Source organism: Bradyrhizobium sp. 18BD (assembly GCF_054185225.1).
In genome coordinates, this window is sequence record NZ_JAVAYL010000018.1 from 1 (window position 1) to 57671 (window position 57671).

Annotated in this window: 47 protein-coding genes and 3 pseudogenes; 20 read left to right on the forward strand and 30 right to left on the reverse strand. The window is 65.0% G+C overall.

All coding sequences use genetic code 11. From position 1 onward, the window contains the following. Positions 1-260 precede the first annotated feature (260 nt). From RAD16_RS28440 to RAD16_RS28450, 3 genes are all read right to left on the reverse strand, one after another. Complete coding sequence (locus tag RAD16_RS28440; protein ID WP_458161138.1) at positions 261-758, reverse strand: TPM domain-containing protein; 498 nt, start codon at positions 756-758, stop codon at positions 261-263. Between the two features lie 5 nt (positions 759-763). Next, the gene (locus RAD16_RS28445) at positions 764-1651 is read right to left on the reverse strand and encodes a TPM domain-containing protein (RefSeq protein WP_458161139.1); all 888 of its coding nucleotides are present in this window, start codon (positions 1649-1651) and stop codon (positions 764-766) included. A gap of 132 nt (positions 1652-1783) precedes the next feature. Further along, the gene (locus RAD16_RS28450) at positions 1784-2392 is read right to left on the reverse strand and encodes a LemA family protein (protein WP_458161140.1); all 609 of its coding nucleotides are present in this window, start codon (positions 2390-2392) and stop codon (positions 1784-1786) included. A gap of 177 nt (positions 2393-2569) precedes the next feature. Between RAD16_RS28450 and RAD16_RS28455 the strand changes: the two genes are divergently transcribed. From RAD16_RS28455 to RAD16_RS28465, 3 genes are read left to right on the forward strand one after another with little or no spacing between them, the layout of a single operon-like run. Continuing rightward, complete coding sequence (locus tag RAD16_RS28455; protein WP_458161141.1) at positions 2570-3424, forward strand: enoyl-CoA hydratase; 855 nt, start codon at positions 2570-2572, stop codon at positions 3422-3424. A 4-nt stretch (positions 3425-3428) separates the two neighbouring features. Further along, a complete protein-coding gene (locus tag RAD16_RS28460) occupies positions 3429-4577 on the forward strand; it encodes an acyl-CoA dehydrogenase family protein (protein ID WP_458161142.1) in 1149 nt (382 codons plus the stop codon). Between the two features lie 15 nt (positions 4578-4592). Further along, positions 4593-5789, forward strand: a complete 1197-nt coding sequence (locus RAD16_RS28465) for an acyl-CoA dehydrogenase family protein (protein WP_458161143.1) — start codon at positions 4593-4595, stop codon at positions 5787-5789. Positions 5790-5907: 118 nt separating this feature from the next. On the opposite strand, the gene RAD16_RS28470 is transcribed toward RAD16_RS28465, so the two are convergent. Next, on the reverse strand, positions 5908-8232 hold the full coding sequence (locus RAD16_RS28470) for a xanthine dehydrogenase family protein molybdopterin-binding subunit (RefSeq protein ID WP_458161144.1): 2325 nt from the start codon (positions 8230-8232) through the stop codon (positions 5908-5910). Positions 8233-8427: 195 nt separating this feature from the next. Continuing rightward, positions 8428-9303 (reverse strand): dihydrodipicolinate synthase family protein, encoded by an 876-nt coding sequence (locus RAD16_RS28475; RefSeq protein ID WP_458161145.1) that lies wholly within the window; start codon positions 9301-9303, stop codon positions 8428-8430. A 145-nt stretch (positions 9304-9448) separates the two neighbouring features. Here RAD16_RS28475 and RAD16_RS28480 point away from each other — a divergent pair, with 145 nt between their 5' ends. Both RAD16_RS28480 and RAD16_RS28485 read left to right on the forward strand, forming a co-directional pair. Continuing rightward, positions 9449-10243: a transporter gene (locus RAD16_RS28480; protein ID WP_458161146.1), complete on the forward strand. Its 795-nt coding sequence runs from the start codon at positions 9449-9451 to the stop codon at positions 10241-10243. Positions 10244-10328: 85 nt separating this feature from the next. Beyond that, positions 10329-11465, forward strand: a complete 1137-nt coding sequence (locus RAD16_RS28485) for a diguanylate cyclase domain-containing protein (RefSeq protein ID WP_458161147.1) — start codon at positions 10329-10331, stop codon at positions 11463-11465. A 23-nt stretch (positions 11466-11488) separates the two neighbouring features. Here the strand turns inward: RAD16_RS28485 and RAD16_RS28490 are convergent, their stop codons facing one another. Next, the gene (locus tag RAD16_RS28490; RefSeq protein WP_458161148.1) at positions 11489-12454 is read right to left on the reverse strand and encodes a VOC family protein; all 966 of its coding nucleotides are present in this window, start codon (positions 12452-12454) and stop codon (positions 11489-11491) included. Positions 12455-12665: 211 nt separating this feature from the next. Here RAD16_RS28490 and RAD16_RS28495 point away from each other — a divergent pair, with 211 nt between their 5' ends. Then, entirely contained in the window at positions 12666-13532 is an 867-nt protein-coding gene (locus RAD16_RS28495) for a S1C family serine protease (protein WP_458161149.1), read from the forward strand. After that, the gene (locus RAD16_RS28500) at positions 13529-13900 is read left to right on the forward strand and encodes a response regulator transcription factor (protein WP_458161150.1); all 372 of its coding nucleotides are present in this window, start codon (positions 13529-13531) and stop codon (positions 13898-13900) included. The genes RAD16_RS28495 and RAD16_RS28500 overlap by 4 nt, the downstream gene beginning before the upstream one ends. Here the strand turns inward: RAD16_RS28500 and RAD16_RS28505 are convergent. From RAD16_RS28505 to RAD16_RS28520, 4 genes are all read right to left on the reverse strand, one after another. After that, positions 13895-14965, reverse strand: a complete 1071-nt coding sequence (locus RAD16_RS28505) for a sensor histidine kinase (protein WP_458161151.1) — start codon at positions 14963-14965, stop codon at positions 13895-13897. The two genes, RAD16_RS28500 and RAD16_RS28505, sit on opposite strands and share 6 nt — an antisense overlap. After that, positions 14952-15644: a response regulator transcription factor gene (locus tag RAD16_RS28510; RefSeq protein WP_458161152.1), complete on the reverse strand. Its 693-nt coding sequence runs from the start codon at positions 15642-15644 to the stop codon at positions 14952-14954. The genes RAD16_RS28505 and RAD16_RS28510 overlap by 14 nt, the downstream gene beginning before the upstream one ends. A 100-nt stretch (positions 15645-15744) precedes the next feature. Beyond that, complete coding sequence (locus RAD16_RS28515) at positions 15745-16302, reverse strand: hypothetical protein (protein ID WP_458161153.1); 558 nt, start codon at positions 16300-16302, stop codon at positions 15745-15747. A gap of 294 nt (positions 16303-16596) precedes the next feature. Continuing rightward, a complete protein-coding gene (locus RAD16_RS28520) occupies positions 16597-18936 on the reverse strand; it encodes a Tex family protein (protein WP_458161154.1) in 2340 nt (779 codons plus the stop codon). Positions 18937-20102: 1166 nt separating this feature from the next. Between RAD16_RS28520 and atzD the strand changes: the two genes are divergently transcribed. After that, positions 20103-21209 (forward strand): cyanuric acid amidohydrolase, encoded by a 1107-nt coding sequence (gene atzD, locus RAD16_RS28525; RefSeq protein WP_458161155.1) that lies wholly within the window; start codon positions 20103-20105, stop codon positions 21207-21209. 111 nt (positions 21210-21320) lie between these two features. Beyond that, a complete protein-coding gene (locus tag RAD16_RS28530; RefSeq protein ID WP_458161156.1) occupies positions 21321-22796 on the forward strand; it encodes an amidase in 1476 nt (491 codons plus the stop codon). A gap of 12 nt (positions 22797-22808) precedes the next feature. Here the strand turns inward: RAD16_RS28530 and RAD16_RS28535 are convergent, their stop codons facing one another. Then, a complete protein-coding gene (locus RAD16_RS28535; protein WP_458161157.1) occupies positions 22809-23354 on the reverse strand; it encodes a peptidoglycan-binding domain-containing protein in 546 nt (181 codons plus the stop codon). Between the two features lie 86 nt (positions 23355-23440). Further along, positions 23441-23758: a hypothetical protein gene (locus tag RAD16_RS28540; protein ID WP_458161158.1), complete on the reverse strand. Its 318-nt coding sequence runs from the start codon at positions 23756-23758 to the stop codon at positions 23441-23443. 144 nt (positions 23759-23902) lie between these two features. Here RAD16_RS28540 and RAD16_RS28545 point away from each other — a divergent pair, with 144 nt between their 5' ends. Together RAD16_RS28545 and RAD16_RS28550 are read left to right on the forward strand one after the other, a co-directional pair. Then, positions 23903-24811 carry a PaaI family thioesterase gene (locus RAD16_RS28545; protein WP_458161159.1) on the forward strand — a complete coding sequence of 303 codons (909 nt, stop codon included), beginning with the start codon at positions 23903-23905 and terminating at the stop codon, positions 24809-24811. A gap of 68 nt (positions 24812-24879) precedes the next feature. Next, positions 24880-25245 carry a hypothetical protein gene (locus tag RAD16_RS28550; protein ID WP_458161161.1) on the forward strand — a complete coding sequence of 122 codons (366 nt, stop codon included), beginning with the start codon at positions 24880-24882 and terminating at the stop codon, positions 25243-25245. Here RAD16_RS28550 and poxB read toward each other — a convergent pair. From poxB to RAD16_RS28565, 3 genes are all read right to left on the reverse strand, one after another. Then, on the reverse strand, positions 25242-26978 hold the full coding sequence (poxB, locus tag RAD16_RS28555; protein WP_458161162.1) for a ubiquinone-dependent pyruvate dehydrogenase: 1737 nt from the start codon (positions 26976-26978) through the stop codon (positions 25242-25244). The genes RAD16_RS28550 and poxB overlap by 4 nt on opposite strands. An 81-nt stretch (positions 26979-27059) precedes the next feature. After that, complete coding sequence (locus RAD16_RS28560) at positions 27060-27692, reverse strand: 2-dehydro-3-deoxy-6-phosphogalactonate aldolase (protein ID WP_458161164.1); 633 nt, start codon at positions 27690-27692, stop codon at positions 27060-27062. 13 nt (positions 27693-27705) lie between these two features. Beyond that, complete coding sequence (locus RAD16_RS28565; protein WP_458161165.1) at positions 27706-28620, reverse strand: 2-dehydro-3-deoxygalactonokinase; 915 nt, start codon at positions 28618-28620, stop codon at positions 27706-27708. Positions 28621-28839: 219 nt separating this feature from the next. Here RAD16_RS28565 and RAD16_RS28570 point away from each other — a divergent pair, with 219 nt between their 5' ends. Together RAD16_RS28570 and RAD16_RS28575 are read left to right on the forward strand one after the other, a co-directional pair. Further along, positions 28840-29937, forward strand: coding sequence for an LLM class flavin-dependent oxidoreductase (locus RAD16_RS28570; protein WP_458161166.1), 1098 nt, complete (start codon positions 28840-28842; stop codon positions 29935-29937). 57 nt (positions 29938-29994) lie between these two features. Then, entirely contained in the window at positions 29995-30564 is a 570-nt protein-coding gene (locus RAD16_RS28575; RefSeq protein ID WP_458161167.1) for a flavin reductase family protein, read from the forward strand. A 202-nt stretch (positions 30565-30766) separates the two neighbouring features. Here RAD16_RS28575 and RAD16_RS28580 read toward each other — a convergent pair whose 3' ends face one another. The 5 genes and pseudogenes from RAD16_RS28580 to RAD16_RS28600 all read right to left on the reverse strand — a co-directional run. Then, positions 30767-32617 (reverse strand): sigma-54-dependent Fis family transcriptional regulator, encoded by a 1851-nt coding sequence (locus RAD16_RS28580; RefSeq protein WP_458161168.1) that lies wholly within the window; start codon positions 32615-32617, stop codon positions 30767-30769. Between the two features lie 96 nt (positions 32618-32713). Continuing rightward, complete coding sequence (locus RAD16_RS28585) at positions 32714-36019, reverse strand: carboxyl transferase domain-containing protein (protein ID WP_458161169.1); 3306 nt, start codon at positions 36017-36019, stop codon at positions 32714-32716. Between the two features lie 12 nt (positions 36020-36031). Continuing rightward, complete coding sequence (locus RAD16_RS28590; RefSeq protein WP_458161170.1) at positions 36032-37750, reverse strand: AMP-binding protein; 1719 nt, start codon at positions 37748-37750, stop codon at positions 36032-36034. 136 nt (positions 37751-37886) lie between these two features. Further along, positions 37887-38555: an aspartate/glutamate racemase family protein gene (locus RAD16_RS28595; protein ID WP_458161171.1), complete on the reverse strand. Its 669-nt coding sequence runs from the start codon at positions 38553-38555 to the stop codon at positions 37887-37889. A 12-nt stretch (positions 38556-38567) separates the two neighbouring features. Further along, positions 38568-39200: pseudogene (locus tag RAD16_RS28600) on the reverse strand (methyl-accepting chemotaxis protein); the annotation flags it as partial. A gap of 267 nt (positions 39201-39467) precedes the next feature. Here RAD16_RS28600 and RAD16_RS28605 point away from each other — a divergent pair. Continuing rightward, positions 39468-39968 carry a hypothetical protein gene (locus tag RAD16_RS28605; protein ID WP_458161172.1) on the forward strand — a complete coding sequence of 167 codons (501 nt, stop codon included), beginning with the start codon at positions 39468-39470 and terminating at the stop codon, positions 39966-39968. 11 nt (positions 39969-39979) lie between these two features. Continuing rightward, positions 39980-40453, forward strand: coding sequence for a hypothetical protein (locus tag RAD16_RS28610; RefSeq protein WP_458161173.1), 474 nt, complete (start codon positions 39980-39982; stop codon positions 40451-40453). 198 nt (positions 40454-40651) lie between these two features. Here RAD16_RS28610 and RAD16_RS28615 read toward each other — a convergent pair whose 3' ends face one another. Then, a complete protein-coding gene (locus tag RAD16_RS28615) occupies positions 40652-41251 on the reverse strand; it encodes a TetR/AcrR family transcriptional regulator (protein WP_458161174.1) in 600 nt (199 codons plus the stop codon). A 164-nt stretch (positions 41252-41415) separates the two neighbouring features. On the opposite strand from RAD16_RS28615, the gene RAD16_RS28620 reads away from it, so the two are divergent. Continuing rightward, the gene (locus tag RAD16_RS28620; protein ID WP_458161175.1) at positions 41416-41793 is read left to right on the forward strand and encodes a tautomerase family protein; all 378 of its coding nucleotides are present in this window, start codon (positions 41416-41418) and stop codon (positions 41791-41793) included. A gap of 13 nt (positions 41794-41806) precedes the next feature. On the opposite strand, the gene RAD16_RS28625 is transcribed toward RAD16_RS28620, so the two are convergent. The 3 genes and pseudogenes from RAD16_RS28625 to RAD16_RS28635 form a co-directional block, all read right to left on the reverse strand. Next, complete coding sequence (locus RAD16_RS28625) at positions 41807-42730, reverse strand: CobW family GTP-binding protein (RefSeq protein ID WP_458161176.1); 924 nt, start codon at positions 42728-42730, stop codon at positions 41807-41809. 3 nt (positions 42731-42733) lie between these two features. Further along, on the reverse strand, positions 42734-44224 hold the full coding sequence (locus RAD16_RS28630; protein WP_458161177.1) for an amidohydrolase family protein: 1491 nt from the start codon (positions 44222-44224) through the stop codon (positions 42734-42736). Positions 44225-45086: 862 nt separating this feature from the next. Next, positions 45087-45167 (reverse strand): annotated as a pseudogene (locus tag RAD16_RS28635) (SOS response-associated peptidase); the annotation flags it as partial. 1215 nt (positions 45168-46382) lie between these two features. Here RAD16_RS28635 and RAD16_RS28640 point away from each other — a divergent pair. The 4 genes and pseudogenes from RAD16_RS28640 (at position 46383) to RAD16_RS28655 (ending at position 51260) form a co-directional block, all read left to right on the forward strand. Beyond that, a complete protein-coding gene (locus RAD16_RS28640; RefSeq protein ID WP_458161178.1) occupies positions 46383-47408 on the forward strand; it encodes an alpha/beta hydrolase in 1026 nt (341 codons plus the stop codon). A 578-nt stretch (positions 47409-47986) separates the two neighbouring features. Continuing rightward, complete coding sequence (locus tag RAD16_RS28645; protein WP_458161179.1) at positions 47987-49414, forward strand: hypothetical protein; 1428 nt, start codon at positions 47987-47989, stop codon at positions 49412-49414. 130 nt (positions 49415-49544) lie between these two features. Then, positions 49545-49613: pseudogene (locus RAD16_RS28650) on the forward strand (SEC-C metal-binding domain-containing protein); the annotation flags it as partial. A gap of 888 nt (positions 49614-50501) precedes the next feature. Continuing rightward, positions 50502-51260: a hypothetical protein gene (locus tag RAD16_RS28655; RefSeq protein WP_458161180.1), complete on the forward strand. Its 759-nt coding sequence runs from the start codon at positions 50502-50504 to the stop codon at positions 51258-51260. Positions 51261-51371: 111 nt separating this feature from the next. Here the strand turns inward: RAD16_RS28655 and RAD16_RS28660 are convergent, their stop codons facing one another. From RAD16_RS28660 to RAD16_RS28685, 6 genes are all read right to left on the reverse strand, one after another. Continuing rightward, a complete protein-coding gene (locus tag RAD16_RS28660) occupies positions 51372-51599 on the reverse strand; it encodes a hypothetical protein (protein WP_458161181.1) in 228 nt (75 codons plus the stop codon). A gap of 460 nt (positions 51600-52059) precedes the next feature. Then, entirely contained in the window at positions 52060-53307 is a 1248-nt protein-coding gene (gene dinB, locus RAD16_RS28665; protein ID WP_458161182.1) for a DNA polymerase IV, read from the reverse strand. A gap of 540 nt (positions 53308-53847) precedes the next feature. Next, on the reverse strand, positions 53848-54303 hold the full coding sequence (locus RAD16_RS28670) for a hypothetical protein (protein WP_458161183.1): 456 nt from the start codon (positions 54301-54303) through the stop codon (positions 53848-53850). A gap of 36 nt (positions 54304-54339) precedes the next feature. Then, positions 54340-55995, reverse strand: coding sequence for a cation/acetate symporter ActP (actP, locus tag RAD16_RS28675; protein WP_458161317.1), 1656 nt, complete (start codon positions 55993-55995; stop codon positions 54340-54342). Then, positions 55995-56294: a DUF485 domain-containing protein gene (locus tag RAD16_RS28680; RefSeq protein ID WP_458161184.1), complete on the reverse strand. Its 300-nt coding sequence runs from the start codon at positions 56292-56294 to the stop codon at positions 55995-55997. Before RAD16_RS28680 ends, actP begins: the two co-directional genes overlap by 1 nt. A gap of 30 nt (positions 56295-56324) precedes the next feature. Further along, positions 56325-57575 (reverse strand): FAD binding domain-containing protein, encoded by a 1251-nt coding sequence (locus tag RAD16_RS28685; protein WP_458161185.1) that lies wholly within the window; start codon positions 57573-57575, stop codon positions 56325-56327. Positions 57576-57671 lie beyond the last annotated feature (96 nt).

Here is a 57671-nt window from a genome sequence, read left to right on the forward strand (position 1 = left end):
TTGACCGACGTCTCAGGGTTCTGCTTCCACCCTTGCACGATCATCCCACTCACACTTCTTTCGGACGTCCGGGAGACAACCCTTCCTCATGCCTCCCCCCTTGACTTGGGACATAAGAGGATGACGGTGAGAGAGTTAGGCCCGCTGCCCCCACATCGTCATTGCGAGGAGCGAAGCGACGAAGCAATCCAGAGTGTCTCCGCGGCGGGCAGTCTGGATTGCTTCGCTGCGCTCGCAATGACGACGGCTAGAGCGGCGGACTACATCACCACCGGCGCATCCGGCAGCTCGTTCGGATGCGGGCCGGTCGGCGGGAAGTGCCGTGCCAGCTCGCGCGACACCGCGGCAATGCCGCTCGTCACACCGTGCTCGAACCGGCCCGACCTGAACTCGGCCTCCATGGCGCGGCAGATGGTCTCCCAGCCCGCAGGCCCCACCTTGGCGTCGATGCCGCGGTCGGCGATGATCTCGACGTCGCGGTCGGCGAGCAGGAGATAGATCAGGACGCCGTTGTTGTGCGCTGTGTCCCAGATCCGCAGATGCGAGAACACGTCGAGCGCCCGCTCGCGCGCCGGCTGGTTGCGGAACAGCGGACGGCCGTCGAGCGCGCCTTCGACGACGAAGCGGACCTGGCCGGAATGGGTGGCCTCGCCCTGCCTGATCGCCTGCTCGATGCGGCCGAGCACGGCCGGCGGAAAGACCTGCTTGGCGCGCCAATGATGCTGCACGAGATGTCTGGCAATGCGCTTGATGCTCATGACCGCTACCAGCTCCCCGAGGCGCCGCCGCCGCCGAAACTGCCACCGCCGCCGCTGAAGCTGCCGCTGTCGCTCGACGACGATCCGCTGCTCCAGCCGCCTCCCGACGAGCCGCTCGACCACGAGCCGCGGCGTGACGATCCCGTGCTCGGCGTCATTGCCGAAAACAGATCGGCGATGAACCCGATGATGAAGCCGACGGCACCAAGCGCCAGCGCCAGCGCAAAGGAGCCGAGAATGATCCAGCTGAGCACTGCGATGATGCCGCCGGTCGCCAATGATCCGACCAGCCGCCCCAGCATGGCGCGGAAGAATCCGCCGACGCCGATGGAGGCGAACAGCGTGACGATGAACAGCGGCGCGAGATCGTCCAGATTGCCGAAATTTACGGTGGATGAAGGAACCGGCAGCGGCTCGCCGTCGATGACGCGGATCATGCGATCGACGCCGTCCGAGATACCGCCATCAAAATCGCCCGTCCTGAATTTCGGCGTGATGATCTCGTCGATGATCCGCCGCGAGGTGACATCGGTGAGCGCGCCTTCGAGGCCGTAGCCCACCTCGATACGCAGATGCCGGTCGTTCTTGGCGACGATGAGGATCGCGCCGTCGTCGACCTTCTTGCGGCCGATCTTCCAGGCGTCTGCAACGCGGATCGAGAACTGCTCGATCGTCTCCGGCTGCGTGGTCGGCACGATCAGGACCGTAACCTGGCTGCCCTTGCGCGTCTCGAGGTCACGAAGCTTTTGCGTGAGCGTAGCGATGTCGCTGCTGGAGAGCGTGCCAGTCTGGTCGACGACGCGGCCGGTGAGCTGCGGGACCGCGACGTCCGCGAAGGCGGGGGCGACGAAAGCAAGGAAGAGCGCGACAACGAACCACAACCTCGCTGTCATCGCCCGGCTTGACCGGGCGATCCAGTATTCCAGAGACGCCAGCGGGATACGGAGAAGCCGCGGCGTACTGGATTCCCCGCCTTCGCGGGGAATGACGGCGGTGGGTGGGGCGCGCATGGGAGGCGAACGCGCTTACTTCGACGGCGCGGGCGCCGGGTTGAAATCGACCTTCGGCGCCGTCGAGATCTCCTTCTCGTTCTCGACCGTAAAATTCGGCTTCTCCTTGTAGCCGAACACCATCGCGGTGAGATTGCTCGGGAACGAGCGGACGGTGACGTTATAGTCCTGCACCGCCTTGATGTAGCGGTTGCGCGCAACACCGATACGGTTCTCGGTGCCTTCGAGCTGCGACATCAGGTCTTTGAACAGCGCATCCGACTTGAGCTGCGGATAATTCTCCGTGACCACGAGGAGGCGCGACAGCGCGCTGGACAGCTCGCCCTGGGCGGCCTGGAATTTCTGGAAGGCCGCGGGATCGTTCAGCACCTCGGGCGTTGCCTGGATGCTGCCGACCTTGGCGCGCGCATTGGTGACGCCGAGCAGAACGTCCTTCTCCTGCTGCGCAAAGCCCTTCACCGAATTGACGAGGTTGGGCACGAGATCGGCGCGGCGCTGATACTGGTTCACCACCTCGGACCAGTTGGCCTTGATCTGCTCATCCTCGCTCTGGATCGCGTTGTAGCCGCAATTGGTCAGGCTGAGCGAGGCCAGCGCTGCCAGCACGGTCAGGATCTTGCGCATCAAATTTCTCCCGGTGGAATCTGGCGCAAACTATCAGATTGCACACGCGGGGCGCCAGATGTCTTGCGCCAGCGGCGCAAAAAGCAGCCGGCTGACGCAAGCCTCTTGCCTATCACCGGCCGACATAGTCAACTCGACGCAACAACAAGACGAATTGGAAACGCTAGGGGGAACGCGATGTCCTCGTTCGAGACCATCCTCGTGGAGCGGCCGGAGCCGGCGATCGCTAGGATCGCGATGAACCGGCCCGAGGCGCGCAACGCGCAAAACCTGCAGATGACCTACGACCTCAACGCCGCCTTCGACGAAGCGGTTCAGGACGACGCCGTCAAGGTCATCATCCTCGCCGGCAACGGTCCGCACTTCTCCTCGGGCCATGATTTGCGTCCCGGCGGCAAAAATAGCGCAGGCACGGATTTTCCGCCGGTAGGAAATTGGGGCGGCTTTGCCGAACCGAACGCGCACGGCCGCTTCGCGCGCGAGCAGGAGATCTATCTCCAGATCACGCGGCGCTGGCGCAATCTCGCCAAGCCCACGATTGCCGAGGTGCACGGCAGGTGCATCGCCGGCGGCTTGATGCTGGCCTGGGCCTGCGACCTCATCGTCGCCAGCGACGATGCGCAGTTCTGCGACCCCGTGGTGACGATGGGCGTCTGCGGCGTCGAATGGTTCGTGCATCCCTGGGAGCTCGGCCCGCGCAAGGCCAAGGAGTTTCTGTTCACCGCCGACAGCTGGAGCGCCGAGGAGGCGCATCAGCTCGGCATGGTCAACCAGGTGGTGCCGCGCGCGGAATTATCAGCGCGCGTGCTGGAGCTGGCGCAGCGGATCGCGTCAAAGCCCTCCTTCGCGCTGAAGCTGACCAAGGAGGCGGTGAACCGCTCGGTCGACGTGATGGGCCAGCCCGCCGCGATCGACCAGGCCTTTGCGCTGCACCAGCTTTGTCACGCCCATAATCTTCAGGAGTTCGGCATGGTGGTCGATCCATCGGGCCTGCATCCCTCCGTGCGCAAGCCGCCGGCGGCCGCGGAGTAAATGCATGGACCTCAATCTCAGTGACGAGCAACGGCTGCTGCGCGAGAGCGCGGAACGCTTCGTGGCCGAAAGCTACGACGCCGATCACCGCCGCAAGATGGCGAACGATCCGCTCGGCTTCAGCCCCGCGGTGTGGAAGCAGTTCGCCGAGCTCGGCTGGCTGGCGCTGCCGATCGCGGAGGAATTCGATGGGCTTGGTGGCGGCGCGGTCGAGATCGGCATCCTGATGGAGGCCTTTGGCCGCGGGTTGGTCTCCGAGCCGTATATCGCGACCGTGGTGCTCGGGGCTGCGCTGATCGAGACATGCGGCAGCACCGCGCAGAAGCAGGCGCGGCTGCCGAAGGTCGCGGATGGATCGCTCAAGCTCGCCTTTGCGCATTCCGAGCGCGCGGCGCGGTTCGACCTCGCCAAGGTCGCGACCACCGCTCACAAGACGGCGCAGGGCTGGCGCCTGTCCGGCAGCAAGATCGCGGTGCTCGACGGCCATGCCGCCGACGAACTCATCGTGTCCGCGCATATCCATGATCACCAGGGGCCATCGGGGCGGATCGGTCTGTTCGTGGTGCCGGCGAAGACGCCGAGCGTCGCCATCAGCGATTATGAGCGACTCGGCGGCGGACGGGCCTGCAATATCGAGCTGTCGGGCGTGGAGCTGCCGGAGGATTCGCTGCTCGGTGACGGCAGCGATACTCTGCCCGTGATCAAATGGGCCGTCGATCGCGCGATGGCCGCGCTCGGGGCGGAAGCCGTCGGCATCATGCAGACGCTGCTCGACACCACGCTTGAGTACACCAAGATCCGCAAGCAATTCGGCCGGCCGCTCTCGGCCAACCAGGTAATCCGCCACCGCCTCGCCGACATGGCGATGCAGGTCGACGAGTCCCGCTCGATGGCGCTGCGCGCCGCGCTGAAAGCAGACAGCACGCCGGTCGAGCGGGCGCGGGCCGCGTCGGGTGCGAAAGCCAAGATCGGCAAATGCGCGCGCTTCGTCGGCGAGCAGTCGATCCAGCTCCACGGCGGCATGGGCGTCACCGAGGAGCTCGAGGTCGGCGCCTATTTCAAGCGGCTGGTCGCCTTCGACACGCTGTTCGGCGGCAGCGCGCATCATTATGGCCGCCACGCCCAGCTCGGCCGCACCACCCAACCCACCTGACACAGGGAGCGCATCATGGACCTCTCGTTCAATGCCGAGGAGCGCGCCTTCCAGGACGAGGTGCGCGGATTCATCGCGAAAAATCTCACCGAGGAGATGAAGCGCGCGACGGCGCTGACCCCGTCGGTGTTCTCCGATCCTCCGATCGGCATGGCCTGGCAGCGCGCGCTGCATCGGCAGGGCTGGGGCGCGCCGGGCTGGCCGGTCGAATATGGCGGCCCCGACTGGACGCCGGCGCAGCGCTGGATCTTCGAGACCGAGAGCGCACGGGCCGGCGTGCCCAATGTGAACGTGATGGGCGTGAAGATGGTCGGGCCCGTCATTATCGGCTTCGGTTCGCCGGAGCAGAAAAATTTCTACCTGCCGCGGATTCTCTCCGGCGAGGACTATTGGTGCCAGGGCTATTCCGAGCCCGGCTCGGGCTCCGATCTGTCCTCGTTGAAGACGCGCGCGGTGCGCGATGGCGACGACTACATCATCAACGGCACCAAGATCTGGACGACGCACGCGCACCACGCCAACCGCATGTTCGCGCTGGTGCGCACCAGCGACGGGCCGCGGCAGCAGGACGGAATCAGTTTCATCCTGATCGACATGAAGACGCCGGGCATCACGACGCGCCCCATTCTCACCATCGGCGGCGACCACGAGGTCAACCAGGTGTTCTTCGACGACGTGCGCGTGCCCGTGGCCAACCGCGTCGGCGAGGAAGGCAAGGGCTGGACCTACGGCAAATATCTGCTCGAGTTCGAGCGCGGCTCCGGCATCGCATCAGCGAAGCTGCGCGAGGGATTGAAGGCGATTGCAGAGCTGGCCGAGTCCGACCTGACCGGCCGCGCCATCGACAGCCCTGATATCGCGACACGCATCTCGGAGGTCGAAATCGATATCGACGCGCTTGAGATGACCGAGCTGCGCGTGCTCTCGGCGCTGCAGACCGGGCAAAATCCCGGCGCGGTGTCGTCGATCCTGAAGCTGCGCAACAGCGAGATCCGGCAGGCCGTGACGCGGCTAGGTGTCGACGTGATCGGCCACGATGCGCTTGCCGTCGAGCCGATGCGCCCGCTCTACAAGCTCAACCACGAGCCGGCGCTGCCGGAGGACATGCTGACGGTGGTGCCGGAATATCTCAACGGCCGGGCGTACACGATCTTCGGCGGCACGTCGGAGATCCAGCGCGATATCATTGCGAAGATGATGCTGGGGATTTAGCTCTCTCGCCCGTGATTGCGAGGAGCCCTTGCGACGAAGCAATCCAGACTGCTCCCGCGGAGGGACTCTGGATTGCTTCGCTGCGCTCGCAATGACGCCGTTGCAATAGCTGAAAGCTTTAACCCGCCACCTTCGCGTCCTTGATCGCCTTCCAGATCTTCTGCGGCGTCAGGGGGGTGTTGAGCTGGGTGATGCCGAGCTCGGCGAGCGCGTCCATCACGCCGTTGGTGACGCAGGGCGGGCCACCGATGGCGCCGGATTCGCCGCAGCCCTTGGCGCCGAGCGGATTGGTGCGGCAGGGCGCGGAATCGTCCAGCGTCACCTCGATCGATGGAACGTCGTCGGCGCGCGGGATGCAGTAGTCCTGGTAGCTCGCGGTGAGGAGCTGGCCGTCGGCGTCGTAGGACACGCCTTCGTACAGCGCCTGGCCGATGCCCTGCGCGACGCCGCCATGGATCTGGCCCGTGACCAGCATCGGGTTCACGGCGACGCCGACGTCGTCAACGGTCGTGTAGCGCACGACCTTGGAGACGCCGGTCTCGGGATCGATCTCGACCTCGCAGATATGCGTGCCGTTCGGCCAGCTCGGACCGTCCACTTCACCTTCGGAATCGACGCTGAGCTGGGCGCCGCTCTCCTTCTCGGCGATGTCGAACAGGCTGATGCGGCGGTCGGTGCCGACCACGGTCAGCATGCCGCCCTGGTACTCGATGTCCTCGACCGAGGTCTCCAGCACGTTCGCAGCCTTCTCGCGCGCCTTCTGGATCAGATCGTTGGAGGAGACAGCGACCGCGGTGCCGCCGACGAACAGCGAGCGCGAGCCGACGCTGCCGAAGCCCATGGCGAGATCAGTGTCGCCCTGGACGACGTCGATCTTGTCCATGGGGATACCGAGCGTGTCGGAGATCATCTGCGTGTAGGTGGTCTGCAGCCCCTGCCCCATCGCCATGGTGCCGGAATGCAGGATGACGCGGCCCTGCGAGGTCGCATGCAGGCTGACCTTCTCGGTGTGGGCGCGGCCGCCGGTCCATTCGATGTAGGAGGTGAGGCCGCGACCGTAGAGCAGGCCCTTCTTCTTCGCCGCCTTCTTACGCGCGGCAAAGCCGTCCCAATCCGCGAGCTTCACGGCGCGGTCGAGCATATGGGCGAAGGCGCCGGAATCGTAAACCTGGCCCGCCGCATTGGTGTAGGGCAACTGCGCCGGCTTGATGTAGTTGGCTTTCCGGATCGCGCGCGGATCCATGCCGATTTTTCGCGCGGCGGCGTCGAACAGGCGCTCGACGATGAAAACGGCCTCGGGACGGCCCGCGCCGCGATAGGCGCCGACCGGCGCGGTGTGGGTCATCACCGACTTGATCTCGAAATGCACCAGCGGGAGGTCATAGACGCCGGTCTGCACGAACGGCCCGAGCACCAGCGGAATGATGTTCGCCGCACCTGACGAGTACGCGCCGGTGCAGCCGATCGAGGTGACACGATAGGCCAGCACCTTGCCCTTTTCGTCGAGCGCGAAGGAGGCGGTCGAGGTCAGATCGCGGCCATGGGTGCCGCCGACGAACTCGTCGGTGCGGTCGCCGCGCCAGCGGATCTTCTTGCTCAGCTTGGTCGCGGCATAGGCGACGATGCCGTCTTCCGGATAGAGATTGGTCTTCTGGCCGAAGCCGCCGCCGATGTCGCCGACCAGCACGCGGACGCTGTCCTTGGGGCGCTTGAGCACGGCTTCCGCGAGCACGTCGCGGGTCGAGGCCGGGGTCTGCGACTGCACATGAAGCAGCAGACGTCCGGTCTTCTTGTCGATCTCGGCAATGGTCGAGCGCGGCTCCATCGCGGAGGGCACGAGGCGCTGGCTGACGAGGTCGAGCTCGACGGTGTGCGCGGCCTTGGCGAAGACCTCGTCCACCTTGGCGGCATCGCCATAGCTCATCGCGCCGACGATGTTGTCGGGCGCCTCCGGCCACACCACGGGCGCGCCGGGCTTGACGGCCTCGACCGGGTCAACCACCGCGGGCTGCACGTCATATTCGACCACGATCGCTTCGGCCGCGCTCTGGGCTTCCGCACGCGAGGACGCCACCACCGCAGCCACCGCTTCGCCGGTGTACCGCACGACCTCATGGGCGAGCAGGCGACGCGGCGGCACCGTCATCGGCTTGCCATCGGGGCGCCTGAAGATGCTCAGGGTCGGGATGGTGCCGATGTCGTCCTTGATGAGGTCAGCGCCGGTGTAGATCGCGGTCACGCCGGGCATCGATGCCGCCGCGCTGCTGTCGATCGAGACGATCTTGGCGTGGGCGTGCGGCGAGCGCAGCACGTGCAACCACAGCGCGCCGTCCTGCGGCTTGTCGTCGATGAATTGCCCCTTCCCGGTGAGCAGCCGCTGGTCTTCCAAACGCTTGACGGGCTGCCCCGCTCCGAAACGCAAATTGCCGGGAAGGATGTTCATTCCGCTGGGTCCCTTAAGTCTTAAACTTCGGGCAGCCTTTTAGCGGAACGATCAGGGGCATACCAGCCGCGGTTTTGGACGGGATATCCACCATTTCGTCATGCCCGGGCTTGTCCCGGGCATCCACGTTCTTCGTGTCCTGCAGTAGGGCGTGGATGGCCGGGACAGGCCCGGCCATGACGACTACGGATGGGCTTAAGCCAGCTCCCTCAGCGCCGCTTCCACGACCTTGCGCGCATCGGCCGTCAGCGGGTCCTGCGGCGGGACGGGATCGCCGACGTCATAGCCCTGGATCGCAAGGCCCGCCTTGATGCAGGCGGCGAGGTTGAAGCGGGCAAAGGCCTCGTTGATGCGCCACAGCCGGCGCTGGAGCGCCATGGCCTCGTCCCAGCGGCCGGCCTTGCCGAGATCGTAGAGCTCAACGCTCTGGCGCGGGATGATGCAGGCCGGGCCCGCCATCCAGCCGAGCCCGCCGATCAGCATCACCGCGGCCGGGATGTGGGCGGAGGCCGAGAACACGCGCAAGGAATCGCCGCAGCGATTCATGATCGAGAGCAGCCGGCCGGTGTTGGTCGAGGCGTCCTTGATGTAGCCGATGCGCGGATGCTCGGCGAGCCGCGCGATGACGTCGAGCGTGAGATCGGAACGCTGGAATTGCGGATTGGTGTAGATGACGACGGGAATGTCCACGGCGTCCGCAATGCTGCGGAAATAGGATTCGACCTGGGCATCACTGAGCGGGAAATACGCCTCCAGGATCGCGAGGATGCCGTTGGCCCCGAACTTCTGATACGCCTTCGCCTGCGCCACCGCATCCGCCGTCGAGGTGGAGGCAACGCCGGCCACGACCGGCACGCGGCCCTTCGCGGCTTCGATGGTCGTCCGCACGATCGCCGTCCGCTGCGCGGCATTGAGATAGGCGAACTCGCCGGTCGAACCGAGCGGCGTCAGCCCGTGCACGCCGGCGCCGATCAGGTCGTCGCAGAGCTTCGCGAGCACGTTCGTGCGCACCGTGCCGTCGGCATCGACGGGCGAGACGAGATAGGGGAAGACACCGTGGAATTCGGACATGGCGGGAATAAATTCCGGGGAGCTCGAGTCTTGTTCGGCAGGCGTGCGATCCAGCTATCACGGGGCATTGGTGCCAGCAAGCGAACGGCCTGCGACGAGCGCAATGGTGGTTTTGGGAATTGTCCTGCCGCGTGGGCGGGTCTGGTTGCGTCGTGCCGGTTTTCTCGCGGCCGCGCTGTTCGCGGGCCGAGCTCACGCCGGTGAATGTCCGACACCGCAATCGGAGATCGCGACCGATCGGCCCGACGTGACCAATTCCAGCCTCGTCGTGCCCACAGGCAGCATCCAGAGCGAGAACGGCTTCAACACGTCCGGCCAGAGCGCCGGCAAGGGCTTTGACGGCAGCAACAGCCGTATCCGTTTCGGTGTCGCGCCCTGCCTGGAAGTGCTGGTGGATGTGCCGAGCTATGTCGGGCGGCTGACAGGCACGGTCGATACCGGTTTCACCAACGTCACGCCCGGCGTGAAATGGCAGGTCAGCGGCCTGCCTGAGCCGGCGAACCTTTCGCTGGCGTTCGGCATCGGCTTGCCGACCGGAACGCCTGCGGTCACGGGTGCCGGGTTCCAGCCTTATCTGCAAGTGCCCTGGTCCTACGAGCTCGGCAATGGCTGGGGCATCAGCGGCATGTTCACGAGCTTCTTCCGACCATCGGATTTCGGCAACCGCCAGACCAGCGAGGCAACCTTCGTGATCGAGCGCAAGGTCACCGAGAAGCTGGCGCTGTTCGCCGAATATGGCGGCGATTATCCCTCGCGCGGCGCGGGCACTGCACTCATCAATATCGGTGGCGGCTATCTCCTCAGCCGGACCGAGCAACTCGATGTCCATCTGGCCTTCGGCCTCAACCGGAACTCACCGGATTACATCATCGGCGTCGGCTATTCCTACCGCTGGGACAACGCGCTCGGCACCGCGACGCGGCCGGCGCTGCGGCATTGACCACTCCTTAAGGACGTTACGTGCCAGCCATCATGTCGCGCCCATCCCCTACGCCTTGTTAGGGAGTGGTGGTGATGGTGCCCGCATGCCTCTCACAATGTTGTCCAGGTATCTGCATCCCGATCCGCGCATCAGGCGCGAGCTCGTCGACCTCCTGTACACATCTCTGCCGCAGGTGTGCGCGATCGGCGTCACGTCGGTGACGGGAGCCGCGGCGCTGGCAATCATAAGCGGCGATACCGGCTACGCCGTGATCTCGGTCTTCATCTTCATCACGGCGGCCGCCCGCATCTATTCCCTGTTTCGCTACAAGTCGCGCGCGGCGCACTTCTCCGATGCCGACGTGATCCGCTGGGAGCGGCTCTACGGCGCCGGCGCGTCCGCCTTCGGCCTCGCACTCGGCATGCTGTCCTACCGCGCGCTCGAGATCGACGACGCGCCCGGTGCCTGGATCGCGTTCGGGCTCTCGATGTCGTTCTGCGTCGGCATGGTCTCGCGCGCCGCGATCCGCCCGTGGATCATCCTCAACACTGCCGCCATCCTGTTGATTCCGACCATCGTCGGCGGCCTGCTCCGGCCCGAATTCGCCTACAAGATCGGCGCGATCATGCTGGTGTTCTTCTGGCTGACCCTGCGCGAAGCCTCGAAGCATCTCAGCGCCGCCTTCGTCGAGCGCCTCGAAGCAAAACACCGGCTGGCGCGACAGGCGACCCACGACTTCCTCACGGGATTGCCGAACCGCGCCGCGTTCTTCCAGGCGCTGGCGGAGACGCGTGACGACTTCGCCATCATCGCCATCGACCTCGACGGCTTCAAGCCGGTCAATGACCGTCACGGCCATCATGCCGGCGACGATCTGTTGCGCCAAGTCGCGGAGCGATTGTCGTTCTGCATCGGCAATGGCGGCATCGCCGCACGCTTCGGCGGCGATGAATTCATGATGCTCAAACAGGTGGCCGCCGGCGATGACGGCCGCGAGGAAGCGCTTGCACTGGCGCGCCAGGCCATTCGCGATCTCTCGATGCCGTTTTTGCTGACGGACATTGCGGTCCGCATCGGCGCCAGCGCAGGCATTCTCGTCAGCGCCGATGCCGCAGCCGCAGCCAACGCCTCGCAACTGCTCGAACGCGTCGACCGTGCGCTCTATACAGCGAAGCGCGCCGGAGGCGGCCGCTGCGCATGGTCGGACGAGGACACGGTCCTGGAACGTCAGGCAGGCTGACGCCCCTCGTCTCTACAAGCGACTCACACCTTGAGCAGGCGCACCCGCGTGCCCCAGGGATCGATCGCCTCGAGGCCATCCGCCAGCGCCGTGACCTTCGCCCCGCCCTTGCGCAGGCGCTCCTCCTGGGCGGCGAGCAATTCCTGCTTCGCCATCACCAGCGAGAACCAGGCGAGACCCGTCGCCTGATCGTCGCGCGTGCCGGCGCCCTGGCTCTGCCAGACGTTCATGCCGAGGTGATGGTGATAGCGGCCCGACGACAGGAACGCGGCCCCGTTGCGGCTGCGGGTCGGGTCGAGACCGATTGTGCCGTGATAGAATTTCTGGGCTTCCGCGAGGTCGCCGACACGCAGATGCATATGGCCGATGCGCAGTCCGTCGGGCGCCTTGGCGTAGTCGGGAACGCGCGGATTGGTGAGCGACAACAGGTCGGGAATGTTGAGCTCATCGGTCGCCATCTTCACGCTGCCCTCGCTCCACTGCCATTGCGAGGGATCGCGGTCGGCATAGACCTCGATGCCGTTGCCTTCGGGGTCGTCGAGATAGACGGACTCACTGACGAGATGATCGGCAAAGCCCGACAGCGGCACGCGATGCGAGGCGGCATGCACCAGCCAGCGCGCGAGATCCTTGCGGGTCGGCATCAGGAAGGCGGTGTGGTAGAGGCCGGCGGCAGTGCGCTGCTCGATCGCAGCATCGGGGCGGGCTTCCAGCACGAGCAGCGCGATGCCGGCGGTGCCGAGCCTTGCGGCGGTCGCCGAGCGCTCCATCACGGCGAGCCCGATCACGTCGCGGTAATAATCGGCGACCTTGTCGAGGTTCTTCACCCGCAGCGTCACCATGCCGACCCGCATCGGCGTGCGGCTGGCATAGGTCGGTCCGCCGCCCTGCGGATTGCCCTCGGCGCGTGCAGCGGCAGCCGCTGCCACAGCAAGCGAACTGGCGCCGGCGAGTTGAAGCAGGGTGCGGCGGGTGAGGTCGATGGTCATCGGTCGGGGCTCGCGGAAACGATTTGAGGCCGGGCGGCGTAATTTCGGGATTGCTACACGTTCCCGTGAGCGGCTCCCAATCACATGTTCGTCGGCCGTGGTCTTACGGGAAGCGGCGTCGTGACCTTTTCTTGCCCCTTTCCTGCCCACCCGGCCAGTTTCGCAATCGGCCGCGACATCCCAGATTGGGGGAAGCTTACAGGAGCTTCCCATGCCCGACCTCACCCCTCTCACCTCGCTGTCGTCCGCGCTCGCGGACGTCGTGGCCGGCACGGCGCCATCAATCGTTTCCGTGCATTCACATCGCGCCCGCTCGACCGGCTTCGTCTGGAAGCCGGGCCTGATCATCACCGCCGACGAGGCGCTGGCCGACGAGGGCGACGTCCAGATCATGCTTGCCGACGGCAGCGCCGTCGCCGCCACGATCGCGGGCCGCGACCACACCACCGATATCGCGCTGCTGCGCACTGAGGCCAACCTCACGCCGATCAAGCTCGCCGCGACGGTCCCTCCCGTCGGCTCATTGTCGGTCGTGGTCGCCACCAATCGCGATGCCGCGAGCGCCGCGCTCGGGATGGTGTCGGCATCCGGCAAGGCCTGGCGCTCTCTGCGCGGCGGCGAGATCGATGCGCGGATCGGGCTCGACGTTCGCCTGCGTCCCAGCCAGGAGGGCGGGCTTGCGCTCAATGCGTCGGGCGAAGCTTTCGGCATGGCCGTGCTCGGCCCGCGGCGCGTCCTCGTCATTCCAACGGCGACGATCGAGCGCGTCGCGCCGCAGCTCGAGGCGCGCGGCCGCATCGCGCGCGGCTATCTCGGCCTCGGCCTCCAGCCGATCCGGCTCGACGACGGCATCGGCGCGATGGTGATGAATGTCGACAAGGCAGGGCCGGCCGCCGCGGCCGGCATCCGCCAGGGCGACGTGATCGTGGCGGTCAACGACCAGAAGCTCTCGGGCGTGCGCGCGCTGGCACGGACGCTGGGACCTGCGAGCGTCGGAACGGTCGTCGATGTCGCGGTTCACCGCGGCGGCGAGCCGGCCAGCTTCAAGGTCACGATCGGCGAGAGGCCCGAGGCGTGAGCGCGGACGCCATGCCGGAGATCGTGCTGTCGCTCGAGATTGACGATCCCGCCCTCGCCGACCGCCTCGCGACGCTGCTCGGCAGTGTCGCGGGGCTTCGCCTTGCCGCGCCGGGCGAGACCGCCAATGCGACCATCGTGACCCGCGATCCGCGCGCCATGCCGGAGGACATCGCACTGACGCAGCGCGAGCTCGACGTGCTGGCGCTGATGGCGGAGGGCGCCTCCAACAAGATGATCGCGCGGCAGCTCAACATCTCCGTGCACACCGTGAAATTCCACGTCGGCTCGCTGCTCGACAAGCTGGATGCGACCGGGCGCACTGATGCAGTGGCGCATGCGGCGCGCCGCGGCGTGATCGAGCTATGATTTTGCCGGGAAGCTGAGCCGGACCGTGAGGCCCGGCGCATTGTCGTGCAGCGCAATCTCGGCGCCATGCAGGCGCGCGACCGCGGCGACGAGGCTGAGCCCGAGGCCGTTGCCGGGCGTGTAGCGACTCTGCTCGAGCCGGTAGAAGCGCTTGAACACGTGATCGCGCTCCTCATTGGGAATGCCCGGACCGTCGTCGCTGATCGCGATGTCGGCGCCGCGATCGGCGCTGCGGCAAATCACCGTCACCTGCCCGCCCTTGCGGCCGTGCTTGATCGCGTTGTCGACGAGATTGGCGACGGCATCGAACAGCAGGTCGCGGTCGCCGGTGATCGCGACCTCGCGGTCGCCGCCGAGACTGAGACGGGTCTCGACCTGCTCAGCGGCGGCATCGTAGAGCTCGACCACCTCGCCGGCGATCTCGGCGAGATCGAGGCCGCGAAAGGCGCTGCGGCGGGCGCGGGTCTCGATCTCCGAGATCCGCGTGATGGAAGCGAACATGCCGAGCACGGCGTCGAGATCGGCGATGGTGTCGCCGATCAGCGCAGCATCGGCCTCGCTGTTGCGCGGAACATGATAGGCCTTCTCCAGTCGGCCGCGCATCCGCGTCAGCGGCGTGCGCAGATCGTGGGCGACGTTGTCGCTGACCTGCTTGACCTCGCCCATCAGCGTCTCGATGCGGTCCAGCATCTGGTTGAGGTTCTCGGCGACGCGGTCCCACTCGTCGTGGCTGCCGCGCAAGGGAATGCGCCGGTCGAGGCCGGACAGCATGATGGCGCGGCTGGTGGCGTTGATCTCCTCGATCCGCCCGACCGTGCGCCGCGTCACCAGCACGGCTGCGAGCCCGGCGAGCACGGCCAGCAGCACGGCGACTGAGACCATCGCGAGCTCGATCATCGCGGTGAAACCGCTGTGATCTCCGACGTCGCCGACGCGGCTCCGCACATAGGCGAGCGTGCCCAAATAGACATAGGTCATGATCGCTGCGACGATCAGCCCGAACGTCGCGATCGCGATCAGCGCCAGACGGAAGGTCGAGGAGCGGAGCGTCTTAGCCAGGAGCACGGAGACAATATCCGATGCCGCGGATGGTGTGGATCAGCGGATAGGCCTGGGCATCGTCGACCTTGCGGCGGACGCGGCCGACATAGACGTCGATGATGTTGGTGGAGGGATCGAAATGCAGGTCCCAGACATGCTGGAGCAGCATCGCGCGCGAGACGACGCGGCCCTCGTTGCGGACGAGATATTCGAGCAGCTGGAATTCGCGCGGCAGCAGCGGAATCTTGCGGCCGTGGCGGGAGGCGCTGCGTGTGATCAGGTCGACGGCGAGATCGCCCACCCGCAGGACCGTCTCCTTGGCGACGGTTTCACTGCGGCGGCCCAAGGCTTCGAGACGGGCCAGCAGCTCGACGAAGGAGAACGGCTTGACGAGATAATCGTCGCCGCCGGCGCGCAGGCCGCGGACGCGGTCGTCGACTTCGCCGAGCGCGGAGATGATCAGGAAGGGCGCGGCGATGCCGTCGTCGCGCAACTGGCGCATCACGGTGATGCCGTCGATGTCGGGCAGCATGCGGTCGATGGTGATCACGGCATAATCGCGGGCGACGCCCTGACTCAGGGCCTCGCGTCCCGTGGCTGCGAGATCGACCTCGTAGCCGGAGGTCGTCAACTCCTCGGCGAGCTGGCCTGCGGTTTCCGGATCGTCCTCGACGACCAGAATGCGGCGGTGACCTCCAGTCATGCAAGACTCCGCGCGACGATCGCCATCAGACTATCCCGTTCCGGGGCTGAGCGGAACTGCCCGATGGCGATCGCGACAATGGTGCGGTACGGCGATGCGACTACCAATAGTCTCCGCACACATTGACCCATTGCCATCCATAGGACGTCCAGCCCCTGCGCCAGCAACCATCGTCGTAGTAGTTGGCGTAGTAGAAGGGCGCGCCGAAGACGGCGAAACGACGGAAGTGATTGTGGCGGAAGAAGAAGGCATGCCGGCCGATGAAGGGGCGGCCGTGCCAGCCGGCGCCCGCGAAGCCCGGCCTCATCGCCGCATGTGCGAAGCGCGCGCCGCCGAAAGCTGGACCCCCGACATGGGCGAAGCGAGCGCCGCCGAAGGCCGGGCCGACAGCGGCAAAACGGGCACCGCCGAAGCCGCCGCCACGCATGCCACCGAAGCCGCCCGCGTGCATCCCGCCGCCGAAATGCCCGCCGCCGCCACCGAAATGTCCGCCGCCGAAGCCACCGCCACCGAAGCCGCCGTGCCCGCCACCACCGAAGCCGCCACCGCCGTGGCCGCCACCACCGCCACCGCCGCCACGCGCCAGCACCGGTGAAGCGACCGCCACCATCGCTGCGAGCGCTGCCGCGGTGAGGCCTTTGAGAAGCCTGTTGTTCATCGAAGCATCCTCCGTACAGCGCGGCAGTCTCCATGCCGCGCGAGGAGGACCAGATGAAAGGAAGCGACAGGCCGCTTCAACTTACAAAGGCGCCAGATTCTGACGCGGAAGTTAGGGAGAGGCCCCCGCTCCCTCCCCGTCATTGCGAGGAGCCCTTGCGACGAAGCAATCCAGACCGCTTCGGTGGAGGGATTCTGGATTGCTTCGCTTCGCTCGCAATGACGACGTGGATGGAGCTCTCCGTACGTCGCGCAGTTAACCTCTCCCCGCAAAGTGCGGGGAGAGGTTGGAAGCTTACGCCCGCTTGCCGTTGTTCTTCTCCGCGGCGCGGCGCATCGCTTCGGCGAGCGCGCCGCCGCCGCCGGACGACTCCTGCTTGCGCGGGGCCGAGGAGGTCATGCGGGCGGGGTTGCGCGAACCGTTGTCGCGCTGCATGCCGGGGGCGTCCTTCTTGGCGCCGACCTCGTCGTCGAGGCGCAGCGTCAGCGAGATGCGCTTGCGGGCGACCTCGAAGTCCAGCACCTTCACCTTGACGATGTCGCCGGGCTTCACCACCTCGCGCGGATCCTTGATGTAGTTCCTGGACATCGCGGAGATGTGCACGAGGCCGTCCTGGTGGACGCCGATGTCGACGAAAGCTCCGAAGGCTGCGACGTTGGTCACGGTGCCCTCGAGGATCATACCCTTCTGGAGATGCTTGATCTCCTCGACACCTTCCTTGAACACCGCGGCCTTGAACGCCGGACGCGGATCACGGCCGGGCTTTTCAAGCTCGCGCAGAATGTCGGTGACGGTCGGCAGACCGAAGGTCTCGTCGACGAAATCCTTCGGCTTCAGCGTACGCACGATCTCGCTGCTGCCGATCAGCGCCTTGATGTCGCTCTTGGTCGCCTCGAGGATGCGCCGCACCACCGGATAGGCTTCGGGATGGACGCCGGAGGCGTCGAGCGGGTCCTCGCCGCCGAGGATGCGCAGGAAGCCGGCGCACTGCTCGAACGCCTTCGGCCCGAGCCGCGGCACCTCCTTGAGCGCCTTGCGCGACTTGAACGGACCGTTGGCGTCGCGGTGCGCCACGATGCTCTGGGCAAGGCCCGAGCCGACACCGGACACGCGGGCCAGAAGCGGCGCAGAAGCAGTGTTGACGTCGACGCCGACCGCGTTCACGCAGTCTTCGACCACGGCATCGAGCGACTTTGCGAGCTTGGCCTGGCCGAGATCGTGCTGATACTGGCCGACGCCGATCGCCTTGGGCTCGATCTTGACCAGCTCGGCGAGCGGATCCTGCAGTCGCCGCGCGATCGAGACCGCGCCGCGCAGGGTGACGTCGAGACCCGGCAGCTCCTCCGAGGCGTAGGCCGAGGCCGAATAGACCGACGCGCCGGCTTCCGACACCACGATCTTGTTCATCTTCAGCTCGGCCAGGCCCTTGACCAGCTCGCCCGCGAGCTTGTCGGTCTCGCGCGAGGCGGTGCCGTTGCCGATCGCGATCAGCTCGACGCGGTGCTTGATCGCAAGCTTGCCGAGGATCGCGAGCGCCTCGTTCCACTGCCGCTGCGGCTCGTGCGGATAGATCACGGCGGTATCGACCACCTTGCCGGTCGCGTCGGTCACCGCGACCTTGACGCCGGTGCGGTAGCCCGGATCGAGGCCCATGGTGGCGCGGGTGCCGGCGGGCGCGGCGAGCAAGAGGTCGCGCAGGTTCGAGGCGAACACGCGCACGGCCTCGGTCTCGGCCGCATTCCACAGCCGCATGCGCAGATCGATGTTGAGATGCACCTGGATCTTGGTGCGCCAGGCCCAGCGCACGGTGTCGATCAGCCAGCGGTCGCCGGCGCGCTTGAGGTCGGCGATGCCGAAGCGCTTCATGATCTTCAATTCATAGGCGCCCGGGACTCCGGCCGGCGGCGCCTCGGCTTCGGCCTGGATCTGCAGGTCGAGGATCTCTTCCTTCTCGCCGCGGAACATCGCGAGGATGCGGTGCGAAGGCAGTTTCGTCAGCGGCTCGGAGAACTCAAAATAGTCGGCAAACTTCTCGCCCTCGGTCTTCTTGCCGTCGCGCACCTTGGAGGCCATGCGCGCATTGGTCCACATGTCCTCGCGCAGCGCGCCGATCAAATCGGCGTCCTCGTCGAAGCGTTCGACCAGGATGGCGCGGGCGCCGTCGAGCGCCGCGACGGCGTCGGCAACACCCTTCTCGGCGTTGATGAAGCCCTCGGCGACGACCTTGGGATCGTTGCCGGGCTCGGCGATGAGCTGGTTGGCGAGCGGCTCGAGGCCGGCTTCCTTGGCGATCTCGGCCTTGGTGCGGCGCTTCGGCTTGAACGGGAGGTAGATGTCTTCGAGGCGCGCCTTGCTGTCGGCAGCCATGATCGAGGCCTCCAGCGCGGCATCGAGCTTGCCCTGCTCGCGGACTGATTCGAGGATCGCCTTGCGGCGGTCTTCCAGCTCCCGCAGGTAAACCAGGCGTTCCTCCAGGGTCCGCAATTGCGCGTCGTCGAGCGCACCGGTCGCTTCCTTGCGGTAGCGCGCGATGAAGGGAACCGTGGCGCCGCCGTCGAGCAGCGTCACCGCCGCCTCGACCTGCTCCGCCCGAACCCCAAGCTCCTGCGCAATTTTCTGGTTGATATTTGCCACGCGAGATTTCCTCTATATTCCAAGCACGCGACACAGACCGAAATCCGGCCGCGGGACGCCGCTTATGGACCAACCGAGGTTGATTCATCAAGGTGCGGCGCGCAACCGTCGACAGAGGATTTTTTTGTTGATCCGATGCGATCTCGCCACAATCGTGGGGATGCCGGTAGGACTTGCTCTTGCTTTGATCGAGATATCCGCTCCGTCATCCTGAGGTGCCGGAGCGTAGCGGAGGCCTCGAAGGATGAACGGCCCGGATGCAGCCGGGCCGTCGCCCTTCGAGGCTTGCTCCGCGACGCTATCGCGCCGCAGAGCGCGCACCTCAGGGTGACGGCGATGGTATTGCGCCTGCGGCGGCCTCGGCGTCATTGCGAGCGCAGCAAAGCAATCGCGCAGCAAGTAGACACACCTTCGCATCCTCGCGGCTCATCTCGCCCGAGCTTTGCCTGGTCACATCACCCTCCTTTGTCAGAGGGCGCAGGGAAGACCGGGTGCCGGCCGGGCACCCACGGTCCACTGTGCGAAAGGTGGCGAAGAAGCTGCACAGCGGCATACAGGTGAAGCCTAACAACCGGCCTTCCCTGCGCAGTGGGTTTACGGCTTATGCCGAGCTCTCCCCGGGGAGCGATGCACTATTGCCCCCGTCGCCTTGCGGATGGCTGATGCCTGGGCCCGGTTGGGCCGCGACATCACCACAAGACTTGGCGCACAGACCCCGGGCGCCAGGACGACACGGTTTTACCGTACGCAGAACCCACCGGTCGTATGCGCGATGGTCCTCGCTCACGGTTGCCCGCCCTGCGATGCCCGTCGCGCCGGTGTGGTCCTGCGTCCACCACGGCTCACCCCGCGTTCGTGACGATCGCGATACGCCCCTCTGACAGGGGTGAGGTGGCGGGAGAATGCGACAAAGCCGAATTTCTGTAAAGGCGAATATTTTGACGGTGACGATTGACCCGGCGGTTGGGTGTTTTGCCCGACGGGCAACGCAAGCTCTCGTAGCCCGGATGGAGCGCAGCGTAATCCGGGACCCCTGTGGCCGCGGAGACAAATCCCGGATTGCGCTTCGCTCCATCCGGGCTACGGACCGTTCGAACCTTGACATCCACCCCCGTTCCACGGCTGGTGGGCCTGCCGGACTACCGAACGCCCTACAAGGACACTTCATGCGCACCACATCGGTCGGCGTGTTCAAGATCGCCACCAAGGGCCCCGGCGACGTCTCCGGCCTCATGGCCCTGATCGTTTCAGGCGCGATCGATCCGGCATCCATCCTGGCCATCCTCGGCAAGACCGAGGGCAATGGCGGCGTCAACGATTTTACACGCGAGTATGCCGTCGCTGCGCTGTGCACGGCGCTGGCGCCGAAGCTCGGCCTGTCGCCGGAGGCGGTCGAGCAGCGCATCGCCTTCGTGATGTCCGGCGGCACCGAAGGCGTGCTCAGCCCGCACATCACTGTGTTCACGCGCCGCGAGGCCGAGCGACCGGCCGGCATGTCGGGCAAGCGGCTGAGTATCGGCATGGCCCACACCCGCGATTTCCTGCCTGAAGAGCTCGGCCGCACCGCGCAGATCACGGAGACGGCGAAAGCCGTGCAGGCCGCGATGACGGATGCCGGCATCACCGATCCCGCTGACGTCCATTTCGTCCAGATCAAGTGCCCGCTACTCACCAGCGAACGTGTCGAGGCCGCGAACGCGCGCGGCAACAAGACGGCGACGACAAGCTCCTACAGCTCGATGGCCTATTCGCGCGGCGCCTCCGCGCTCGGGGTTGCAGTCGCGCTCGGCGAGATCTCTCCCGATCTGCGCGACCAGGACGTGCTGCACCGCTACGATCTGTTCTCGAAGGTGGCCTCCACCTCATCAGGGATCGAGCTGATGCACAACGTCGTCATCGTGCTCGGCAATTCGGAGACATCCGCGAGCGAATTCGAGATCGGGCATGCCGTGATGAACGACGCCATCGATGCCCCCGCGGTGGTGGCGGCGCTGAACAGCGTCGGCCTTAACATCGCACCGCAAGCCGCCACGGGCCGCGAGCTCGTCAACATCTTCGCCAAGGCCGAGGCCTCGCCCGACGGCAGCGTGCGCGGCTGTCGCCACACCATGCTTGAAGACACCGATATCAGCTCGACACGCCATGCCCGTGCGGCGGTCGGCGGCCTCATCGCCGGCCTGGCCGGCACCAGTGCGGTCTACATCTCCGGCGGCGCCGAGCACCAGGGCCCCGCCGGCGGCGGGCCGGTTGCAGTGATCGCGCGCCTGTCTTAAGGACGCCGCGACCTCTCCGCCCGGCGCAACCCTGCCCTTCGTGCCGGCTCAGTTGATTCATGCGGGCCCTTGCGAAAAAGGTGGCGCTGCTACCCAAGGGGATTTGACTTCATGACTTTGCCGATGAGCTGGAACGAATGGACGCAGCACGATGGCGTCGGCCTTGCGGCACGCGTCCGCAAGGGTGAGCTGTCGGCAAAGGAATTGGCACGTCAGGCCGCAGCCGCCGTGGCCAAGGTCAATCCAACGCTGTCGGGCGTGGTCGAGCTGTTCGAGGACGTGATCGCCGATCCCGCCAAGGATGGCGCCAACCTCGCCGGTCCGTTCGCCGGCCTGCCCTTCCTGATGAAGGATCTGGGGCCGACCATGAAAGGCCGGCTACAGGAGATGGGCTCGCTGCTGATGCGCGGTAATCGCGCCGCGGCCGACACGTTCCTCACCGGCAAATTCCGCCAGGCGGGGCTCAATTTGATCGGACGCACCACGACGCCGGAGTTCGGCGTGTGCAGCTCGGCCGACAATCCGGCGGTCTATGTCACCCGCAATCCCTGGAATACCGACTACACCACCTGCGGTTCCTCGGCCGGCAGCGCGGCGATGGTCGCAGCCGGCGTGGTGCCGATCGCGCATGCGACCGACGGCGGCGGCTCGATCCGCATTCCCGCCGGCGTCAACGGCAACATCGGCCTGAAGGTCTCGCGCGGCGTGTTCTCGCTGGCGCCGCACATGTCCGACCTCACCGGCCTCGTCTCGATCCAGGGCTGCCAGTCGCGCTCGGTGCGCGACACCGCCGCCTTCGTCGATCACGCCCGCGGGCCCGCGCCCGGCGAGTTCATGCCGTTCTGGACCACCGCGCAGCCCTATTCGGAGATGATCAAGCGCGATCCGTCAAAACTCCGCATCGCGCTGTCCCACACCTGGGGCGACTACACCGCGACGCCGGAGATCGCAGCCGAGCTGGAGAAGACCGGCCGCTTCCTCGAAGGCCTCGGTCATCACGTCGACTACGCGCTGCCGGAGCTCGACTTCCGCGCCGCGTTCGCGGCGCAGACCACCTGCTACATCTCGAACTTTTCGGTCGTGATCTCCAACATGCTGGCCGCGCGCGGGCTGGAGCGTCCGCCGGAGGATCTCGTCGAGCCGATGAACATCCGCATCTGGGAAGCTGGACTTCACACCAGCTTCGCCGACCGGGCCAGGATGCAGGCGGTGTTCAACACGACCTCGCGCGGCTTCGGCAGCTTCTTCGAGCAGTGGGACGTGATCCTGACGCCGATCACGGCGCTGCCGACGCCCAAGGTCGGCACCAAGGAATACCTCACCATCTCCGACAACCCTGATGTGCTCGACTGGTTCGGCAATCTCTGGCGCTTCTTCGCCTTCACGCCGCTCGCCAACCTCTGCGGCATGCCGGCGATCTCGATGCCGATGGCAAGCCAGGATCACGGCCTGCCGCTCGGCATCCAGGCGATCGCCAAGCAGGCCAATGACGGCCTGCTGCTGCAACTCGCCGCCCAGATCGAGCGCGCGCTCGATGGCAAGTGGAACGGCGGCAAGAAGCCGAAGGTGCATGTCGTGAACGGATGAGCGGAGACCCGCTCATGGTTTTGGCTTGGCCGCATCGTCCGGCGGCCAGGTACCCGCAGCCTTCGTATATTCGCTCTTGATCCGGTCGAAGGTGATGGGTCCAATGATCCCATCACCAAGAAGGCCCTGCCCGACCTGGAAATCCGCGATCGCTCTGCGATAGCCGCCGCCGGCGGCGTCGTCATCGATCGCGCCCTTGTAAGTGCCCAGGCGCGACAAGGCAGTCTTGCCAAGCTTTGGAGGGATCACGTCGCGCGGCGCGGCGAAGTCGGGCAACGCCTGCGGATTCTGAGCCAGCGCGGAAATTTTCTCCGCGCTGAACTGGTTGATCAATCCCGCGTCCACCAGAAATTTGAGATTCTGCGCGGCCTCTTTCTTGTCGGCCACGGCAAGCGCTTTCTCGATCAGCGAGAACTCGAATTTCTCGCGTTCGAGCCGCGTGTTCCAGAAGCCCTGCAAGACCGCGCCGACGCCCGTTCCGACCAGCCCCACAAGGGCCAGCAACAATGGCGATGTCACCCAAAACGGGGCGACAGATCTCGGTTCTGCATCCGGCATCGGAGCCTCCGCGGTGCTCCGAGGAGATTAGCGCGGCGGGACGATCAACGGTAGTAGCTGCACCACTCTGAAACCGCCGTGCAGCCTCAGTTCTTCACCGCCGGGATGTCCTCCGCCGGTTGCTGCTGGCCCTGCTTGTACATCGCGAGCGCCTTGTCGAGCGCTTCGCGCAGCGCCAGCGCGGCGGGCACGCTGCAGCGCAGATGCGCGGTCTGGACCACGTCGACCCTGACGGCGGCGCCGACCGGCATCAGCAGGTTGGCGGCAAGCTCGATCTGGATCGCGCCGTTGTGGTGGCCGAAGCAGGATGCGCCGTCGAAATAGATGATCGGTGCCCGCTCCGAGCTCGAGCTGGAAATGGTGACGGGCCCCGGGTTGGTGGCGGGCGTTTCGGGGTCAGCCATGGGATACTCCTTGGGGTATTGGACGAACGCCCACCATCGTTGCTTCGGCCGGCCCTGTCGAGGCCAAACCGGCCGTGCAGGGCGCCCGTGCGGCGATGCATGCGGGGTTTTGCGCGGCGCCCAACACTGGTCTAGAACGTTGTCATGTCCACGCCACCGACCACGCTCCCGTTCGAGGAACTCGCCGAGGCGATCAAGGGCCGCCGTTCCGATTACGGCCATATCAGCGGGCTGCAGCTCGACCGCTTCGCGCCCGGCGAGGCCTGGTCCAGCCTGCCCTACCGTCCCGTCTTCGTCGGCGACACCGAGACCGGCGTGCTGCATGGCGGCGTCGTCACCGCGATGCTGGACGAGAGCTGCGGCATGGCGGTGCAACTTGCGCTCGACGGCACGCGCGCGATCGCAACCCTGGATTTGCGCATCGACTATCAGAAGCCGGCGACCCCGGGCCTCGACATCAAGGCGCATTCGGTCTGCTACCGCACCACGCGCTCGATCGCCTTCGTGCGCTCGACGGCCTATCAGGAGTCCGAGGACGATCCGGTCGCGACCGCGACCGCCTGCTTCATGATCGGCGCCAATCGCACCAACATGCTGGCCGACCGCAGGATGGATGCGCGCAGCATCCCGATGCTGGAGGCGCCCGACGATCCCGACGGACAGTTTGCGAGCAGCCCGTTCGCGCGCTGTCTCGGCATCCGCGTCAATGCGGACGGCACGACGACGATGCCGTTCTCGCCGAAAATCATCGGCAATCCGATCCTGCCCGCGATCCATGGCGGCATGACCGGCGCGTTCCTGGAGACGACCGCCATCATCGGGGTGGCGCGCGAGCTCGGCGCGGCCGCGCCGCCCAAGCCGATCGGACTCACTGTCAACTATCTCCGCTCGGGGCGTGCGCTCGATACCTTCGCCAACGTCTCGATCGTGAAGCAGGGCCGCCGCATCGTCGCCTTCGAGGCGCGCGCCTGGCAGGATGATTCGGACAAACCGATCGCCACCGCCTTCGGCCATTTCATGCTGCGTCCGACGCCTGGAAATGACGAGGAATAGGCGTATTTTACTTGACGGCCGGGGTTTGGAACCACAACGATAGCGCGTTCCCTGCGAGAGGTATTGGGTTGCGGCATCCGATCGACATCGTCGCCATGTTCGCCGCCATCTGGCTGCTGGCGTCGATGGTGCTCGACGCCTTGACGCCGAAGGAGCTGACGGCGGTGATGATCGCCATCGCCATCGGCCCCGCCATCGTCATCACCGCGATCTTCTACTATCTGCGCTGCCCGCGTACGGATTTCGCGGTGATCTTCGCCGCTCTCTGGCTGATCTCGGACATCGCCATCGCCTTCATCTCGCCGAAGGAGCTGCCGTATTTCCTGATCGCGCTCGGCTTCGTGCCGGCCGTGCTGATCGGCATCGTGTTGCACTGGCAGCGCTTCCAGCGCCGCCACGAGCAGTTGCCCGCGCCATCGGTGAAGCGCGGCTAGCGCGACAGCAGGTTCGTCTTTGCGAGGTCGATAACCTCGTCGCCACGGCCACTCATCACCGCGCGCAACACCCACAGGCTAAAACCCTTGACTTGTTCGGCCGTAATGGTCGGCGGCATCGACAGCTCCTGCTTGGCCGTGACGACGTCGAGCAGCGCCGGGCCGTTATGGGCCAGCATCTCCTTCATCGCGCCCGGCAGCTCGCCGGGATCCTCGACGCGCCTGGCGAAGATGCCCATGGCGCGCGCCATCGCGGCGAAATCTGGATTCTCCAGATCGACATTGGTGTCGACGAAGCCCGCGGCCTTCATCTCCAGCGCGACGAAGCCGAGCACGCCATTGTTGAAGACGACGACCTTCACCGGCAGCTTCATCTGTGTCAGCGTGATCAGATCGCCCATCAGCATGGTGAAGCCGCCGTCGCCCGACAGGGAAATGACCTGACGGCCGGGCTGCGCGGCCTGCGCGCCGATCGCCTGCGGCATCGCATTGGCCATCGAGCCGTGCACGAAGGAACCGATCAGCCGGCGGCGGCCGTTCATGTTGAGATAGCGCGCGGCCCACACGGTGGGCGTGCCGACATCGGCGGTGAACACTGCGTCTTCAGAGGCGTGGTCGCTGATGACCCTTGCCAGATATTGCGGATGGATCGGCTTGCTGCCAGGCGTGCCCTTGGCTAGGGAGTCGAGGCCTTCGCGCGCCTTCTTGTAATGCGCGATGGCGTCGTCGAGATGCTTGCGCTGCGTCTTGGGCTTGAGCAGTGGCAGCAACGCTTCGATCGTCAGCTTGACGTCGCCGACGAGACCGAGATCGATCTTGCAGCGGCGGCCGAGATTTTCCGGGCGGATGTCGATCTGTACGACCTTCGCATCATCAGGGAAGAACTGCTTGTAGGGAAAATCGGTCCCGAGCATCACCAGCGCGTCGCAGGCATGCATCGCAGCGTAGCCCGAGGAGAAGCCGATGAAGCCGGTCATGCCGACATCGTAAGGGTTGTCGTATTCGACATGCTCCTTGCCCCCGAGCGCGTGCACGATCGGGCTCTTGAGGCTTTCAGCGAGCTGCATCAGCGGCGCATGCGCGCCGGCACAGCCGCGGCCACAGAACAGCGTGATGCGCTCGGCGCCGTTGAGGAGGTCCGCCAGCGCCTTCAGCTCGTCGGCCTGCGGCACGACCTTTGGCGCTGCAAGCGAGAGCCCTCGCGTCGTCGACAACGCGCGCTTCGGCGGCGCGCGGAACGCGACGTCGCCGGGCATCGCGACCACGGCGACGCCGCGCAGGCCGACCGCGGCGCGAATCGCATTCTCCAGCACGAAGGGAAGCTGGCTCGAATCCGAGACCAGCTCGCAATAATGGCTGCACTCGCGGAAGAGGTTTTGCGGATGGGTTTCCTGGAAATAGCCGCCGCCGATCTCGGCGGTCGGAATCTGCGCCGCGATCGCCAGCACGGGGACGCGGCTGCGATGCGCGTCAAACAGGCCGTTGATCAGATGCAGATTGCCGGGACCGCAGGAGCCCGCGCAGACTGCGAGGCTCCCCGTCATCTCGGCTTCGCCGGCGGCCGCGAACGCCGCGACCTCCTCGTGCCGGACGTGGATCCACTCGATGGTGCCGCGGCGGCGCAGCGCCTCGGTGAGGGCGTTCAGGCTGTCGCCGACGATGCCGTAGATGCGCTTGACGCCGGCCTGTTCGAGCGTTGCCACGAACAAATCGGCCACGTTGTTGATTGCCATGTCGGTCTCCTGATCTCACCGGTAGCAGCAAGATAGGATAATGCGCGACCGTGACGGCATCACGGCTTGTTTATTGCCGGTTCAGCCTTTCACAATCGCCCGATCATAGGCCGTGATGGTCACTTTCGCGCGCGCAGCGACATCGGCGGCGGACATGCCGGGCTTGTAGAGGCTGGAGCCGAGCCCGAACGCGGTGACGCCGCCCTTGATGTATTCGGCAAAATTCTGATCGGAGACGCCGCCGACCGCGGCGATCATGATGCCTGCCGGCAGCACGGCGCGAATCGCGGCGATGCCGGAGGCACCCAGCACGCTCGCCGGAAAGAACTTCAGGCCCGATGCGCCGGAGCGCGCCGCGAGCAGCGCTTCGGTCGGCGAGAACACGCCCGGCAACGTCACCATGGCGTGCTGATGCGCGCGCGCCAGCACGTCCGTGTCGACATTCGGCGACACCATCAGCCTGCCGCCGGCATCGTCGAGACGATCGACGTCCGCGGCCGTCAGCACCGTGCCGGCGCCGATCAGCACGCCTGAAGGCGCGAGCTTTGCGGCGGTGGCGATCGAGCGGAACGGATCGGGCGAGTTCAGGGGAATCTCGATCGCGGTCATGCCGGCTTCGATCAGCACGCTGACGATCGCCTCGGTCTCCTCCGGCTTGACGCCACGGAGGATCGCGACCAGCGGGCGCTGCATCGGCGGAAAGGGAACGCTCATCTCAAAGATCCTTCTATTTCGTCCAGATCGCCGCAGCCGCCATCGACAGGCCGCGACGAACCGCATCGTCCGCATCGATCGGCTGCACGGTCACCGCCAATGCGTCGAAAGCGTGCCGGTACAGCGCGGCCAGCCGGCCCGACGCAATCAGCGTGATGACGGCCTTCGGCGCGCTGCCGGAGAGTCCTGCGGCCAGCTCGGTGCCGATCAGCGTGCCCGACAGCGTCTCGCGCGCCGCGGCCGGCGTGCCGCCGAACAGCAGCTGCCGCGACCGCGCCGTGAACAGAAGATTGGCCGCGAAGGCCGGCGCATCAAAGGCGGATTTCACCGCCGCCTTGAAGCTTGCGATATCTTCGGCCTCGTCCGCACCGGCAACCGCGAGCGACAAAATCGTCTCGCGCGAGACCACGCTGAAGAGCTCGCCGGTCATGAAGGTGGAGAAGTGCGCGACCGTGCCGTCCTTCACGCGCACCCATTTCGAATGCGTGCCGGGCATGCAGACCAATGCTTCGCCCGCTGCATCAAGACCAACCGCGCCGAGCAATTGCGTCTCCTCGCCGCGCATCACGTCAGGCGCGGCTACCTCGCGCTGCGCGATGCCCGGCAGGATGCGGATGTCGCGCGCCTCGCCCGGCACGCGCACGGCCTGCTTCAGGATGGCGGCGAGCGGCGCCGGCGTGTCGACATAGCCGGCCTCGACCCAGCCGGTCTTGGCCCCGGCCATGCCGCAGACGAGAGCGGGCAGATCAGCGGGGGCTTCGACAGCGGCAAGATGCGACTGCAGCACGCCGGAAAATCCGGCCTTCGCCGCCGCCAGCATGCCCTCGCCGCTGCGGCGCTCGGCCAGTACCTTGCCGGCGCGGTCGACCAGCCAGAGGCGAAAACTCGAGGTGCCCCAGTCCACCGCGACATAGGCGGGTTCGGTCATCGTCACGCGTATCCTTCGTCTCATGGGCAAGACGCCGTCTCGCGACAATGAGACGACGTCCGGCAAAGCTGCCCCGGGATATCGGGGATTGCGGCCGCAAACCAGCGTTTTATCGCGGGGTCAGGGGTGCGAGGCGCGCTGGCACACCGCTTGCTGAAGCTATCCCACTCACATCCGTGAACCGCGCAACAAGACGCGTCAATTGTGGAGAGGAAACCAATGGAGATCGGCTATTTCACGATGCCTTCGCATCCGCCGGAGTGCGGCCTGAAGGAAGGAAACGACTGGGACCTGCAGGTCATGCGCTGGCTCGACGAGCTCGGCTATCAGGAGGCCTGGGTCGGCGAGCACCACACCGCGCCTTGGGAACCCAATCCCACGCCGGACCTTCTGATCGCGCAGGCCCTGATGCAGACCAAGCGGATCCGCATCGGGCCGGGCGGCTTCCTGCTGCCCTATCACCATCCGGCCGAGCTCGCCAACCGCGTCGCGATGCTCGACCATCTCTCCGAAGGCCGGCTCAATTTCGGCGTCGCGGCCTCGGGCCTGCCGAGCGACTGGGCGATGTTCAACGTCGACGGCATGAGCGGGCAGAACCGCGACATGACCCGCGAGGCGCTGGAGATCATCCTCAAGCTGTGGACTGAACCTGCCCCTTTCACCCACAAGGGCAAGTTCTGGACGGTGACCAAGCCGGACACGATGTTCGACTTCCTCAAGCCCCACATCAAGCCGCTGCAGGCGCCGCATCCGCCGATCGGCGTTGCCGGGCTGTCGAAGAACTCGGACACGCTCAAGCTCGCCGGCGAGCGCGGCTTCATCCCGATGAGCCTCAACCTCAACCCGGCCTATGTCGGCAGCCATTGGGATTCGGTGGAGATCGGCGCTGCGAAGACCGGCCGCAAGCCGAACCGCCAGGACTGGCGGCTGGTGCGCGAGGTGTTCGTCGCCGATACCGACGAGGAGGCCTGGAGGCTCTCGACCGGCGACATGATGGGCCGGATGATGAGCGAGTACTTCCTGCCGCTGCTCGGCCATTTCGGCTTCAAGGATTATCTGAAGCACGCTCCTGACGTGCCCGACAGCGACGTCACCGTCGAATATTGCGCCAGGCGGAACTGGATCGTCGGCTCGCCCGCGACCGTCGCCGAGAAGATCGAGAAGATCTACGACGAGGTCGGCGGCTTCGGCGTGCTGCTGGTGTTCGGCTTCGACTACAAGCACAAGGCCGAGGCCTGGCATCACTCGCTCTCGCTGCTCGCCAACGAGGTGATGCCGCGCCTGAAGCATCTCGGCTCCGCGAAGAAGGCGGCTTGACCGAATGCGGGTGCGGCGCGAACCTGCCGCACCCGCCTCTATTTCGGAGATTTCCGCGTGACGGTCGACGCCCATCCTCTCGACGCGAAGGACTTCAAGCAGGCGATGCGCCAATGCGCCGGCGCAGTCGCGCTGGTCACGGTCGGCGCCGAGCACGGCAAGCGCACGGGCCTCACGGTAACGTCGGCCTGCTCGCTGTCGGATTCACCGCCGTCTCTCATCGTCTGCGTCAACCGCAACGCCAGCGCACACGTGCGTATCCGCGAGGAAGGCGCGTTTGCGATCAACTTCCTGCACGAGGATCACGCCCTGCTGGCGCTGACCTTCAGCGGCCAGAAGGGCGTCAACGGCGACGACCGCTTTGCATTCGGCCAATGGACGCGCGGCGTCACCGGCGCGCCGGTGCTGACCGATGCGGTCGCAGCCTTCGACTGCATAGTGGCACAGGAGTTCGAGACGAAGACGCATTCGATCTTCGTCGGCGAAGTCCGCAGCGTATCGCATTCGGCCACGGCGGCGCCGCTGGTTTACTTGCGCAGTAGCTTCCATACGCCGCAGGAAATCCGCGAGACTGTTTCAGTCGGCGACCTCGATTCACGACACCTGAGCTGGACGGATTTTTCGTAAGGCGCGCCAGAGGCTCGGTGCCTTTCCTTCTCCCCTTGCGGGAGAAGGTGGCGCGAAGCGCCGGATGAGGGGTTGCCTCAGCGAATTCAACTGCGCGCAGGTGCTCGCGGAGAGATACCCCTCACCCGTCTCGCCGCTTCGCGGCGAGCCACCCTCTCCCACAAGGGGAGAGGGGAAGAACGCGCGCCGCATGCAGCGAGCGTTACTGCGCCGTCTCGATCTTCAGCAGCTTGATCTTCCGATACAGCGTCGCGCGGCTGAGTTTCAGCGCGCGCGCCGCTTCGGTGACGCGGCCACCGTGCTTGCGGAGCGCTTCCACGATCGTCGCGCGCTCGGCCGCCTCGAGATCAGGCTCCGTCGTCCGCCCGCCGAACGGCGGCAGATCCAGATCCGCATCCGTGATCAAACCACCCTCCGCCGTGCAGCCGGCGAGCCGCAGCACATGACGGAGCTGGCGCATGTTGCCGGGGTAGGAATAGCCCGAGAGCAGCGCCCAGGCCTCGTCCGACAGGCGGCAATTCGGTGCCTCCTCGCGCGCGATCTGGCGGATGATGTCGTCCCGATCAGCGCGCTCACGCAGCGCCGGCAGCCTCACCTCCATGCCGCGCAGGCGGAAATAAAGGTCGGCGCGGAAAGCGCCCTCCTCGGCCATGCGGCCGAGGTCGCGATGGGTGGCGCTGATCAGGCGGATATCCACGGGCACCGGCTTGAGCGCGCCGAGCGGCCAGACCTCGCGGTTCTCCAGCACGCGCAGCAGACGCGTCTGCAGCGCGATCGGCATGTCGCCGATCTCGTCCAGAAACAGCGTGCCGCCGTCGGCCTGCACGATCAGGCCCTTCGAGCCGTCGCGCCGCGCACCGGTGAAGGCGCCGGCCTCGTAGCCGAACAGCTCGGCGTCGATCAGGCTCTCCGGCATCGCCGCACAGTTCAGCGCTACGTAATTGTTGCGGGCGCGGTTGCTGGCGGCGTGAATGGCGCGCGCGAACACGTCCTTGCCGACGCCGGTCTCGCCATGCAGCAGCACCGGCAGATTGTGGTCGCCGATGCTTCGCAGCCGCTTCACGCTCTTGACCAGGCCGGGATCGCGGCCGGCAAGCCGGTGCAGCGCGTCGAAGCGATCGACCGGCGCATCGCGGCGCGGCGCATGCGATTTCGTGCGCAGCGGCGGCGCGACATGGCTCTGCCCCAACGGACTGCCGTCGGCGCGACGCAGCTCGACAATCTCGTCCACGTTGCGCGAATGATCGAACTTGATGTAGCGCGACAGGTCGATGCCCGAGGCGATCAGACCGTCGGTGAGGCCGAGCAACGCACGGGCCGAGCGGCAGGCGCCGACGATGCGGCGGTCATCGTCATAGGCGAGCAGGCCGCTGCCGCCATCTCCCGGTACGGTCGCGATCCAGGCGTTGCGGAAATGGCTGCGAAAGATCGCGCCCTCCATCCGCCGCGTCGCCTCCATCGTCACCGCAAGCGCGAGCTGATGCGCGGCGCGCTCCAGATCCTCGCGGCAGGAGGTGATGTTGATGGCGCCGGCGAGCCGGCCCGCCTGGTCGAACAGCGGCGCCACCGCGCAGGAGAACATGTGCCACTGCGCACGAAAATGCTCGTCACGATGCACCAGGATCGGCTTCTGCTCGGCGAGGCAGGTCCCCAGACCGTTGGTGCCCTCGAAGGCCTCGGCAAAGTTCGAGCCGGTGTAGATCTTCCAGTCCATGAACGTCCGCGCATCGGCCTCGCCGGGCAGACGGCTGAACAGCATTGTCGCGTTCGCATCCGCGAGATTGACGCAGTAGCCGGCGTCGCGCAGCACGCGGGCGAGATCGTCGAGCTCCGGCGTGAGCAGCCGGATCGTCTGCTCCAGGGGCTCGGCGACGTGGCGGATCTCGGATTCGGTCAGCGTCTGCGGCGGGCCCTGGCGGGCGGGATCGAGCTTGTGGCTGATCAGGCAGCGGCGCCAGGAGTTCGCGATCCGCGACTCCGCGTCGACGTCGGCCACGTGATTGGCGACGGACAAGACACGGGCGACATGGTTCGAGGCCGAAAGGCTGGCCATCGCGGACGTCTCCACCCTGTATTATTGTGCAAAGTCTGGCAGCACGGGCGGGGATGTCAATCGGGAACCGGGACGCAGGCTATTGCTGCACTGCGCTCACCACGTGTCGATGCACGGTCGCTTCTTCTCCGTTCGCGCCGGCGGCTTCGGCACCGAGCGCACGCCCGCCATGATCCAGCGCCGCGTCTCGGCGGGGTCGATGACGTTGTCGATCTCGAACACCGAGGCGATCGAGACTGCCTTGCCGTTGGCATAGAGCTCGGCGACCTTGTTGCGGTAATAGGTCTCGCGCTCCTCGGGATCGGCGATCGCCTCCATCTCCTTGCGGAAGCCGAGACGGACATAGCCTTCCAGGCCCATGCCGCCGAACTCGCCGGTCGGCCAGGCCGCGGTGAAGAACGAGGCGTGGAAGCCGCCGCCGATCATCGACTGCGCGCCCAGCCCATAGCCCTTGCGCAGCACGATGCCGAACAGCGGTACGGTGAGGCTCGCGCCTGTGACGAACATGCGCGAGACATGGCGCACGATCGCGGTCTTCTCGGCTTCCGGGCCGACCATGAAGCCGGGCGTATCGCAGAGCGAGACGATCGGCAGATCGAAGGCATCGCAAAGCTGGAGGAAGCGCGCGGCCTTGTCGCCGGCGTCGGCATCGATGGCGCCGCCGAGATGGCGCGGATTGTTGGCGATCAGGCCGAACGGCTTGCCTTCGATGCGGATCAGCGCGGTGATCATGCCGACGCCGTAGTCGCGGCGCAGCTCCAGCACGCTGTCCTTGTCGGCGACGAGATCGATCACGCTGCGGATGTCGTAGACGCGCAGGCGATTTTCGGGGATGGCGCGGCGAAGCAGGCGCTGGTCCGCGGCCTCCCAATCCGTCACCGCGCCCTGGAAATAGGACAGGTATTTTTGCGCGACTGATGTCGCCTCCTCTTCGTCCTCGACGAGAATGTCGATGACGCCGTTCGGCGACTGGAAAGAGACCGGGCCGACCTCGGCCGGATGATAGACACCGAGCCCGCCGCCCTCGATCATCGCGGGGCCGCCCATGCCGATCGAGGCGTTCTTGGTGGCGATGATGACGTCGCAGCAGCCGAGCATCGCGGCGTTGCCGGCGAAGCAATAGCCGGAGACGACGCCGATCACGGGCACGAGGCCGGAGAGCCTTGCGAACTGCACGAAGGACGGGCCGTCGAGGCCGGTCATGCCGAGCCGGTCGGTATCACCGGGCCGGCCGCCGCCGCCTTCGGCGTAAAACACCAGCGGCACGCGCCAGTCTTCCGCAAGCGTCAGCATGCGGTCGATCTTCTTGTGGTTCATATGGCCCTGCGTGCCCGCGAGCACGGTGTAGTCATAGGCCACGACGATGCAGCGCGCGGCCTCGCCGCCGAATTTCTCGGCGTTGACAGTGGCGACACCCATGACGAGGCCGTCGGCCGGCGTGTTCTTGATGAGATCGTCGAGCTTGCGCCGGCGCCGCTGCGCCGCGATCGCAAGGCTGCCGTACTCCATGAAGGAGCCGTCGTCGACGAGCTGGGCGACGTTCTCGCGCGCGGTGCGCTGGTTGGTGTTGCGGCGGCGCTCGACCGAGGCCGGGCGGTTCGCATCGAGCGTATTGGCCTGGCGCGCGATCAGCTCGGCGAGATCAGGACGGATATGGTCGAGATCGATGTCGGCCTCGGCCGCCGTGTGATCGGCGGCGACGTCGAGCGGCTCGAGATACAGGATCGGCTCGCCGTGCATCAACGTGACGCCGTCGCCGGCGGCGAGCCTCATGACACGGCCACCCTGCTCGGCCATGACCAGATGCTCCATCTTCATGGACTCGATCACGGCCAACTGCTGGCCCGGCCGCACGACCTCGCCTTCCTTCACCTGGATCGTGACGATGGTGCCTTGCAGGGGTGCAGCAACCATCACCGCACCTTCGGGCACGACTTGCGCGACATGGGCCTCGGCGCCATGAGCGCCGCTGCGCTCGGTCGTTGCGAAGTAGAGCGGCTTGGCTGCGCCATCGGCCGCCTCGACCAGCTTGGCGATGTTGCGATCGATGAAGTCGGTCGCGATGCGGTTGGTCCTGAAATCGGGATGCGCCAGCACCGCCTGGAGGAAAGCGATGTTGGTGACGATGCCATCGATCCGGAACTCGCGCAGGGCGCGCGAGGCTTTTGCGACCACGTCATGCCAGGCCTCGCCGGGCGTATGCACGATGACCTTGGCAAGCAGTGAGTCGAACGCCGCGCTGGTCTTGTAGCCGGCATAGCCAAAACTATCGACGCGGACGCCGGGGCCTGACGGCGGCTCGAACACGGCGAGCACGCCGCCGGTCGGGTGCGTCGCACCCGTCTCATCCAGCGTCTCCATGTTGACGCGGAGCTGCATGGCATAGCCGCGCGGCTTCGGGATCGATCCCTGCGCCAACCCAAGCGAGGCCAGCGAGCTTCCTGCGGCAACCGCGAGCTGGGCGCGGACGAGGTCGAGGCCGAGCACCTCTTCCGTCACGGTGTGCTCGACCTGCAGCCGCGGATTGGCCTCGATGAAGGCAAAGCTGTCCTCGGCGGTGCCGTCGACCAGGAACTCGAAGGTACCGAGATTGTCGTAGGACGCAGCGGCCGCGAGCTGCCTCGCCGCCTCGATGATGCGGCCGCGCAGGGCTTCGCTGAGCGACGGGCTCGGCGCCACCTCGACCAGCTTCTGATGCCGGCGCTGGATGGTGCATTCGCGCTCCCAGAGATGGGAGATCGCGCCATGGTGGTCACCGATGATCTGCACCTCGATATGACGCGCCTGCCGGATCAGCCGCTCGGCATAGACCCCGTCATAGCCGAACGCCGCCTTGGCCTCGGACTGGCAGCGCGCATGGGCTTCGGCGAGATCGGCAGCCTTCTCTACGACCCGCATGCCGCGGCCGCCGCCGCCGGCCATCGCCTTGATCACGATCGCCGCTTGGCTGCCGAGCGAGGTAAAGAACGCCGTGATCTCCTCCAGGCTCGACGGCCCGCTTGTACCGGCGATGATCGGCACGCCGCAGCGCTTTGCCAGTTGCCGTGCTGCGACCTTGTCACCGAACAGCTCCAGTGCCGCCGGCTTCGGCCCGACGAAGGTGATGCCCGCATCGGCGCAGGCCTTCGCGAACGCCGCGTTCTCGCTGAGGAAGCCGTAACCTGGATGCGCGGCATAGCAGCCCGCGCCCTTCGCCGCCTTCACGACAGCTTCGATGTCGAGATAGGCCCGCGCGCCGCGGCCGGGGATTTCAACGGCGTCGTCGGCGACGCGCACATGCAACGACAGCGCGTCATCGGCCGGATGGATCGCGACCGTGACGATGCCGGCGTCGGCGGCGGCGCGCGCGATGCGGATGGCGATCTCCCCGCGATTGGCAATCAGGAGCTTTTTGAACGACATCGTATCTCTCAACTAAACGGCAGCAGGAAGATCTGGATTGAGGTCCTGCTTCTTCACCTTGCCCGTCGCCGTCAGCGGCAGGGCTTCGATGATGCGGACTTCCGGAACCTTGTAGACGGCCATGCGCTCGGCACACCAAGCGCGCAGATCATCAGCGGTAATCGTGCCGACCGCCTCCGGCTTGAGCTGGATATAGGCCACCGGCACCTGCCCCTTGTCAGGATCGTCGCGTCCAACCACACCCGAGCCCAGCACCTTCGGATGTTGGCCGAGCAGCGCCTCGATCTCCGGCGGAAACACGCTCATGCCCTTGACCTTCAGCATCTCCTTGCGGCGGCCGAGGAAGTGCAGGAAACCATCCTTGTCGATGGTGCCGATGTCGCCGGTGCGCAGCCAGCCGTCGATCAGCGACTCCGCGGTCGCCTCCGGCTTGTTCCAATAGCTCTTGAGCAGCGACGGCGTCCGCACGCGGATCTCGCCTTCGGCGCCGAGAGGTAGCAAGGCGCCGGTCTCGAAATCGGTGATCTTGAACTCGGCGCCGGGGACCGGCAGGCCGACGAAGATCGGCTGGTTCTTGAGGTCGAAATCGTCATCCTGGAAGCCCGCCGTAAACGTGTTGGAGGTGTGCGTCTCGGTCATGCCCCAGGCCGCCTCCATCAGGATCGTGCCGGTGAGATCGTTCCAGCGCTTGCGATAGTCGGCGTTGAGCTTCTTGACGAAGGAGACGACGCGCACCTGCTTCAGCGACGACAGGTCGAACTCGCTCCAGCGCGGATGGTCCATCAGCTCGACCGCGCCGTCGACCGGCATCGCCGTGATCGTGACCTTGTACTTGTCGATCGCGGCCATCGCGCCGACGGCGTCCCAGCGGGCCAGCAGGATCAGCGTCCCGCCGGAGAACAGCGGGAAGATCAGGCCGAAATTCTCGCCCGCGATCCAGAACTCCGGAAAGAACGACAGGAACACGCTGCTCTCGTCCGACAGCACCGAGATGCCGTAATTGGCGGCGGCCGTATAGACCATGTCGCGATGGGTATGGACGCAGCCCTTGGGCATGCCGGTGGTGCCGCCGGTATAGTTGAGCGCGGCGACCTCATCGAGGCCGGGCGGCGGCGGCGATGGCGCGGACTGAGCTGCGAGCGCAGGCAGCAAATCGGTCGCGCCGGAGATCGCGATACGCGGCGCGCGGATCGAGTCCGGCGTCGGAAATGCGGGCGTCGCCGGCACGACATCGGCAAAGCTGGTGACGATGATCTCGCGCAGGCTCACCTCGCCCCTCACCTGCTCGACGACGGGGATGAGCTGGTCCAGCGCCACGATCACTTCGGCCTTGGTGTCGTTGAGCTCGTAGGACAGCTCGAACGCGCGCGATAGCGGGCTGACGGGGACATGGACCGCGCCGAGCTTCAAAATGCCGAAGAACACGATGTGGAATTGCGGGCAGTTCGGCAGGAAGACCGCGACGCGATCGCCCTTGCGTACACCCTTCGCCTGCAACACCGCGGCAAAGCGGTCGCTCTGCTGGTCGAGCTCGGCATAGGTGGTGACATGGCCGTAGAAGATCACCGCGGGCCGCGTGGGGCTGCGCTTCGCCCAGGCGCGCAGATATTCCGTCAGCGGAACTTCGCCGTGCAGATAGTTCGGCGAGTGCGGCATGCCCTTCGGCCAGGCCTTGTCCCACAACCCGCGCAAGGTGGCGAGGTAGTCCTTTTCGTTGAGGCCTGCACTCATGGCGTCTTCCCGTGCTTCTTATTATTGCGACGGCACGCGCGCGCCGCCCGACATCGCTACAGGTCGAGCACGGCAGAGTTCATGTCAAGGAAAACAGTTTTCCGCGGCACGGCCGATGCCGCGGCGCGGAAAAAATTTACGCCGTCACGAGGCGAATGATCCGCGCCACCGCGGACGGGATCGGCGCGATGACCGGTACGGAAAACATCGGCTGAAGCTCGCGCGCGGCCTCGCCCAGCGGCCCGCCGCCGATGATGACCGCCTCTGCTCCATCCTGCGCGATGCAGGCCTCGACCGCGCCGGCAAGCGCTGCTCGCAGCCGCGTGGAATCACGCATCAGCTCTTGCGGATCGCCGTCGGCAAAGCGCGTGCCGGCATAGCGCGCCCCCAATCCCAGCGCGTCAGGCAATGCGTCGATCTTCGCCTTGAGCAACGGCGTCGTGGTCGCCACGCCGAAGCGGCGGCCGTTCGCTGCGGCCTCCAGCATCGCGGACTCGCCGATGCCGACCGCAGGCAGCGTCATCGCCGCCTTGATGCCGGCGAGGCCGGGATCGCCGAACGCGGAGACGATGAAGCCGTCACAGGACTTTTGATGCGCATGCGCGATCGCCTCGACCTCGGGCGCAGCGGTTTCCAGCGCCTCCGCCGAGACGATCATCGACGGCGCGCGCGTGGCCGTGGCGCCGACGATGTCCAAGCCATCGGCGGCAACGGATCTGGCGATCGCCACCATCATCGCGGTGGTCGCCGCGTTGCTGTTCGGATTGATCATGAGGATGCGGCGGCGATCGGAGTTTGGGCCCATCGTCCTGCTATACTAGGTCGCGCGTACGCCCGCAACGAAGGTGCTGACCTCGTTCTCGAGCGATTGCAGCTTCTGCGACAGCCGGCCGCTCGATTGCAGCACGAGGCCGGCGGCCTGGCCGGTCTCCGCGGTCGCATCGGTGACGCCGGAGATGTTTTGCGAGACCTGATCGGTGCCGGAGGCCGCCTCCTGCACGCTGTGAGCAATCGCTTGCGTCGCAGCGCCCTGCTCTTCGACCGCGGCAGCGATCGACGAGGAGATCTCGTTGACCTCCATGATGGTCTTGCGAATGCTCTCGATGTTGCCCACGACCTGGTTGGTCTCGGCCTGAATCGCGGTGATCTGCGCACCGATCTCGTCGGTTGCCTTCGCGGTCTGGCTCGCCAGCGACTTCACTTCGCTCGCGACGACGGCGAATCCCTTGCCGGCCTCACCGGCGCGCGCGGCTTCGATGGTGGCGTTCAGCGCGAGCAAATTGGTCTGCGAGGCGATCTGGTTGATGAGGTCGATGACCTCGCCGATCTTGTTGGCGGCAGCGGCAAGCCCCTGCACGGTGTCGTTGGTGCGCTGACCGTCGGTCGCGGCCTTGTCGGCCACGCTCGCGGCCTGCGCGACGCGCCGGCTGATCTCGGTGACCGACGCCGCCTCGACGCGCCCGATCAGTTCAAGCTCGCGATTGCCGGCGACAGCCTGTCGCGCGCCTGACGGATGATTTCCAAATTGGACAACGAGATCGACGTCGCGCTCGTGTAAGCGAACTTTAGAATTCGTCGATATTGGCTTAGCCGCACAATCTAGAAGCCCTCGATATCGGCCCGCGCAGCGTTGACTTGCGCGAGCCCCTGGCGGAACGATCGCGCAGGTATTTGGCGCCAGCCGGAGCGTTGCGCGCTGCCAGAGGCTAGAAGCGCCATGCATCGATCAATATCCGCCAAGACCCTCGACCTTCCCGCGCTGTGCGCGGCGGAACGACTGTTCATCTGGGGCTTCCGGGCGAAAGCACGCAGCGGAGGCGCGGTCCCGACCGCCGCCGACATCCAGCAGGTCTACGACCATTTTCGCGTCGGCGATGCCGTGCCGTCGCTGGACTCCATCATCGAGATCTTTGCCTGCACCGCGCATACGGCGATCGAGGTGCACTGCCCGACCTGTCCGCGCATGTCGGAGAGCGAACATGGCATCTTGCGTGCGATCGCCGCCGCGCAGAAGGAGCGCGACGATGTCGCGCGCGAGCAGTTCGAGTGCTGGCTGCCGCCGGTCGGCGCGGATTGGGCGCTGGCGCCGGTCCGCGGCCTTGCGACGATCTTCCGCATGGCCGGCCTCATCCTTCCCGATCGACAGGTCCAGTCGTTCGACCACGACCGGATGATGGCGATGAAGAGCTGGTTTGTCGGCAGCCCCACACTGCACTGACGAGATCGGTCATGATGCAGGATCGTTGCAGTTCCGTACCGGCCTCCGAGACCGGCCCAACGCGACTCTGCCCGCTGCAGGCCGCGCTGTCGTCGTCGCGAAGTATCGAAGGCTACGATGATTTCTGCCGCGTCGCGCTGTCGCTGTTCCGCTTCATTGGAGCGGCCTATGCGACCGGCGCATCCGATTGCTGGGAGGCGGCCTATCGCTTTGCCGACGAGGCGCCCGGCATTGCCGACAGTCCGCTGCTGGTCGCGCGGGCTGCAGCGCTGGTCAGGATCTTGCGCAGCGGCCGGCCGTGCGCGCTGTGCTTCATGCCGCCGTCCTGCCGGCGGCTCTCCAAGGACGAAGCCGAATTGATGCGGCTGGTGGCGGTTGCGCGCCGCCAGCAGCCTGGGGAACTCGAGTCCGTCGTCTGCCAGTTCGTCGGCAACGAGAACGAGATGGCGACGACGCGGGCCGTCAACGCGGTGGCCTGCTGCTGATGCTTTGATGGGTTCTACTCGCGCATGGAGCTGTCTTGCGGTATCGATATCGCCATGGAGACGCAGTGCTCGATGCCCTCCATGAAACCTCCAGACGGCCCCAGGGATCACCACCGCTGGGGTCGTCGTTTCGTGTCTGGCTTCCAGTTTGACGCGTTTCCTTGACGCGAACCGGTATCCACTTCGCTCGACAACGCTTTAGCTGGCCTTCTTGTCGAGCACGAGATCGATCGTGTGAGCCGCGATCTTGCGCAGTTGAAGCTCGTCATCGAAGGCGCGTTCGAGCACGGCAAGGCCGCGCGTCACCGTGACGATGTGCAGTGCTGCCGCCGCGGGATTGCCTTTGAACTCGCCGCGTTTCGCGCCAGCCGCCAACGCATCCTGGACCAGCGCGGTGATGCGCGAGACGAGGTTCGCAAAAGCCTGGCGCGCGTCCTCATCCAGCCCCTCGCCTTCCGCCGCGCCGAGCTCCATCAATCCGCGCGTGGTCGGGCAGCCGCGCGGCGGCGAGCCGGAGCGGAAGTTGGTGATGGTGAGGTCGAAGAACGCTGTAAGGCGTTTCCGCAGGGTGCCCGCGCCGAGCGCCTTCTCCAGGGCGAGGAGGTACTCGCCCGCATAACGCTCATAGGCCTGCAGGAACAGCGCTTCCTTGCTGCCGAAGGCGTTGTAGAGGCTGCCGCGCTGGACGCCGGCATCGCGCGCGATGTCCGAAAGCGAGGTGCCGCGCACGCCCTTGCGCCAGAACTGGTCGAACGCGATGCGCAGGACGTCGTCGTGATCGAACTCGCGCGGTCTCAAATCCGGCTCCCTGGAAAAATATTTGACACGACGTCAAGAACATGATTTCTCGACATCGTGTCAAAAACTAGATGGGATAGATAGCCCGTCGCGTCAATGGGCTGAACGGCCGGCGCTCGTCATGCGCTCTGGCCGATCGCCCCCGCATGCAAAGGGACCAGCTCATGCCGCTCCTCCATATCTCGATGCGCGCCGGAAAGCCTGACGCCTACCGGAAGGCGATCCTCGACGGTCTCTATCGCGCCATGCGCGAGGCGCTCAACGTCCCTGAGGGCGACGAGTTCATGACCATCAGCGAGCTTTCAGCCGAGAACTTTCGCTGCGGCAATGCCTATGGCGTGAGCCGCAGTGATGACGCCGTGCTGATCCAGATCACCGTGTTCGCCTCGCGCACTGCCGAGCAGAAGCAGGCCCTGTACCGGCGGATCGCGGCGCTGCTCGGCGAGAACCCGGGCATCCGGCCCGAGGATGTGTTCGTCAATGTGCTCGATGCGCCCGCGGAGAACTGGTCCGTCGGAAACGGGATCGCGCAATTCGCTTGAAGCAGCTGCGGTTTCAGTCCGCAACACACGTTTCCATGATCTCATCGAGCTCGGCCTTCGAGAGCACGCCGAGCTCGGCGATGAAGACGATGCGGGTCCGCGGCACGTCCGGCGGAGGCGGCTCGCCCGGCGCCAGCGTCGCACGGCCGCCGGCGAACTGAAACACCATCTGACGGCCGGGCTGCTCGATCGTCTCGAACAGACCCTTCGCGCGCGCCAGTTTTGGCGCGAGGCGGCCGATGGCCTGCTGCAAGCGTGGCAGCGAGATCGGCTGGTCCGAGGTCCAGCTCAGCGTTTCGAAGCGCTCCTCGGATGGCCGCTTCGGCCCTGGATCGCGTGGCGCGGGCGCGCGATCGCTCGCAGGAAACAGCAAGGCCGACGGAAGCTCGCCATGCCTGGCATCGACCACCACGGCAGGAACGCGCTGGGCGCGGATGGCTTCGCGCAGCCGGGCACCTGCACCGTCGTCCGCCAGATCCAGCTTGCTCAACGCCACGATATCGGCGACGCGGAGCTGCGAGCGCAGCAGTGCGTCGTCGAGCGCGGCAGGCGGTGTCCCCGCGTCCATCACGCAGAGCACCGTCTCTAGCGGCGCCTCGCGCAGGATCACGGGGTCCATCAGGTTGCGCACGATGTCGGAGGGATCGGCGACGCCACTGGTCTCGATGACGATGTACTCGGGCCTCGGATCACGCCGCAGCAGCGTCGAGAGCGTGCGGAGCAGATCGCCTTCGAGCGAGCAGCAGATGCAGCCATTGGCAAGGCTGACCACGCCGTCGCTCGCGCCCGCAATCAGCTCCGCATCGATGTTGATGGCGCCGAAATCGTTGACGACGGCGGCGATCCGCCGTCCCTCCGCATTCGCCAGCAAATGGTTCACGACCGTGGTCTTGCCAGCCCCCAGAAAGCCCGTGACCAAGAGAACGGGGACCGGCATGGATCAGCCCTCGACGACGGGACGGCGCACCGGCTTGCCCGGCCGCGCCGCCACGTCCAGAACGCCGTCGCTGATCAGCGGCTGACCGCTCACCACGAGATGCCGCACGCCCTCGGACGGCCGGTTCATCGCCGTGAAGGTCGCGCGGTCCGAAAGTTTTTCGTAATCGAACACCACGATGTCGGCATCGGCGTCCTTGGCGAGCCTGCCCTTGGCGCGCATCGCGGGCGTGCTTTGCGACAGGATTTCGGCCGGGATCAGCGCGCATTTGCGCACGCCCTCCAGCAGCGACACGGTCTTGCGCTCGCGCACCCATTCGCGGATGAACTTCGTGAAGCAGCCGGCCGAACGCGGGTGCGAAGTCGCATCGTCAGGCAGCGGCCAGGCGTCGCCGGTGTAAGTCTTGCCGTCCGACGTCGTCCACGGCATCGCGTCGGACGCGATCGCGCCGCCGGGATAGAGCACCGACATGTCGAGCAGGTCGCGGTGATGCGCATTGTGCTCGGTGTCGAGGATGTGCCAGAGCACCAGCGAGGACGGCTCTTCCGCCTGCGCCTTGAGCAGTTCCTCGCGGTCGTGGAAGCGATAGCCGTCGGTGACGCGCTGCACGGAATCGTAGCCGGTGCCGTTGCGCTCGACGAACTGGGGATCGCTGAAGAAGGCGGCGGCCAGCACGGTCGAGCCGGTGCCGTAAGGATAGGCCTCGACCGTGATCGGCAGGCCGTGTGCCTGCGCCTTGGCGATCAGCACGCGGCAGCGCTCGATGTCGGTCTTGCTCGACGAGTTGAAATGGCAGATGTGCATGTGCGCGCCGGTGGCGCCGGCATAGCCGATCAGGCGGATATAGGCTTCCACCGCGCTTTCGGGGTCAATGCGCGACATGAAGGCGACGTGGGTGAAGGTCGGCACGTCCTTGGCAGCCGCCAGCTGGCACACCGCCGTCAGCTCCTGCACGCCGGCGCCCGGCGCATAGGCGTTCAGAATGCCGATGCCGATGCCGCCCTCGTTCAGGCCGCGGGTGAGGCGCTCAAGCACGCCGGCGACTTCCGCATCGGTGGCCACATTGTCCATCCAGCGGCGATCGCGCATGGCGTTGCCGAACGCCTCCAGCGAGCTCTCCGCATTGGAGCCCGTCATCGCGCCGATGCGCGCGAAGGCCCAGTTGGTGGCAGCGCCATAGTTGAGCACGCGGCCCTTCCGCGCCTGGCGCTCGTACCAGGACCCGACCGGCAGCACGCCAGCTTCCAGATCGAGCGTCGTCGTCACCCCGTCGAAGGCCTGCATGCGGTCGGCCGGGATCGACTGGCCATGGGCGTGCAGGTCGATGAAGCCGGGCGCAACCACGAGGCCGGCGGCATCGATCACCCGCTCGGCGCCGCCGAGGCCCGTGCCGACGGCGGCGATCTTGCCGTCCACCACCGCTACATCGCCAACGGCATCCATCCCGCTCGCGGGATCCACCACCCGGCCGCCAGAGATCACCAAACCGCTCATGTCGAAACTCCAAAAGCTATTGCCAATATCTCCAAAGGCCCGGCAGCCACTTCGGAGGCGCAAGACCGGCCGCACCGCCCGTCTCGGCGCGCATAGTGCAGATTTTGGGGTGAACGACCACCGCCACCGATGCCGATGCTGCATGCTTGCGCGTGAGGCCAGTCGACGGGGGACGGATATCGGGGCCGGAAGCGCATCGCCGCCGCGGCGTCAATTCGCCGGCCCAATCGGCATGCGCTCGCATCCTCGCGGCCGGATTTGCCCGAGCTGTGCTTCTCGTCACACCCTCTGAGAAGAAAGGGCGCAGGGAAGACCGGGCGCCGGCTGGCACCCATAAAGCCCCCGTGCTGAACGGATGCACGCGCAGTGCACAGGGGAAACACAGGGCAGCCGAAACCAGGCCTTCCCTGCGCGATGGTTTGACGGCCTATGCCGCGCTCTCGCGGGAGCCGAGTTCCTTCTGGCCTCCCTCGCCCCCGCGACATTCACGCCTCTCGCGCCGGTTGACGCGAGTGACGCCTTGCCAGGGCTTGACCGTAACAACGACGGCCAGGACCACACGGTTTCGCCGTACGCAGGCTTTCCTGCTTCGCCAAGAGGCTCCGCAAGACCTTGAGCGCCGTTCGTCGATGCGGCTCGTACCATGCTCACGAGGTTCATCTCGCCCTGCAGGTACAAGGTCCGCCTTTAACGCCGCCCGCGTCCACCGCAACTCCCAACCCGCGCTCGTGACGACGTACGACCGCCCCCTTTGGTGGGCTGGGATGGGCGATGCATACGCTATTTCCGAATTTCGGTAAAGTGGAATGTTTTTGGGAGAGGGGCTTGACAGCGAATTTGGCTGTTTTGCCCGCCAAGTCGAATTGACGATGTAGCGGTTGACCTCGCGAAATAGGGCGATGATTGCAGCTTGGTTGGTAGTGATGCTATCACGATTGCACATTACGTGCGGAAGCTGTTCAGAATAGTCGCAATCGCCAAGAGCGAGGCCGAAGCATCTGTTTACTTCTTGAGAACGCCAACGTCGGTGTTTCCCAAGTTCTTTATAGCGCGTTCAGCGGCAGGCGTATCCACCGCATTGTCATGCGAGGTTGGAGCCGGACTAACCGAGGAAGCATCCAGGTCACCGGTCGCCGCGTGGCTGAGCGCGTTGCCCACGTTGGGACCGGAGGAGCCTCCAGTGCCGCTTATGGTGTGCCCGGTTGATAAGGTGCTGCCCGCATAACCTGTGGAGCCGGTGGCCGCACTTCCACCCGCCGCGGAGCCGCTACTGCTCGATCCACCCGCACTCTGGCCGAAGGCCGACGAAGCGCTGCCAGTGAGTAACATCAAGATAACGGCGAAACGGTTCACAGAGCGGACCTCTACGAGAACAACCGCTCAATGAGTTGGACGTCCGATAGTTCCATCGGGGCCTACAGGAGATTATTGAGACGTTTGAAGGCTTGAGGTGTGCTTCGGGCCCGCGTCAGCGTTCAGTGATGCTACCCTGGACCAAATTGTCCGGCGGGATACTTTTTCGGATCGCCTCCAATGCGCATCGCGCGTGTTGTGCCGCTTCCATGTTGGCGGTCTTCTCAATTTCTTCCAGGGCCCACACCAAGAGCTGCATGGCGGTCTTTGCGTGGGAATTGGACGGATCGGTCATACGGACGGTGTGCACTGTTTTCTGACATCGGTCGTCTTTCGCGGGCGCATAGACGACATGCAGTGAGCAAGGGTCCGTACCAAAGTGAACGGTTCATAGTCGGATCAGCCGCGCCCCGTCGTCCGTCGATGCGGCTCGTACCATGCTCACGAGGTTCATCTCGTCCTACAGGTGACAAGCCCGCCTTTAACGCCGCCCGCGTCCACCGCAACTCCCAGCCCGCGCTCGTGACGACGTACGACCGCCCCCTTGGTCGGCTTGGGATGGGCGACCCATACAATATTTCCGAATTTCGGTAGAGTGGAATGCTTTTGGCGTGCCGGCTTGACAGCGGCCTGGCTGTTTTGCCGGACAGGCACCTTGATCCGATGTCAGACTTATCTTGCGCTCCCGCGGACGCCATGCCCCTGCAACCGACCGCGAAGCTGCTCCGCCGTCTTCTCGCCCCCATTGTCATTCAGTGAGGCAGGCGGGGCGGCTTACGGTGGGCAAAGTTCCCAAAGGTTCCGCGTGATCGTCCGACGTCTTCTGCAACGCAACTCCCATCACTCTGTTTCGCGCCGCGCTCTGCTCGGCGGGCTCGTGTCGGCAGGGAGTGCGCTCGCCCTCGGCGGATGTGCCGGCCTGGGAGCGACCGGCGCACGTTTCGACGCGTCGTCCCTCTCCGTTGACCCCACCTTGCTTGTCGTCACCACGCGCAAGCCCGTGAACGGCGGTCGCACGAAGCCATGGTTTGGGCCGGAGCGCGCCACCGCCTTGACGGTCGCGAAAGCAAAGCTGGTGGCGCCAGACGAGAGCCGCCTGTCTCTCGCCTCGGTCGGGCTCGGTGATTGGCGCCTTGATCGGATCGAACCGGTGTCGGCCGACGCCGGCGATCTCGCCGCGCAGACCGGCGGAGGGGACGTGCTGATCTACGTGCACGGCTTCAAGCAGACATTCGAGACGGCGGTGCTGGATGCCGCCCATCTCTCCGATGGGATCAAGTTCCGCGGACGGACCATGGCATTCTCCTGGCCCTCCAAGGCAGGACTGTTCGACTATGCCTATGACCGCGACAGCGCGATGTGGTCTCGCGACGATTTCGAGCGCGTGCTCTCTGCGCTCGTGTCGGCGCCAAGCGGCGGTCGCGTGCACATCGTGGCGCACAGCATGGGAACCATGCTGACGCTCGAAAGCCTGCGTCAGCTCTACGCGCGATACGGCGACACGGTTACGGGCAAGATCGGCGCGGTCGTGTTTGCCGCGCCCGATATCGACATGGACGTGTTCTCATCGGCTATCCACCGCATCGGCCCGCTCGCCGGCAAGATCACCGTGATCGCCGCGACGAACGATCGCGCACTCGCGCTGTCGGGACAAATCGCAGGTGGAATGACCAGGGTCGGTGCCGCCGAGAAGGCCGCCATCGCACAGCTCGGTGTGCGCGTGCTCGATGCCTCCCAGGAAGGCTGGGGCATCATCAACCACGATCTGTTTCTTTCGAATGCGGAAGTGCAGCGGGTGATCCGCCGCGCCATCGACGGCACGACGGCGTGAGCGAACGCCGGCGCGGCCCGTGGGAGCGGAGGAGTTAAGTCACCGTAATCGGGTATGTTCGTGCAGGTTGACCCGTCGCCGATTTGCTTTGGCCCCGCCGGCCTGCCCCTTACAGCCCCGAATGGCTCAACGCGTTGAGCAAGGCCGACCGGCTGGGGAGCGCCGGACGCTTCAAAAAATGGCATAGGGGATGAAGGCATAAAATGGCGCGCCACTCAGAATAAAACCGCGAACTCTTATGTAATTGATATCGTTTTATGATTTTCTATTCCAATGCCACTAACACAGCATCCGCGTTCTGGGAGCGGCGCGGTTTCATTCCTTCAAAAGACGATCCGCCGATCCTCTTCAGATCGATCGCCGATGTTGCGGCATCGCTGCGCTAGCTTATGTTGTCGGGTGGAATTCCCCGCGCCTCACCGGGCTGATCGCCGGGCCGGCGCGAGCGCAACGAAAAAAATCGTTGATTTTCATCCGAACGATCCGGTTCCGGATCGCGGCGGTGGCGCACGCTTGCTAACCTGTGGTGCAGTCACATCCAGGGCCGCGATCAGGGTTTCCAATACGCGAGCAGGAACATGGCCGGCAAGCATATCCTCGACGGGCTGATCAAATGGTCCATGCGCGACCGATGGGCCGATCAGTTTGAGGCGATCTTCGAAGATCATCTCATGCAAACTTGCGACGAAACCGGCCTCGATATGGATGAAATCGCCTCGACCGTAGGCGAAGGCCTGTTCATGAGCACGGTGTGGGCCTGCGCTTTCGAAGACTTCCTGACTCGTGAGTTCGAGGACGGCGAAAACGCAATCGACGACTATCTGAAACGGCGCGGCTGGAAGGAATCCGCGTCGGTGCGCACCTACATGGCCGCGCTGCGAAATTCGACGATGAGCCTTTACGAAGTCAGCGATATTGTCCGCGGCACCTCGTTTCTGGCGCGCGACCTCATTCGCGGCGGCGAGCCGGTCCTGATCAGCGAGCGCAGTGCGACCCAAAGTCTGAAGCCGTGGGACCGCATTGCCGCCCGCGTCATTCAGGTGGGATCGCGAACGCAGATCGGTGGCGGCTTGCTGGTATTCGACCACGAGACATCGGAAATCCTCCTCGAGTCCCTTCGCAAGCTCGATTCGCTCAGCAGCGAGGAGAAGCGGGAGCTTGCCGAGGCGAACGGATACGAGTTCGACGAGGACGCATTCTCGGACCTTTCTCCGACCGAGAGGCTGCGTGCCTCCGCTCCCATCTTCACGACAGTTTGGCTCATCGACGCGATTGGCCGAATTCAGTCACCGAGGATTCCCGATTTACGGAACGCCGAAGGGGACGAGGTGATGCTGTGCGAGGCGCGCTTCCCGCTCGCCGTCCGCACCACGGAGCATGACATCAGAGCCGTTTTGGAAGCACGTCCGGAGTTTCGTGCCAGAAGTTCGGCTTCCTGGAGCTGGGTTAGCGATGCAAGGGGCATTGCCAAGCCGGTCGCAGCAGCATCCGAGCACGATGGGCCGTCGCCGGAAACACTCACCTGCGAAACGTGGTCCGACGAGGGCGCGCTCGTGCTCGCAGACATACGGTTGGACGACAGGAAGCTGGTGCTCAGCGCCAACTCCAAGCAGCGTTGCGACCGCGGATGCGCGCTGCTATCCGATGTCCTCGGAAGACGCCTGCGGAAACCCACGGTCAAGACGGAATCGATCGAGCAAGTCATGGCAGCACGCGATTCCGGCGCGCCGAATCAGCTCGATATTCCCGAGGACGAGCAACGCGCCATCGTCCATGATTACATGGACCGGCACTACCGCGACGTGCTCGATCAACCGGTTCCCGCGCTTGGAGGGCGAACACCGCGTGCCGCGGTCAAAACGGCAGGCGGACGGATCAAGGTCGTCGAGTGGCTCAAGATCATGGAAAACCAGACGGCGAAGCCTTCCGATCCAAATAGTCCGATGGCCAGCTACGATTTCGCGTGGCTATGGACGGAATTGGGCCTGAGCGAACTGAGGGACTGAACGATCCGGCAATGGCCGCCGCCTCCGCCGTGCCCCCCGGAGAGTTGCTCAGTTCACCACGCTCTTGCGTCTTCGTTCGGAAGAAAATCTGTCAATCGGTTCGGTAGCTGGCGTTCCCATGGTGAATTCAGACAAGAAAGTAGGACGAAACGACCCCTGCCCCTGCGGCAGCGGCAAGAAGTTCAAGAAGTGCTGTCTCAACTCACAAAGCCTGAACGAACTCCCATCCGGATTGCACCAACTCGATCCGCTGGAGCGGGAAATCGCCCTGTCGGTTCTTGAGCAGGCGCAAGGAGCGATCCTGGAATATGATCCGTTCACGGAGCCTGCCCCCGAACAATGGCTTGCGCTGGACGAGCAGGAGCGGATCGATCTTGTCGTGGAGTACCATCGGCGTGCGCGGATCCGCGTCCCGCGCGAGAAGGTGCATGCTGTTTTTCACGTTGTCGTCGAGAGCCAGATTGCCGATGCCGAACTGCCCGTGCGACGCATTGCGCAGCGATTGATGTCTGAAGGGCTGGATCGTCACGAAGCCATTCATGCGATCGGCTCGGTGCTCGCTGGTTACATCAACGATCTGATGCGCGAGACCAGATCGGGCAGCCACAGCGTTGAGGCGAATTCGAACCGGGATCCGAACGAGGCCTATTTCGCTGAGCTGGAAGCCTTGACGGCGGAAGAATGGCGCCGGTCCGCCTGATCATCGCGCGAACATCCGGTATCCGGCGAAATGGCGCTCCCTAGGGGAATCGAACCCCTGTTTCAGCCTTGAGAGGGCCAAATAATGGCTCCGCCTCTGTCCGTCGCCGCTCGCCAACGTCCAATAATTTCAATAGCTTGCGCGGCCACAATCCGGCATGGTTCGTCGACGTACAGTGTCGGATATTCAACGGATATTCGACGTATAGCCATGTTGGCGTAATCACCACGAAGCAGGAGCCAGTCGGCGTCGCCAACGACATTAATGACAAGCCCGCCGAAGGGATTCTGACCTTCGAACAGGCCGTGAGAGCGGCACGGGAGGCCGTAGCTCTAGCCAGAAGCCGCGTCGCAGGCGGCAGGCCCGGCTCCTACCGTGCGCTCGGCCGTGGAATCCCAGGTCAAGGAACGCGACGCTAGAGAAAGACGCCGAACAGGTCTCGACGTCCGATCCGACGCCGGCACCAAGCTGCGGCGCTATGTTCTTGGTCAAGAAAAGCGCGGCAATCAGGAAGCTGCGGAAGCTGCCCCTCTCGCATCGGTGCGTCTGCATGCCTTGAAAGACGACTTGATAACGTGGCGTGAGAGTTTGCCGCAGGACTTAAAGGTCACGACCAAGCAGCGGCTCGTGAATGACCTCAAGGCCGCACTAAATGCAGCGTGGCCGCGGCTTTCCGCAGATCGGAAGAAACTAAACCCGACGTTCCTCGCCATTGTGAAGGCCGGCTTCAAAGCCGAGAGGATCGACGAGGTGCTCTTGCCCGCGATCGCTGGGAGGCCAAGCGATGCACCTCTTTTCGAGCGGTGGATCCATGAACAGGAGCCGAGCGGTATTGCATGGAAGAAGTCTGAACGCGGTCCGTGGAAAAGGGGCGAGCTTGCACGTCCCTGGAAGGCCATTCGCGAGCGCGCCGGTATGTCGCAGGTGATTCCCTATGCTTTGAGGCACTCGAGCATCGTGCGCGGTCTCCGGAAGGGCTTGCCCATCCAACAGGTCGCCAAGTTGCATAATACCTCAGTCAAAATGATCGAGCGGCACTACGCGAAATACATTGCGGCTGCCTTGGAAGACCTCGCAAGGGCGGCAGTGGTGTCACTTGTGCCGCGGACTGATGGAAACGTGGTGCGAATGGGAAAACGCGCGTAGCCGCATCAGCCTTTGTCGTGTGAGAAGCTGATGCGCAAATTGGGGGAACTGCCCCTACAGATATTCGCACCAACGCGCTACTGGACGAACAAACGACCTTCCGGCTCACAGCTATCCTTTGGACAGGCGCAATTCCTCGATGGCCCGGACGCAGATCTTGGCGGGGTCCTTGAGGCCGGTCTGCCCGATCTCAATGATCTTCCTGGCTATCAATTCGGTGAGGGGATCGTTTCGATCCTGTACGCCAATTGTGCGGAGGGCTTGCTCGTACGCGGTGGAAAGCCGCGTGATCTCTTCGGGCCCAAGAGGTGAGTTTTGAAGTATTCGGTAGATGGCCAAGTGTCAGTCCCCCGCTGCGCGCAGCGTAGCATTAGCCCGCTAAGGGGAACATTGCGATTTAGGAGCAAATTTTAGCTTCCGAGAACTGCGGAGGGAGTCGCAGCGGCTTCCCCGCGGCTGCAGGATGCGTATAGCGTCGGCTGGCCCCAAGCTGCGGGGTCGCCGAGGATCTCACTTCTCTGACGTCTCCGGCGACTACACGCGGGGCCCGGCACCGATTGGTATCCAAGGCTCACTTACTGTGCGCTGATGATAGGTTCAATCAGGGACGCGCAACCACCGATACCGACATTCGGTTCAAGTTGCGATCTGACTGGGGGATGCCCTGCGCCCCGAACGCAGTGAGCATCTTCTAACCTATTGATCTTTCTTGTTATGGCGTGCGTTGCCGCCACGGCGGTGTTCTCGCGCCATCGTGTTGGCCGCACGGGGCTGCGGTCTTTCCCATAACCGATGACGATCACAAGTCCTTTTCGGCGAGCTCACGAAACTCGTCAGGGACCGAACGAAAGATGCCGAGCGCCACCGAGCCATACCCAATTGCATCCCATCCAAAGCGATCACGGATCTTATCGACGGCACAGTCGGCGGCCCAACGTGCCATGCCGATCTTGCTGCCGGGGCGACGCGGTTCATCGTGAAGCCCAAGCGGAAAGTCCAGCTGCAGATCCCAGTCGTCCTCAAGGTGCGACACGGCGATCGCGAGGAGCGAAATGGTCTTCTCATCGGGGTGGTCTGCGAGGACGGCGCGCACCAGGTCCTCGGCGAGTTCGGCAAGGATTACGGTTGTCGAGATTGGCGCGTCGAGCGTTACCGAGCGCGTAGCGGAGTTCAGATTGGCGAAGCGAACCCGGACCGTCACGGTTCGGCCAAGCCTTTCCTTGGCCCGGAGCCGCGTGCCGATTCGGTCTGCAAGGTGAAGCAGGGTCGGTCGAAAAAATTGTTCTTCAGCGGGCTTCCTGCCGATCGCCGATTGCGCTCCTGCCGAGCGGGCCCGGCGGTGAGGTTTGATTTCCCGTGGATCACGATTCCACGCCAGCGCCGCAAGTTTCTCCCCCGCAGCGGGACCGAGCAGCCGCTCAAGCGACCATCCCGGTGTCGTTGCCAACTGCCCAATCGTCAGCACGTGGATTTCGGCCAGTCGTACCTTCGTGACCGGGCCCACTCCCCACATCAGTTCGACGGGTAGATGGTGAAGGAATTGCAGCTCGGTGTCAGGATCGACAATCACCAGCCCATCGGGCTTGGCCACTTGGGACGCAATCTTTGCAAGATGCTTGGTCCGAGCCACGCCGACTGAAATCGGAAGGCCGAGCTCAGCCCGCACACGTTGGCGGATTGTCTTCGCAATTTCGTCAGGTGGACCGAAGAGATGGGTGCAGCCAGCAACGTCGGCGAAGGCCTCGTCAATGGAAATCCGCTCCACGAGCGGTGTGAAATCGCCGATCACCTTGATGGCGGCATCGCCCAGCCGTTGGTATTCCTTGAAATGCCCGTTCACAAAAGTGAGTTGCGGGCAGAGTTCGCGCGCTCGCCGCCCTGGCATCCCGCCGCGGACCCCGAAGGCCCTGGCTTCGTACGAAGCGGCAAGCACAACTCCACCACCGACCGCGACGGGTTTGCCGCGCAATGAAGGGTCAAGCAGCTGCTCAACCGAAGCATAGAAGGCATCGAGGTCCGCATGAAGGATGGTGGCCGTCGTTGCCATCCGACCGTTCGCCCGTGATGTTCGAGGACACTCCACCTAGAACATAATGAGAACATCGGCGGCGAGTGTCAAGCCGATCTGTAGATTGATCTTTGAAATCAGCATCGCGAGAAGGCATGGCAATCACCCCCAGTAAGCGTCGCCGAGGGCAACTATCCTTGGGCTCCGAAGGCAAAGGTCACACGTTCGAATCGTGTCGGGTGCGCCAGTTTCTTTATTTTACAACGCGATATGCCTATCCCGATAAAAACTCCAGAGCTGGCTTGATCGAGCGAGTAAACAATCTGGACGAAAATCGTCGCCGAGTGCAGATTGCTCGGCAACTGAGCATGTCGGTCGAAAGCTCGTCAGCCTAAGAGCGGCGATCGTTTCTTTGGGCGGTCGGATTGGCTTTCGCAAGCCGCCGCGCCCGATTGCCTCGCTGACATCGTTGCCCTCCGGCCTCAGCATGATCATCGGTGCAACTTTGCGCATATGCGCGTCGGCGGGCAACGATGCTAAGGCTTCGATCGTTCCTGAGATCATACCAGGGCCCGCAGTTCAGCCCTCGGTCGGCAGCCGTTCCCGGGCGGAAGAGGCTTCGCCATGGCGTCCATAGCCAATCTCCAAAGGCGCATTGGCGCTGTCGAGGAATTCAACGGTGGTGAACCACAGGTCGGCATCGCCAACATTTTCGAGATCGTGGGTCTTGGATTCGCCCTTCCCATAGACGAAGTGACGGGTCTCGCCAGCCGAATAGATGGCTTCGACGATCGTCCCATCCTCCGCATGTGATCGCGCCCGACCTGGCGTGACTGCGGTCCAAAAGTAGTCCAACACGTGACGATGGAATCCAATGCGCTCGCCCGGAGCAAGCCGGATTTCCCAGACTCGCACGCGGTCCGTTTCGGACAAGAGCCTGGTGCCGACCCATCCGTTGAATCGATTGGTGTCGAACTCTTTGCGAATGAAATCGGGCCACGCGGCCCTACCCTTTTCCGTTACGCTAGCCCTCACTGTCGTGTCTCCTTGAGATGAGTTATCCAGGTTGCGTTACTCGACGCTCAGCCCAGTCTGGGCGCGGACGTGCTGCGCGCCGAATGATGCGCGGACCGAAGCGGCGGCCGCACTGCGGTCCAGAACCGACACGGCCCACGATACCGCGAAGGCGAGCGGAACCGAGACTAGGGCAGGATTGTCGTAAGGAAACGGTGCAGGCCCGAGCTTGAACGCCGCGGTCCATACTCCCGGACTAAGAGCGACCAGCCCCACCGAAGCCAGCAGCCCGGCGAGCGATCCGCTGATTGCTCCCCGCGTCGTGAGGTCAGGCCAGACGATCGACAGAAATATGACCGGGAAATTCGCGCTCGCGGCGATCGCGAAGACCAGCCCGACCATGAATGCGATATTCTGGTTTTCGAACAGGACGCCCAAGCCCGTCGAGAGCAGGCTGATTGCGACCGCGGCGGCCTTCGAGACAAGCACTTCCTCCTGCTCGTTCGCACGGCCCCTGCGAATTACACGGGCATAGAGATCATGGCTCGCCGCCGAAGCGCCCGCGAGTGTCAGCCCGGATACGACGGCCAGGATGGTCGCGAACGCCACCGCCGAGATGAACCCGAGCAGGAGCGACCCGCCAACGGCGTCCGCCAGATGCAGGGCGACCATGTTGACGCCCCCAAGCAGACCACCCGACGCATCGCGAAACTGGGGATTCGCCGAAACGATCGCAATGGCGCCGAAGCCGAGCACGAACAGCAGGCTATAGAAGATGGAGATGAACCCCGTCGCGACCAGAACCGACGTGCGAGCCTGACGGGCATCGCTCACGGTGAAGAAGCGCATGAGGATGTGAGGCAGCCCGGCCGTACCGAATATCAGGGCCAATCCGAGAGAGATCGCCGATATCGGATCCTTGACCAGTCCGCCGGGGGCCATGATCGCGTCGGCCTTCGGGTGCAAGATGATCGCCTCTCGGAAGAGAGCCTCCAGGCTGAAACCGAAGTGTCCGAGGATCAGGATCGACATCAGCACCGAGCCCGACATCAACAGCATGGCTTTGATGATCTGCACCCAAGTCGTCGCAAGCATGCCTCCGAAAGTCACATAGACCATCATCAGCACACCTACGATGCCGACCGCGTAGACGTAGGGAAGTCCGAACAACAACTGGATCAGCTTGCCGGCTCCCACCAACTGAGCGATCAGATAAAAGACTACGATCACCAAGGTGTTCACGCCAGCGACAGCCCTCACCGGCACCTCAGACAGCCGGTACGCCGCCACGTCAGCGAACGTGTACCGACCGAGATTGCGCAGCGGCTCGGCAATCAGGAACAGGATCATCGGGAAGCCGACGAGAAAGCCGATCGCGTAGATCATGCCGTCGTAGCCCGAGCTGTAGACGAGCGCCGTGACTCCCAGGAATGTCGCCGCCGAGGTGTAGTCACCGGCGATCGCGAGCCCATTCTGGACGCCCGTGAGCCCGGCGCCGGCGGCATAGAAGTCTTTCGCCGTGCTTGTCCCCCTTCTCGCCGCCCACCATGTGATCGCGAGACTAACTGCGACAAAGCCGAGGAACATGGTGATCGCCGTCGCATTCAACGATTGCCGCGCGTTGACAGCTGAAGCCAGCGCGTCAGCTGCTGCAGGATCTGAAAGAAGGACTAATGCGGTCGCAAACAAGGCTCCGCAACCCGAGCGGGACATCATCGCAGGTCCTCCAGAAGAAGCTGACTGAGCTGATCGAAACGGCAATTGGCCCGCCGGACATAGACGGCGGTGAGAATGAAGCCGAGCGCGATCAGACCGACGCCGATCAACACGCCCCAAGTGATCACGGTACCATCCCATAGTGGACGCCCGAGCAACCGGGGCCAGAATGCGATGGTCAGAATGTAGGCGAAATAGGCGGCGGCCATGACGATCGACATACCCACGCCAAGGCGTGCGCGTTCGCGCGCAAGCTGATTGAACGCGGGATGGGTCTGGATGGCTTTCAAATCCATTGGTCTCCTTTCCTCCATTTTTAAATCCTCTCAGGCGGCGATGCCCGCCGCGACGGCGGTCTCCGTCATCACTGCCTCGGGGCTGCGATACCGCTCCGCCATCGCCCGTTCCTCGGCAGTGGCAATCTGCGCCTGCATGTACGCGCCGAGATCGCGGGCACGACGGACGACCGCGGCTCCGAACGGAAGCCGCATCGACTCGAATTTCGCAAGCGCCGCGGGCAAATCGGCCGGGTGCGCTCGCAAAGCATCAGCCAGCGCTGCCGCGTCGGCGGCGGCCTTCGTCACTCCCATTCCGACATGGGGCCTGGCCACGAACGCGGCATCACCCAGGATCACCGTTCGGGATCCCAGCGCCATGCGCGGTGTCTCGAGATCCAGAATGGCCTGGATGAACGGCTGAGGGGTAAGGCGAACGACCTCGGCGAATTGCGGTGCAAGCAATTGCTCCGCGTCCCGACGCATTGAGGCGATCACCTCGGATCGAATCCTGCTCGGCGGAATGGACAGTTCGTGCCGGACGCCGTCAATGTCCGTCAGCAAATCTGCCAAGCCATGGTCGGCGTTGGCCGGGCGGTACCAAACAAAATTGAAGCGACGCTCTCCGACATCCATCTCTTCGTTGGCGCCGGCGACGGGATAGCCGAGCATTTGCTCCCCCGGAGGGAGGCTGAAGGCGAACCAATCGCACAATTCTTCGCGCGTTCGAGACGACAGGTCTCGCTCATTGACGAGGCCACGCCACGCGACATAGCCGGCGTAGACAGGACGGACCTTGGCCGCAAGCTGCGCCCTGACGCACGAGAATATGCCATCCGCGCCGATCAGCAGATCTCCTGAAACCTCCGAGCCGTCGGAGAAACGCGCCAGCACGCGATCGCCAAGCTCGGCAACCTCCGCAAGGTTTTTGCCGTGATGATAGTGCTCTGCCGGGAGCGCTGCCTTCAGAAGCCCATAGAGGTGTCCCCACGAAGTAAGGACCTGCCGCAACCCGAGTTCGCCCACGATGCGGCCGCTCCCGTCCAGCACGCGCCGTCCTGGGACAACGACTCCAACGGCGGCGGCGTCGGTATCGATACCCGCCCTGCCCAGGACCTCGAACAGTTCACGGTGGGTCACGATGCCCGCGCCACGGCCTGCCAGTTCGGCGCCGATACGCTCGTACACATCGACGTTCCAGCCTTGCCGCCGCAATAGCAACGCGGCGAACAGTCCGGCCATGGACCCTCCAACCACCAGCGCTTTCGGCTGCGCCCCTTGGCTCCAACGATGGTCACTCAAGAGCGACCTCCCTTTTGCAATCGTTATTTATCGATTGATCAATTATCGGGACGTCATTGACGGAAGTCAACGACTATTTATCGTTCGATAAACAAA

What these genes read in the sequence shown, in the direction of transcription:
- RAD16_RS28440 (WP_458161138.1), bottom strand. Translation starts at nt 758, where the DNA reads ATGAGCATCAAGCGCATTGCCAGACATCTCGTGCAGCATCATTGGCGC.
- RAD16_RS28445 (WP_458161139.1), bottom strand. Translation starts at nt 1,651, where the DNA reads ATGACAGCGAGGTTGTGGTTCGTTGTCGCGCTCTTCCTTGCTTTCGTC.
- RAD16_RS28450 (WP_458161140.1), bottom strand. Translation starts at nt 2,392, where the DNA reads ATGCGCAAGATCCTGACCGTGCTGGCAGCGCTGGCCTCGCTCAGCCTG.
- RAD16_RS28455 (WP_458161141.1), top strand. Translation starts at nt 2,570, where the DNA reads ATGTCCTCGTTCGAGACCATCCTCGTGGAGCGGCCGGAGCCGGCGATC.
- RAD16_RS28460 (WP_458161142.1), top strand. Translation starts at nt 3,429, where the DNA reads ATGGACCTCAATCTCAGTGACGAGCAACGGCTGCTGCGCGAGAGCGCG.
- RAD16_RS28465 (WP_458161143.1), top strand. Translation starts at nt 4,593, where the DNA reads ATGGACCTCTCGTTCAATGCCGAGGAGCGCGCCTTCCAGGACGAGGTG.
- RAD16_RS28470 (WP_458161144.1), bottom strand. Translation starts at nt 8,232, where the DNA reads ATGAACATCCTTCCCGGCAATTTGCGTTTCGGAGCGGGGCAGCCCGTC.
- RAD16_RS28475 (WP_458161145.1), bottom strand. Translation starts at nt 9,303, where the DNA reads ATGTCCGAATTCCACGGTGTCTTCCCCTATCTCGTCTCGCCCGTCGAT.
- RAD16_RS28485 (WP_458161147.1), top strand. Translation starts at nt 10,329, where the DNA reads ATGCCTCTCACAATGTTGTCCAGGTATCTGCATCCCGATCCGCGCATC.
- RAD16_RS28490 (WP_458161148.1), bottom strand. Translation starts at nt 12,454, where the DNA reads ATGACCATCGACCTCACCCGCCGCACCCTGCTTCAACTCGCCGGCGCC.
- RAD16_RS28495 (WP_458161149.1), top strand. Translation starts at nt 12,666, where the DNA reads ATGCCCGACCTCACCCCTCTCACCTCGCTGTCGTCCGCGCTCGCGGAC.
- RAD16_RS28510 (WP_458161152.1), bottom strand. Translation starts at nt 15,644, where the DNA reads ATGACTGGAGGTCACCGCCGCATTCTGGTCGTCGAGGACGATCCGGAA.
- RAD16_RS28515 (WP_458161153.1), bottom strand. Translation starts at nt 16,302, where the DNA reads ATGAACAACAGGCTTCTCAAAGGCCTCACCGCGGCAGCGCTCGCAGCG.
- atzD (WP_458161155.1), top strand. Translation starts at nt 20,103, where the DNA reads ATGCGCACCACATCGGTCGGCGTGTTCAAGATCGCCACCAAGGGCCCC.
- RAD16_RS28530 (WP_458161156.1), top strand. Translation starts at nt 21,321, where the DNA reads ATGACTTTGCCGATGAGCTGGAACGAATGGACGCAGCACGATGGCGTC.
- RAD16_RS28535 (WP_458161157.1), bottom strand. Translation starts at nt 23,354, where the DNA reads ATGCCGGATGCAGAACCGAGATCTGTCGCCCCGTTTTGGGTGACATCG.
- RAD16_RS28540 (WP_458161158.1), bottom strand. Translation starts at nt 23,758, where the DNA reads ATGGCTGACCCCGAAACGCCCGCCACCAACCCGGGGCCCGTCACCATT.
- RAD16_RS28545 (WP_458161159.1), top strand. Translation starts at nt 23,903, where the DNA reads ATGTCCACGCCACCGACCACGCTCCCGTTCGAGGAACTCGCCGAGGCG.
- poxB (WP_458161162.1), bottom strand. Translation starts at nt 26,978, where the DNA reads ATGGCAATCAACAACGTGGCCGATTTGTTCGTGGCAACGCTCGAACAG.
- RAD16_RS28560 (WP_458161164.1), bottom strand. Translation starts at nt 27,692, where the DNA reads ATGAGCGTTCCCTTTCCGCCGATGCAGCGCCCGCTGGTCGCGATCCTC.
- RAD16_RS28565 (WP_458161165.1), bottom strand. Translation starts at nt 28,620, where the DNA reads ATGACCGAACCCGCCTATGTCGCGGTGGACTGGGGCACCTCGAGTTTT.
- RAD16_RS28570 (WP_458161166.1), top strand. Translation starts at nt 28,840, where the DNA reads ATGGAGATCGGCTATTTCACGATGCCTTCGCATCCGCCGGAGTGCGGC.
- RAD16_RS28580 (WP_458161168.1), bottom strand. Translation starts at nt 32,617, where the DNA reads ATGGCCAGCCTTTCGGCCTCGAACCATGTCGCCCGTGTCTTGTCCGTC.
- RAD16_RS28585 (WP_458161169.1), bottom strand. Translation starts at nt 36,019, where the DNA reads ATGTCGTTCAAAAAGCTCCTGATTGCCAATCGCGGGGAGATCGCCATC.
- RAD16_RS28590 (WP_458161170.1), bottom strand. Translation starts at nt 37,750, where the DNA reads ATGAGTGCAGGCCTCAACGAAAAGGACTACCTCGCCACCTTGCGCGGG.
- RAD16_RS28595 (WP_458161171.1), bottom strand. Translation starts at nt 38,555, where the DNA reads ATGGGCCCAAACTCCGATCGCCGCCGCATCCTCATGATCAATCCGAAC.
- RAD16_RS28605 (WP_458161172.1), top strand. Translation starts at nt 39,468, where the DNA reads ATGCATCGATCAATATCCGCCAAGACCCTCGACCTTCCCGCGCTGTGC.
- RAD16_RS28610 (WP_458161173.1), top strand. Translation starts at nt 39,980, where the DNA reads ATGATGCAGGATCGTTGCAGTTCCGTACCGGCCTCCGAGACCGGCCCA.
- RAD16_RS28620 (WP_458161175.1), top strand. Translation starts at nt 41,416, where the DNA reads ATGCCGCTCCTCCATATCTCGATGCGCGCCGGAAAGCCTGACGCCTAC.
- RAD16_RS28625 (WP_458161176.1), bottom strand. Translation starts at nt 42,730, where the DNA reads ATGCCGGTCCCCGTTCTCTTGGTCACGGGCTTTCTGGGGGCTGGCAAG.
- RAD16_RS28630 (WP_458161177.1), bottom strand. Translation starts at nt 44,224, where the DNA reads ATGAGCGGTTTGGTGATCTCTGGCGGCCGGGTGGTGGATCCCGCGAGC.
- RAD16_RS28645 (WP_458161179.1), top strand. Translation starts at nt 47,987, where the DNA reads ATGGCCGGCAAGCATATCCTCGACGGGCTGATCAAATGGTCCATGCGC.
- dinB (WP_458161182.1), bottom strand. Translation starts at nt 53,307, where the DNA reads ATGGCAACGACGGCCACCATCCTTCATGCGGACCTCGATGCCTTCTAT.
- actP (WP_458161317.1), bottom strand. Translation starts at nt 55,995, where the DNA reads ATGTCCCGCTCGGGTTGCGGAGCCTTGTTTGCGACCGCATTAGTCCTT.
- RAD16_RS28680 (WP_458161184.1), bottom strand. Translation starts at nt 56,294, where the DNA reads ATGGATTTGAAAGCCATCCAGACCCATCCCGCGTTCAATCAGCTTGCG.